The organism is Psychrosphaera sp. F3M07, assembly GCF_018860345.1.
Lineage (GTDB): Bacteria > Pseudomonadota > Gammaproteobacteria > Enterobacterales > Alteromonadaceae > Psychrosphaera > Psychrosphaera aquimarina.
Map to the genome: position 1 here is coordinate 173,015 of NZ_JAHKPJ010000011.1, position 57,671 is coordinate 230,685.

Annotated in this window: 48 protein-coding genes (2 of these 48 running past the window's edge); 23 read left to right on the plus strand and 25 right to left on the minus strand. The window is 38.2% G+C overall.

What is annotated here, in order from left to right; translation table 11 throughout:
• The 3 genes in view from KO505_RS04445 to KO505_RS04455 are tightly spaced (at most 25 nt apart) and all read right to left on the minus strand, a layout consistent with a single transcriptional unit that may run on beyond the window.
• Nucleotides 1-423: the 5' end (the start) of a GldG family protein gene (locus KO505_RS04445; RefSeq protein WP_216054238.1), read on the minus strand. It extends 1,473 nt beyond the left edge of the window; only the first 423 of its 1,896 coding nucleotides appear in the window; its start codon is at nucleotides 421-423; the stop codon falls past the left edge of the window.
• A gap of 25 nt (nucleotides 424-448) precedes the next feature.
• Nucleotides 449-1,192, minus strand: a complete 744-nt coding sequence (locus KO505_RS04450) for an ABC transporter permease subunit (protein ID WP_252731640.1) — start codon at nucleotides 1,190-1,192, stop codon at nucleotides 449-451.
• A gap of 12 nt (nucleotides 1,193-1,204) precedes the next feature.
• The gene (locus tag KO505_RS04455) at nucleotides 1,205-2,137 is read right to left on the minus strand and encodes an ABC transporter ATP-binding protein (RefSeq protein ID WP_216054239.1); all 933 of its coding nucleotides are present in this window, start codon (nucleotides 2,135-2,137) and stop codon (nucleotides 1,205-1,207) included.
• Between the two features lie 265 nt (nucleotides 2,138-2,402).
• On the opposite strand from KO505_RS04455, the gene tsaA reads away from it, so the two are divergent.
• Both tsaA and KO505_RS04465 read left to right on the plus strand, forming a co-directional pair.
• Complete coding sequence (gene tsaA, locus KO505_RS04460) at nucleotides 2,403-3,155, plus strand: tRNA (N6-threonylcarbamoyladenosine(37)-N6)-methyltransferase TrmO (protein ID WP_216054240.1); 753 nt, start codon at nucleotides 2,403-2,405, stop codon at nucleotides 3,153-3,155.
• Nucleotides 3,152-4,249, plus strand: coding sequence for a galactose oxidase (locus KO505_RS04465; protein WP_216054241.1), 1,098 nt, complete (start codon nucleotides 3,152-3,154; stop codon nucleotides 4,247-4,249). The genes tsaA and KO505_RS04465 overlap by 4 nt, the downstream gene beginning before the upstream one ends.
• Nucleotides 4,250-4,359: 110 nt before the next feature.
• On the opposite strand, the gene KO505_RS04470 is transcribed toward KO505_RS04465, so the two are convergent.
• Nucleotides 4,360-5,016, minus strand: coding sequence for a TVP38/TMEM64 family protein (locus KO505_RS04470; protein ID WP_216054242.1), 657 nt, complete (start codon nucleotides 5,014-5,016; stop codon nucleotides 4,360-4,362).
• A 15-nt stretch (nucleotides 5,017-5,031) separates the two neighbouring features.
• Nucleotides 5,032-5,466, minus strand: a complete 435-nt coding sequence (locus KO505_RS04475; RefSeq protein ID WP_216054243.1) for a DUF2141 domain-containing protein — start codon at nucleotides 5,464-5,466, stop codon at nucleotides 5,032-5,034.
• A gap of 191 nt (nucleotides 5,467-5,657) precedes the next feature.
• Here KO505_RS04475 and KO505_RS04480 point away from each other — a divergent pair, with 191 nt between their 5' ends.
• The 3 genes from KO505_RS04480 to KO505_RS04490 all read left to right on the plus strand — a co-directional run bounded on the left by KO505_RS04480 (nucleotide 5,658) and on the right by KO505_RS04490 (nucleotide 7,592).
• A complete protein-coding gene (locus KO505_RS04480) occupies nucleotides 5,658-6,206 on the plus strand; it encodes a Crp/Fnr family transcriptional regulator (protein ID WP_216054244.1) in 549 nt (182 codons plus the stop codon).
• A 103-nt stretch (nucleotides 6,207-6,309) separates the two neighbouring features.
• Entirely contained in the window at nucleotides 6,310-7,029 is a 720-nt protein-coding gene (locus KO505_RS04485; RefSeq protein ID WP_216054245.1) for an SDR family NAD(P)-dependent oxidoreductase, read from the plus strand.
• Nucleotides 7,029-7,592 carry a hypothetical protein gene (locus KO505_RS04490; RefSeq protein ID WP_216054246.1) on the plus strand — a complete coding sequence of 188 codons (564 nt, stop codon included), beginning with the start codon at nucleotides 7,029-7,031 and terminating at the stop codon, nucleotides 7,590-7,592. The genes KO505_RS04485 and KO505_RS04490 overlap by 1 nt, the downstream gene beginning before the upstream one ends.
• Before the next feature lie 245 nt (nucleotides 7,593-7,837).
• Here KO505_RS04490 and KO505_RS04495 read toward each other — a convergent pair whose 3' ends face one another.
• The 3 genes from KO505_RS04495 to KO505_RS04505 form a co-directional block, all read right to left on the minus strand.
• The gene (locus KO505_RS04495) at nucleotides 7,838-8,119 is read right to left on the minus strand and encodes a hypothetical protein (protein WP_216054247.1); all 282 of its coding nucleotides are present in this window, start codon (nucleotides 8,117-8,119) and stop codon (nucleotides 7,838-7,840) included.
• Between the two features lie 133 nt (nucleotides 8,120-8,252).
• Nucleotides 8,253-8,702 (minus strand): hypothetical protein, encoded by a 450-nt coding sequence (locus KO505_RS04500; RefSeq protein WP_216054248.1) that lies wholly within the window; start codon nucleotides 8,700-8,702, stop codon nucleotides 8,253-8,255.
• Nucleotides 8,703-9,404: 702 nt separating this feature from the next.
• Nucleotides 9,405-10,184: a DUF2310 family Zn-ribbon-containing protein gene (locus KO505_RS04505; protein WP_216054249.1), complete on the minus strand. Its 780-nt coding sequence runs from the start codon at nucleotides 10,182-10,184 to the stop codon at nucleotides 9,405-9,407.
• Nucleotides 10,185-10,378: 194 nt separating this feature from the next.
• Between KO505_RS04505 and KO505_RS04510 the strand changes: the two genes are divergently transcribed.
• From KO505_RS04510 to KO505_RS04520, 3 genes are all read left to right on the plus strand, one after another.
• Entirely contained in the window at nucleotides 10,379-12,112 is a 1,734-nt protein-coding gene (locus tag KO505_RS04510) for a proline--tRNA ligase (protein WP_216054250.1), read from the plus strand.
• A gap of 19 nt (nucleotides 12,113-12,131) precedes the next feature.
• A complete protein-coding gene (gene hisIE, locus KO505_RS04515) occupies nucleotides 12,132-12,755 on the plus strand; it encodes a bifunctional phosphoribosyl-AMP cyclohydrolase/phosphoribosyl-ATP diphosphatase HisIE (protein ID WP_216054251.1) in 624 nt (207 codons plus the stop codon).
• A gap of 284 nt (nucleotides 12,756-13,039) precedes the next feature.
• On the plus strand, nucleotides 13,040-14,659 hold the full coding sequence (locus KO505_RS04520) for a methyl-accepting chemotaxis protein (RefSeq protein WP_216054252.1): 1,620 nt from the start codon (nucleotides 13,040-13,042) through the stop codon (nucleotides 14,657-14,659).
• Nucleotides 14,660-14,762: 103 nt separating this feature from the next.
• Here the strand turns inward: KO505_RS04520 and KO505_RS04525 are convergent, their stop codons facing one another.
• From KO505_RS04525 to KO505_RS04540, 4 genes are read right to left on the minus strand one after another with little or no spacing between them, the layout of a single operon-like run.
• A complete protein-coding gene (locus tag KO505_RS04525; protein WP_216054253.1) occupies nucleotides 14,763-15,674 on the minus strand; it encodes a hypothetical protein in 912 nt (303 codons plus the stop codon).
• A 1-nt stretch (nucleotide 15,675) separates the two neighbouring features.
• Nucleotides 15,676-16,464: a CBM9 family sugar-binding protein gene (locus KO505_RS04530; protein WP_216054254.1), complete on the minus strand. Its 789-nt coding sequence runs from the start codon at nucleotides 16,462-16,464 to the stop codon at nucleotides 15,676-15,678.
• Nucleotides 16,457-19,366, minus strand: a complete 2,910-nt coding sequence (locus tag KO505_RS04535; RefSeq protein WP_216054255.1) for a gluconokinase, GntK/IdnK-type — start codon at nucleotides 19,364-19,366, stop codon at nucleotides 16,457-16,459. Before KO505_RS04535 ends, KO505_RS04530 begins: the two co-directional genes overlap by 8 nt.
• A 4-nt stretch (nucleotides 19,367-19,370) precedes the next feature.
• Nucleotides 19,371-20,756: an MFS transporter gene (locus tag KO505_RS04540; RefSeq protein ID WP_216054256.1), complete on the minus strand. Its 1,386-nt coding sequence runs from the start codon at nucleotides 20,754-20,756 to the stop codon at nucleotides 19,371-19,373.
• Nucleotides 20,757-21,061: 305 nt separating this feature from the next.
• On the opposite strand from KO505_RS04540, the gene KO505_RS04545 reads away from it, so the two are divergent.
• The 6 genes from KO505_RS04545 (at nucleotide 21,062) to KO505_RS04570 (ending at nucleotide 29,916) form a co-directional block, all read left to right on the plus strand.
• On the plus strand, nucleotides 21,062-24,034 hold the full coding sequence (locus tag KO505_RS04545) for a TonB-dependent receptor (RefSeq protein ID WP_216054257.1): 2,973 nt from the start codon (nucleotides 21,062-21,064) through the stop codon (nucleotides 24,032-24,034).
• Between the two features lie 248 nt (nucleotides 24,035-24,282).
• Entirely contained in the window at nucleotides 24,283-25,857 is a 1,575-nt protein-coding gene (locus KO505_RS04550) for a tryptophan halogenase family protein (RefSeq protein ID WP_216054258.1), read from the plus strand.
• Between the two features lie 27 nt (nucleotides 25,858-25,884).
• On the plus strand, nucleotides 25,885-26,613 hold the full coding sequence (locus KO505_RS04555) for a SapC family protein (RefSeq protein ID WP_216054259.1): 729 nt from the start codon (nucleotides 25,885-25,887) through the stop codon (nucleotides 26,611-26,613).
• Nucleotides 26,614-26,658: 45 nt separating this feature from the next.
• A complete protein-coding gene (locus KO505_RS04560) occupies nucleotides 26,659-27,678 on the plus strand; it encodes a cupin-like domain-containing protein (RefSeq protein ID WP_216054260.1) in 1,020 nt (339 codons plus the stop codon).
• Nucleotides 27,679-27,690: 12 nt separating this feature from the next.
• On the plus strand, nucleotides 27,691-29,199 hold the full coding sequence (locus KO505_RS04565) for a tryptophan halogenase family protein (protein ID WP_216054261.1): 1,509 nt from the start codon (nucleotides 27,691-27,693) through the stop codon (nucleotides 29,197-29,199).
• Between the two features lie 3 nt (nucleotides 29,200-29,202).
• Nucleotides 29,203-29,916 (plus strand): DUF6445 family protein, encoded by a 714-nt coding sequence (locus KO505_RS04570; protein ID WP_216054262.1) that lies wholly within the window; start codon nucleotides 29,203-29,205, stop codon nucleotides 29,914-29,916.
• Between the two features lie 29 nt (nucleotides 29,917-29,945).
• On the opposite strand, the gene KO505_RS04575 is transcribed toward KO505_RS04570, so the two are convergent.
• From KO505_RS04575 to KO505_RS04600, 6 genes are all read right to left on the minus strand, one after another.
• Entirely contained in the window at nucleotides 29,946-30,767 is an 822-nt protein-coding gene (locus KO505_RS04575; RefSeq protein ID WP_371819951.1) for a substrate-binding periplasmic protein, read from the minus strand.
• Nucleotides 30,754-32,016, minus strand: a complete 1,263-nt coding sequence (locus KO505_RS04580) for a GGDEF domain-containing protein (RefSeq protein ID WP_252731641.1) — start codon at nucleotides 32,014-32,016, stop codon at nucleotides 30,754-30,756. The genes KO505_RS04575 and KO505_RS04580 overlap by 14 nt, the downstream gene beginning before the upstream one ends.
• Before the next feature lie 200 nt (nucleotides 32,017-32,216).
• Nucleotides 32,217-33,428, minus strand: a complete 1,212-nt coding sequence (locus KO505_RS04585) for a type III PLP-dependent enzyme (protein ID WP_216054265.1) — start codon at nucleotides 33,426-33,428, stop codon at nucleotides 32,217-32,219.
• A 523-nt stretch (nucleotides 33,429-33,951) separates the two neighbouring features.
• Nucleotides 33,952-35,055, minus strand: a complete 1,104-nt coding sequence (locus KO505_RS04590; protein WP_216054266.1) for a family 16 glycosylhydrolase — start codon at nucleotides 35,053-35,055, stop codon at nucleotides 33,952-33,954.
• A 70-nt stretch (nucleotides 35,056-35,125) separates the two neighbouring features.
• Complete coding sequence (locus KO505_RS04595; RefSeq protein WP_216054267.1) at nucleotides 35,126-37,690, minus strand: exo 1,3/1,4-beta-D-glucan glucohydrolase; 2,565 nt, start codon at nucleotides 37,688-37,690, stop codon at nucleotides 35,126-35,128.
• Nucleotides 37,691-37,713: 23 nt separating this feature from the next.
• Nucleotides 37,714-38,967: a sugar MFS transporter gene (locus KO505_RS04600; protein ID WP_216054268.1), complete on the minus strand. Its 1,254-nt coding sequence runs from the start codon at nucleotides 38,965-38,967 to the stop codon at nucleotides 37,714-37,716.
• Between the two features lie 256 nt (nucleotides 38,968-39,223).
• Here KO505_RS04600 and KO505_RS04605 point away from each other — a divergent pair, with 256 nt between their 5' ends.
• From KO505_RS04605 to KO505_RS04615, 3 genes are all read left to right on the plus strand, one after another.
• Nucleotides 39,224-40,558, plus strand: coding sequence for a GH1 family beta-glucosidase (locus KO505_RS04605; protein ID WP_216054269.1), 1,335 nt, complete (start codon nucleotides 39,224-39,226; stop codon nucleotides 40,556-40,558).
• Between the two features lie 76 nt (nucleotides 40,559-40,634).
• Nucleotides 40,635-42,167 (plus strand): MFS transporter, encoded by a 1,533-nt coding sequence (locus tag KO505_RS04610; RefSeq protein WP_216054270.1) that lies wholly within the window; start codon nucleotides 40,635-40,637, stop codon nucleotides 42,165-42,167.
• 131 nt (nucleotides 42,168-42,298) lie between these two features.
• Complete coding sequence (locus tag KO505_RS04615; RefSeq protein ID WP_216054271.1) at nucleotides 42,299-43,297, plus strand: LacI family DNA-binding transcriptional regulator; 999 nt, start codon at nucleotides 42,299-42,301, stop codon at nucleotides 43,295-43,297.
• A 21-nt stretch (nucleotides 43,298-43,318) separates the two neighbouring features.
• Here the strand turns inward: KO505_RS04615 and KO505_RS04620 are convergent, their stop codons facing one another.
• The 3 genes from KO505_RS04620 to KO505_RS04630 all read right to left on the minus strand — a co-directional run bounded on the left by KO505_RS04620 (nucleotide 43,319) and on the right by KO505_RS04630 (nucleotide 46,794).
• Nucleotides 43,319-44,239 (minus strand): prolyl oligopeptidase family serine peptidase, encoded by a 921-nt coding sequence (locus tag KO505_RS04620; protein WP_216054272.1) that lies wholly within the window; start codon nucleotides 44,237-44,239, stop codon nucleotides 43,319-43,321.
• 13 nt (nucleotides 44,240-44,252) lie between these two features.
• On the minus strand, nucleotides 44,253-45,137 hold the full coding sequence (locus tag KO505_RS04625) for a sugar phosphate isomerase/epimerase (protein ID WP_216054273.1): 885 nt from the start codon (nucleotides 45,135-45,137) through the stop codon (nucleotides 44,253-44,255).
• A 94-nt stretch (nucleotides 45,138-45,231) separates the two neighbouring features.
• Nucleotides 45,232-46,794, minus strand: coding sequence for a sugar porter family MFS transporter (locus tag KO505_RS04630; protein WP_216054274.1), 1,563 nt, complete (start codon nucleotides 46,792-46,794; stop codon nucleotides 45,232-45,234).
• A 212-nt stretch (nucleotides 46,795-47,006) separates the two neighbouring features.
• Between KO505_RS04630 and KO505_RS04635 the strand changes: the two genes are divergently transcribed.
• From KO505_RS04635 to KO505_RS04655, 5 genes are all read left to right on the plus strand, one after another.
• Nucleotides 47,007-47,684, plus strand: coding sequence for a response regulator transcription factor (locus KO505_RS04635; protein WP_216054275.1), 678 nt, complete (start codon nucleotides 47,007-47,009; stop codon nucleotides 47,682-47,684).
• Nucleotides 47,681-49,099, plus strand: a complete 1,419-nt coding sequence (locus KO505_RS04640; RefSeq protein WP_216054276.1) for a HAMP domain-containing sensor histidine kinase — start codon at nucleotides 47,681-47,683, stop codon at nucleotides 49,097-49,099. Before KO505_RS04635 ends, KO505_RS04640 begins: the two co-directional genes overlap by 4 nt.
• Nucleotides 49,100-49,297: 198 nt before the next feature.
• Nucleotides 49,298-51,181, plus strand: coding sequence for a CocE/NonD family hydrolase (locus KO505_RS04645; protein WP_216054277.1), 1,884 nt, complete (start codon nucleotides 49,298-49,300; stop codon nucleotides 51,179-51,181).
• 195 nt (nucleotides 51,182-51,376) lie between these two features.
• Nucleotides 51,377-53,083 (plus strand): phosphoethanolamine transferase, encoded by a 1,707-nt coding sequence (locus tag KO505_RS04650; protein WP_216054278.1) that lies wholly within the window; start codon nucleotides 51,377-51,379, stop codon nucleotides 53,081-53,083.
• Nucleotides 53,083-53,451 carry a diacylglycerol kinase gene (locus KO505_RS04655; protein WP_216054279.1) on the plus strand — a complete coding sequence of 123 codons (369 nt, stop codon included), beginning with the start codon at nucleotides 53,083-53,085 and terminating at the stop codon, nucleotides 53,449-53,451. The genes KO505_RS04650 and KO505_RS04655 overlap by 1 nt, the downstream gene beginning before the upstream one ends.
• A gap of 66 nt (nucleotides 53,452-53,517) precedes the next feature.
• Here the strand turns inward: KO505_RS04655 and KO505_RS04660 are convergent, their stop codons facing one another.
• Nucleotides 53,518-54,081, minus strand: a complete 564-nt coding sequence (locus tag KO505_RS04660) for a CBS domain-containing protein (protein WP_216054280.1) — start codon at nucleotides 54,079-54,081, stop codon at nucleotides 53,518-53,520.
• A gap of 163 nt (nucleotides 54,082-54,244) precedes the next feature.
• A complete protein-coding gene (locus KO505_RS04665) occupies nucleotides 54,245-54,538 on the minus strand; it encodes a hypothetical protein (RefSeq protein WP_216054281.1) in 294 nt (97 codons plus the stop codon).
• A 149-nt stretch (nucleotides 54,539-54,687) separates the two neighbouring features.
• Between KO505_RS04665 and KO505_RS04670 the strand changes: the two genes are divergently transcribed.
• Nucleotides 54,688-55,401 carry a ZIP family metal transporter gene (locus KO505_RS04670; RefSeq protein WP_216054282.1) on the plus strand — a complete coding sequence of 238 codons (714 nt, stop codon included), beginning with the start codon at nucleotides 54,688-54,690 and terminating at the stop codon, nucleotides 55,399-55,401.
• Nucleotides 55,402-55,414: 13 nt separating this feature from the next.
• On the opposite strand, the gene KO505_RS04675 is transcribed toward KO505_RS04670, so the two are convergent.
• Nucleotides 55,415-56,335, minus strand: coding sequence for a diguanylate cyclase (locus KO505_RS04675; protein ID WP_216054283.1), 921 nt, complete (start codon nucleotides 56,333-56,335; stop codon nucleotides 55,415-55,417).
• Nucleotides 56,336-56,479: 144 nt separating this feature from the next.
• A protein-coding gene (locus KO505_RS04680; protein ID WP_216054367.1) for an electron transfer flavoprotein-ubiquinone oxidoreductase crosses the window boundary here: on the minus strand, nucleotides 56,480-57,671 show its 3' portion. It continues 446 nt past the right edge of the window; only the last 1,192 of its 1,638 coding nucleotides appear in the window; its start codon lies off the right edge, out of view; its stop codon occupies nucleotides 56,480-56,482.

A 57,671-nucleotide genomic window follows, 5' to 3' on the forward strand; every position in this document is an offset into this window, starting at 1 on the left:
TAAACCAAAGTAAATAGAGTCACCTGCTGCATTAATAGGTGCAGCCACCAATCCCATTTCAGCAGCTTTATCTTCCGCTTCTGAGAAAGCTTCTGGGTCGATGATCTGCAGTTTTATTTTGCCACCAGCATACAATTCATATTCTTGTAAAAGTGACTTCACTCTATTAGCGTAATTTCTTAGCGTGGTTAACCCTTCAGACGCCTTATTTGAAAAAAAGAAATATAAGGTTATTGGCTCTTCTATTGCCGATAATACTTGATGGGTTCCCTCGGTAATTGAATACACATTACCTTGAGTTAAATCCAATCTGGTTTTGTTAAATATCGTATTGTTTAATAAAACTAAGGTTAAAAATACAAACGCGATGGCTACTAAAGCAGTAGTAAATGAAACACGTTTAACTGATGATTTTGAATGCATTTGGTTCTCCATTTTACTCTTCACCTTAACTTGCCTTTTTGTCTTCAATAATGACTAAACCAGCGGTTAACCAACTGACAATTACCAGAAGGAAATAACCTACATCATTGAGCGCAATGACGCCTTTAGCAATGGAATCAAAATGTTGGATAAATGACAGCGACGCAATAACATCTATGGCCCCCGTTGGTAAGACGCCTTTAAACGAATTAATCACCGCTTCTGTGCCACTTAATACGAACAAGAAGCTAATTGAAACGGATAAGATAAACGCCACGACTTGGGATTTAGACAACGCAGACATACAAATGCCTATGGCTAAAAACGCCCCCGCCATTAACCAACTGCCAATATAAGCGGCTAAGATAACGCCGTTATCTGGCTGACCTAAAAAGTTGATGGTTGCCCAAAGTGGAAAGGTAAACACTAACGCTAACCCTAATACCAACCAAGCTGAAACAAACTTAGCCACCATGGCTTGCAGTGCTGTGATAGGCAGTGTCATTAGAAGCTCAATACTGCCACTACGTCGTTCTTCACTCCAAGAACGCATTGCAAAAGCAGGCACTAAAAATAGGTATAACCAAGGATGGAAATTAAAAAATGGCAATAAGTCGGCCTGGCCTCGTTCAAATAAAGACCCTAAATTAAAGGTCATAATGCCACTCATTATTAAAAAGATAGCAATAAACACGTACGCAATAGGCGTTGCAAAAAACGACATAAACTCACGTTTAGTCAAAATTGAGATCATTGATAACTGATTCATATTAGAAACTCCTTATGCGTCAGTGGCGTTAGTTGAAGCAGTGGTTAACTCACGGAATATATCGTCAAGCCGCCCTTGTTCACTGTAAATAGCGTCAAACTGCCAGCCTAAAGCTTGTACTTTGTCATACACGCTAGCAAAAATATTCTGACCTGATGTTGGTAATACCGTTACCTTATTTTTTCCGTCAACAACCGAAGCCACATGAGGTAATGATTTAAGTTCATCGGCATTTTCAACTTCTTGAGTCAGCTCGATGGTGACCGCGTGATGATAAGACGATTTTTCTTGAAGTTGTTGCGGTGTGCCATCAAATATTTTAGTGCCGTTAGCAATTATCAAAGCTCGGTTACACACAGCGGTGACTTCTTCCAATATGTGAGTGGATATAATAACAATCTTGTCTTTGGCTAAATTTTTGATCAGTTCACGAACATGATGTTTTTGATTTGGATCTAACCCATCCGTTGGTTCATCTAAGATAAGAACTTTAGGATCATGAATAATGGCTTGAGCTAAACCAACTCTGCGTTTAAACCCTTTTGATAAATTTTCTATACTCTTATCTAATACAGAAGCAAGCTCCACGCTTTTTATCACACGTGCAATTTTGGCTTGTTTTTTACGGCCAGATAAACCGCGAACATCCGCAATAAAACTTAAAAACTGCAACACCGTCATATCGCCATATGCCGGCGCACCTTCAGGTAAATAACCTAAACCTTGTTTAATGGTCAGCGCATCTTCTTTTATGTTTAAACCATTAATAGTGATAGAGCCTGAACTTGCCGATAAAAACCCCGTAAGCATTTTCATAGTGGTGGATTTACCCGCGCCATTGGGGCCTAAAAACCCAACCACTTCTCCGGGGTTAATATCAAATGACAAGTCATTTACAGCGACAAAATCGCCAAATCGTTTGGTTAAATTTTTTATTTTTATCATGTACTTACTCATGCCTATTATCTATGCCGACACTCAGTTCACCACCGAGTGTGTTAAACAATTGCAAAAATTATATTGTCGATTTTTTTCAATTCAAGGTGTCTAAATTTGATTTTTATAGTATTTATTTTTAGTCACCAAAAAATACTAAACGCCGATACTACACTAACAATGTTATTAAAAATGCACAGATTAACATTCCCCTATGTAACTTGACTGTTTAGAATGCCAATATAGAAGTTTAAACTGAGCCAAAGTTCAATATATGCCGCACACTTATTCCCTGTCTCCTATTGGAGAAATTGAATCACCTTTTAAAGAAAAGTTTGGTATTCCAAGACAACCGGGGCTTTGTAATGCGGCACTTGGCAGTATTAAATTATACGGCGATGCTAATAATGAGATGGCCGTTAAGGATTTAACGCAACATAGCCATATTTGGATCTTGTTTCTGTTTCATCAAAACCTTGAACAAGGTTGGAAGCCAAGTGTACGTCCTCCTCGTTTAGGTGGAAATCAAAAAACAGGGGTTTTTGCTACCCGTTCCACATTCAGACCTAATGGCATAGGTATGTCGGCAGTTAAGTTACTTGGTGTTAGGCAATCAGGGCAACAGTGGTTTGTTGATGTGCAAGGTGTAGACTTATTAGACGGTACTCCGGTGGTGGATATAAAACCCTATATTCCTTATTCAGACAAGATTGAACAAGCCCATTCCGACATGGCAGACAGTGCACCAACGCAAAGCCTTAATGTTGTGTTTTGCCAACAAGCACAAACTCAGCTGAGCCAATATAAGAAAGTAACTAACAACCAATATCCGCATTTAGAGCAGTTGATTTCACAAGTTTTGCAACAAGATCCAAGACCGTCATATAAACAAAATAAACCCGATGATAAAATCTACGGAATCCGTTTATACGATATTAATATTCGCTGGCAAGTCACCAACAATCGATGTGATGTACTGGCAATAGAATTGGATAACGAACAAACACAGGGGATTAAAGGTAAATGAACGTTATGATATTAAGAAAATTTAAGTTAATTACTTTGTTAACCTTCTTTATATTGTTGCCTCTTCAATCATACGCAGAGATTAACTTACCGCCTTTGCCTGAGCCTGTTACCAGCAATGCCGTTGCTTCCGTTACCATAAATGGCAAACAAACTATTTTGAGTTTTTCTGGATTAAGTACGGATAAAAAAATCACCAGTATGCACAACAAAGCATGGAAATTAGAGATTAATACCGATGGCTCTAAACCTGAAGAATCCGCTAACTGGCAAAGCATCACGCCCTTGCCATCTTTGCAAGAGCCATTAGGTCGTTTAGCAAGTTCCGCTGTTGGCATAAATGACAGTGTGTATATATTCGGTGGCTACAACTTAGGCCGCTCACGTTCTTTTGACACCGCGCCTGGTGTGTACAAATACCATGTACCAACTGACTCTTATGCCCAATTAGAGCCTATGCCAGTATCCGTTAATGATGCACTCACTTTGGTTTACCGCGACCGTTATATATATGTGATTTCTGGCTGGCAAAACGATGGTGCAGTAAACCTAGTACAAGTTTACGACACATTAAAAAATGAATGGTTTCAAGCTAGCCCCTTTATTGGCACCGCCGTATTTGGTCACGCAGGCGGCATTGTTGATAACGTCATCATGGTGTGTGACGGCGCAAAGATCACCGCGCAATTTGCAACCAATAAAACCATCGACCAAGAAACCAATTGTTATTTAGGCGAGATCAACGTCACCCGCCCAGACAAAATAAACTGGGTTAAATGGGTACACCCAACGGATCAAGGCCGGTTCAGAATGGCCGCGTCTGGTGATATAGAAAACGACAGCATCATTTTTGTTGGAGGCGCTACTTTACCTCATCAAATAAATGGCATGAGTTACTCTGGTAATGCGGTTCAACCGACATCTGAAATTTGGACTTACAACATAACAAAACGTTCTTGGAAAGTAACTGAAAGCCCACAAGCTATTATGGACGTTAAAGGCTTAATCAAAGTAAGAGAAAAAATGGTCACTGTTGGTGGCATGATAGATAAACAGGCAGTGACGGATAAAGTGATTACTCACATTGGGCGTTAGTTACGAGTTGCGAGTTTCGAGGAAAAGCTCGAAACTCATATATTATGGAACATTCCGTATTAAAGCACTTTACTTAAGTATGTATGAAATGGATTGAGATTCTATACGGCTCAGTAGGTGGATTGTTTAACCCATCGTCTATATATAAACCAGCATCCCCACAAAAATACTGAAAGACTAATTGATGTATATATTGCAGGTTTAGGGTTATCAAAAGTACTAATCGAGCCAGCATAAGTAGCGATCAATGCGTAAGGCACGCTACTGAGCAACCACACGACGAGGAACTTCTTAAAAGCCATATTCATCATTCCAGCTAAGCACGCCGAAACTTCAGGTAGAATAGGCATAGCTCTTGATAGAAGTATTGTAACTAGACCATGCTTCTGAAAAATATCAATGGCTTCATTTCGCTTTATTTCATCTTTTATTAAATACCTAAACAACGTATTCCCGTACAGTCTACTTAAACAGTATCCCCCAATTCCTGCTAAGTTAAACCCAATTATAACGGCGAGAAAACCATAAGTGAGTCCTAAAAAGTAACCTGCTAAAACTGCGATACTTAAAGTAGGTACTGCAATAAATAAATCCAAAAACAATAGAGAAACTATTACGGTACCTAAATAAATTGGTGACGTTCCCTTGGCCTGAATTAACCACTGTTCTATTTGTTCCGCCGTCAATACCCCGATTAAGTTCAGAAGTAAAAAAGTAGATGCAAAAGCCGCAAAAAGTAGTAACGCCACTTTTATTAGTGATTTCATAAGCTGAGACCTCCTTTAATAAATGATTGGAATAATGACATGATTTTTATCTGGTAAAATTTCAATTTTAGATTTCTTATAATTTGGTGGACCGGTTAGAGTTATTTTTTGATTATTAGAAAAACCAAGACCATCCTTTGGATATATACCAGTCCAGTTTTTTGATACTTTCCCGTCACCATTCTCATCATGCAGTACTTTTATTGCCAACTCTTGATTAGCGATCACAAAGGAAAAGTCTAAATTTTCATCCATCGCTTTTTTCGTTAAACTTAAAAAGGCCATGTCGTGATTTTTAGGAAAACCTTCTTCTCTGTAATAAATAAAAACGATAATATTTCCCCCTTTAGTCGTATCAATATTTGTAACGGTAATATTCAATTCGCTAGCAAACGATGTTCGATTTAATAACATGCCCACTCCCAATATAAGCCATTGTAATTTATTCATTTCCCCCTCCTTAATGTCGTGTTTTCTACAGGGAACATTATTGAAACCCAGATTGTTTTTTCTAATTATCTTCAGACAAAAACCAACACAATGCTTTTCTAAAAACACTTGTTCTTTTTTAACGTTTTTCAAAATAGATGATGTATATTTATTTAATTGAATAAAACGCGCATTAACCGAGGTTAAAACGTATGAACTTTTATGACTTTTTACAGCGTGAAGGGATTAAGATTGAAAAAAAAATTGGCGACCATGTTTTTAGGCAAGGTGAGATAGACACATCATTGTATTTTATAAATTCAGGTTTATTAAAAGCGTATTATTTATCGGAAGAAGGAAAAGAATCAATTAAGTCCTTTTTATCTGACAAAGATATAATAGGAAGTCTAACGTCTGCTTATTTAGGAGAACCCTGTTCGTTTGGCTTGTTGTGTTTACAACCAACGAAGTTAACAAAAATTTCATTTTCCGCTCTTCGTGAATATAGTAAAAAAGATGTGAACATTGCGAATGAACTAATAGATGTTTTACTTCAATTTTCCATGAAAAAAGAAAAAAGAGAATATGAATTTTTATGTTTAAGTGCAGAACAACGCTTTTCTCTACTAGTTGAGAGTAGGCCTAATTTAATAGAAAAGATAACTCAAAATGATCTGTCGCGTTACTTAGGTGTAACCCCTGTTGGGTTATCACGGATAAAAAAACGAGTATATGAAAACATGGACCTCACAAATATTTAACCTCTGTTCACTGTTTAAATATAAAAGCATTATTAACTTAGGTTAATTACACAGCTAAGTTTCATAACTAACATCGAATAACTAACCATTATTGGATGATGTTATGCAACAAAAAAATAGAAAGTATGCCCTAGTAACAGGAGCAAGTAACGGTATTGGCTTAGCGTTAACAAAACAGTTATTACTAACCCATCGCGTAATTGCAATATCTAGGACAGCAGGCGAGCTCGCACAACTGCCATCAACTAACCTTACTCATTGGGTATATGACCTATCGATTAACAATCAAAGGTTAAAATTATTAGAACACGTAAAAACTGAAATCCCTCATTTAGATCTGTTAATAAACAACGCTGGAATACAACTTGAGTTAACCCTTGAAGATCTTAATTGGGATAGCCACCAATATGAAGTTGCTCTCAATCTTATGGCTCCAATCCATTTATCTTTAGGGCTGGAAAATCTACTACTCAAAGCTCCCAATCCTAAAATCATTAATATGGGTTCAGTGTTAGGGTTTAGTCACAGAAAAGTATCCCCTATGTATTCGATAACCAAAAGTGCCTTCCATAGGTTTAGCCAAATTTTACATACGGATCATAAAAATATTAACGTGTTAGAAATTATTCCTCCTATGGTCGCTACTGATATGACCAAAAAACGAGGACATGAAGGATTACTAAAGCCTGATAATTTAGCGAAAATCATCATAAGTAAAATTAATAAAACGGGTGTGATTTATGTTGGCAAAGCCAAACTTGCCAAATGGCTTTATAAGTTAGCGCCAACAACGTTGAGCAAATTAATGAATAAGGGAAACTAATGAATTATCGACATTTAATAAACATTATTCTCATCATCTTATTATTCATCTTAGGTGGAATCATGTCGGTAATATGGACCGGTGAACAAAGCCCAGCTATGCTAAAAATCATCATATCTAACGTTATCGACATACCGAAAGCTGCATCGGGAATGAACTCACCGCCTGAACAATACTTTTATTTTGGACATTTTACCCTGCTCTTCTATGTTGCAATATTTTTTAATATTCACAGCATTAAAAAAACATTCCCAAGCCATATAGTTTTTATTTCCAGATTACTGCTAAGTATTGCCTTTTGTGCAGATATTGGCACATATTGGCTAAGTGAAATTTATGGAACTAACTTCAGAGCTATTGCTTTTTGGTACATTGAATTTCCGGCATTGAGCCTCTTAATTATTTATTGGATTGGACTAGCAAGTTATCAAACTATAAAAACAAGAAAACTTCATAAGATGATTTGGCTACTACCTTTAGCTGCTATATTCAGTGGAATTATTCAATATTTACCACACAGTCTATTACTCGCAATTTTATGTGTTGTTAGCTTTAGGCGCTAAGTTAGAAAGCGTTAGTGGCGAGAGACGAGTCCCGAGTTTCGAGGAAAAGATAGAATAAATAGCGTAGACAACCACTCGAATATAAATTGTATGTATTCATTTAAAAATCAAAGTGATCTGACCCCATTGATTGTAAATTTTAGTTGCGAGAGACGAGTCCCGAGTTTCGAGGAAAAGATAGAATAAATAACGTAGACAACCACTCGAATATAAAATGTATTTATACATTTAAAAATCAAAGTGATCTAACCCCATTGATTGCTCGATAATAAGTCCATAGCATTTATTAGAAGTTCATGCTCTTCTGTGCCTGAACGAAGGTGCCATGCCTTTCCTAAGCAAAGACCGCCAAAAACGGAAAAAGCTGATGAGGTAAAACCCAAATCTTCTAAATTCAAAAATACTGCCAATTGAGGCACAAACGTAACAAGGACAAAGAATAAACCAAGCAATAAGAAAAACACCTTATTTTGATTTTGCTTCTTATTGTATGCCTCAAGTTTGTCTGCAAATTCCATTTTATTCATACTTACTCCCAATGTGCTAAAACACTTAACGCCTCGTTAAGAGGCAATAAAATAGTTGGCTAAAATTAGCGACGAAGGAGCAAAAGCCAACTGTTTTTTGTCCTTTTAAACGACTTGTTATAGCGATATTACTCTAAAATAAATCCTGATATTTTTTAACTGGCAAGGTTAAGAAATTTTCAATTTCAATAATATGCCCTTTACGTATATAAGGCGTTTCTTTTTCACTAGTGTCATACATTACCTCCAATTTATACGTTAGCATCTTGTCTTTAATATAAAAGAACGAAGATGAATATCCTTCTATATCAGCTTTTGAAACATCCAGTAAAGTAGAGAATAAAAGCTTACCATTGGAAATGGCTGTTAGAGTGACACTTTGAATAACAAAATTTTCATCATACTCGCTTGGGAAAATAAAAATATAAGGCTGAATCTCTTCTGCTTTAGTATTAACGTATGTTACTTGAGAGAAGCCTAACTCTTTGAGCTTAGCTTTATCAAAAGAGTGCCTTTCTATATCGGGAATAGATCCAAAGGAAAAAGTAGAAATAATAGATAGAAAATATAATGTTCGAATCAAATGCGAAATCCTTAATCGCTATAACAATTTAATAGGAGGAAAGTTTCTCGTTTTTCTGCTAAAACACTTTCCTCTTTTATTCTTAGGCTATTAATAACAAACCCCATAACTGTTTGCTAGTGCTTTATTTATTGCGTTACCAACAAAGTACATTGTTAGTAACAGAGGAAACTTTCCTCTTTTTGTTAACTACCTAGGAAACTCAAATTAAAATGAGTTTAAACACAATAGTGTTAAATGTAATTTGAAACACACATTTTAAGTATTCATAAACGTAAAGTGCTTTTTTGCTTTTAACTCTCCATCATAAAATCACTTTGTTAAATATTATTATTTATAAAATTCGAAGCATGGATGCTGAGCAAGGGCTTTTTCATGGACGAAAGTTAAGCCCGTTTTTATAAACAAAAATAACTATTTAATGAAGTATTAGATTTTGTTTGGAAGCGGCCTTTTGGCCTACCTTTTTGGCTGTTGAAAAAGGTATGGTCGCCGAAGGTGAAATAGTCTTTTGCTTTATCTTTTAAAAAGTTAACTTTACAAGGTGGAACATTTTTTATGTTATGTCGAGATCTGGCAAACTGTGACGTCAAGGTGAAACCTTAGAGTTAATCCAAATGCGATTTAACGGTAACACCATTAAGAATAGTTAAAACCTTAAAGCCCCCAAAAACTCGTTGCATCAGAAAACGCAAAAAAAACCTATTGCCAATCCCAACTCACATTAGAAACCAACAAACACGCATCACATTTAAAATCAAACAAACCATGTAATGGTTGTTTATGATTCTCTGTTGTGAAAAGCCAATCACCATCACAACTAGGACAACGCCTTTGTTGTTCAGCCTCCAAACTTTCCCCACCAACACGATACAAATATTGATACACAGGTACGTTTAGTTCTTGTTGAATGGTCTTGGCTATCGCATCGCCGGTTTGTAATAGCTCACTGTTGATCTGACCCAACTGCTCAATAACAAAAGGTTCTATTTCCGTTAACTGATTCATTTGTAATTGATCACAGGCCGCTTGGCTTTCTTGCCATTTAATTAACGGTTTTCTTACCGACTCTGGCATTTTGTATAAAGGCACTGGCGAAAAATGTTCCATGCAGCGCAGCGGTGAACAAGACTGTACATAAGTAGAATATAAAATAAGCGCATTTGGAGCTGCACAGCCATCCACAAAGTCAGACTGACACTCCAAACCTTTTAGCTTAAATTCAGGGGTTGATAAGCCTAATTTTTTTAATCGCTCAAAACCTTGAATAACCTGTAAATTGTTATTTTTAACCGCTAACGAATCTTGTTCAGGGCAAACAAATATAATTTCAAATTTGTTTTCAAACAAAGTCACTGGAAACTCGCGGCCAATGATCTGTCCGTTATACCTGTATTGGTCTAATAACATGGAGATAGCGTGTTGTGCTTCATCAAGTTCTACGTCTAATTCACATTCAAAAGACAACTGGCATACATACATTTAAGGCTTCCTTTTATTACTCTTTTAACTAACTAGCGAGGCTTTTTAGCCTTAAGCGGCAAAATAACATGAGTTATTTCATTTTAACTGTTTAATACTCAGGGTTTGATTGCTAAAATCGCCGCCATTCTAGCCTAATAACCATAAATTCATTAGGCGTTATTTTATATTTTTAGTTAACGGATCAAAAACCAATGCGTACTAGCCAGTATATAATTGCTACTTTAAAAGAAACTCCATCTGACGCTGAAGTTATCAGCCATCAGTTAATGTTAAGAGCCGGTATGATCCGTAGGCTCGCTTCTGGTTTATACACTTGGTTACCCACTGGTTTAAAAGTTGTTCGTAAAATTGAACAAATAGTCCGTGAAGAAATGGAAAACGCAGGTGCGATAGAAATGTTAATGCCTGTGGTTCAACCTGCTGATTTGTGGTTAGAATCTGGCCGTTGGCAAGAATACGGTCCAGAATTGTTACGTATTAAAGACCGTCACAATCGTGACTTTGCGCTTGGCCCAACTCACGAAGAAGTAATAACCGAATTTGTACGTAAAGAGATTAACAGTTACAAACAGTTACCGCTTAATTTCTACCAAATCCAAACTAAATTCAGAGACGAAGTTCGTCCTCGTTTTGGTGTGATGCGTAGCCGTGAATTTATAATGAAAGATGCATATTCTTTCCATTTAGATCAAGAGTCATTACAACAAACTTACGACAAAATGTATCAAGCGTATTGCAATATCTTTACGCGTTTAGGTTTGGACTTCCGTCCGGTTATTGCAGACACAGGTTCTATTGGTGGCGATGCCTCTCATGAATTCCATGTACTTGCTGATTCTGGTGAAGACGATATCGCGTTCTCTACTGAAAGTGATTACGCTGCTAATATTGAAAAAGCAGAAGCCTTTGCGCCACAAGACGCTGCGGATGCACCAACTCAAGAATTAACCTTAACCGACACACCAAATGCTAAAACCATTGCTGAGTTAGTTGAACAGTTTAATGTTCCGGTAGAAAAAACCGTTAAAACCTTAATTGTTAAAGCGTCTGCTGAGTGTGTTGCTGAAAACGGCGCTGAATACGTGGCGTTAATCGTTCGCGGCGACCATGAGCTTAATGAAATAAAAGCGGAAAAATTAGCTTTTGTTGCTGAGCCTTTAGAAATGGCATCTGAAGATGCAATTAAACAAGTTATGCAAGCTTCACCGGGGTCTTTAGGGCCAATTAATTGTCCTATTCCAGTGATTGTAGATAGAGCCGCTGCCGTTGCTTCTGACTTTAGTGCGGGTGCTAACCAAGACGGTAAACATTACTTTGGCATTAACTGGGAGCGCGACTTAGCACTTCCTGTTGTTGCTGATATTCGTAATGTGGTTGAAGGTGATAAGAGCCCTTGTGGTAAAGGCGTATTAACCATTAAGCGTGGCATTGAAGTTGGTCATATATTCCAACTTGGCACTAAATACTCTAAAGCCATGAACGCTGGTGTATTAACTGAGACGGGCAAACATCAAGTATTAGAAATGGGTTGTTACGGTATTGGCATTACACGTATTGCGGCGGCTGCCATTGAGCAAAACCATGACAAATACGGTATTAAATGGCCATTAGCATTAGCACCATTCACGGTTGCGATTGTACCAATGAACATGCATAAATCTCATCGTATTCCTGATGTTGCTCAAAAGATTTATGACGAATTAAAAGCCGCTGGCATTGAAGTTTTATTCGATGACAGAAAAGAACGTCCGGGTGTTATGTTTAACGACATGGAATTAATGGGTATTCCACATCAAATTGTTATTGGTGAGCGTAACCTTGATACTGATCAAGTTGAGCACAAAGACCGTAACTCTGGCGAAAAAACACTTTTATCAATAGACGAAGCGGTTTCGTTTGTTGTTAATAAAATAAAAAATACATAATTAAAAAGTAATTAAAAATATGAAGTTAAATACTGACAATATCGCCCAACTTGCTTGGGAAAAAATGGACGGGTTATTACCTTGTATTGTGCAAGACGCAATGAGTGGCAAGGTTTTAATGCAAGGATTTATGAACCAAGAAGCGATGCTGCATACATTAAACAGCAAACAAGTTACTTTTTTCAGCCGTAGCAAACAAAGACTGTGGACCAAAGGCGAAGTGTCTAACAATACGTTAGATTTAGTTGAGTTATCATCTGATTGCGACAATGACTCAATCATCGCACTTGCGACACCCAACGGCCCGACGTGTCATACCGGCACTGAGTCTTGCTGGAATGACGATGCGGCACAGCCAGACATTAGCTTCATTGCTGATCTTGAGCGTTTAATTGCTTCAAGAAAAGGCGCGGATCCAGACTCATCTTACACGGCATCTTTATATGCCAGCGGTATTAAGCGTATCGCCCAAAAAGTGGGTGAAGAAGGCGTTGAAACAGCGCTTGCTGCAACAGTTAAAGATTTGGAAGAACTTAAAAATGAAAGCGCTGACTTGCTTTATCATCTGTTAGTTTTGTTACAAGCGTCAGACTTAAACTTATCTGATGTGATTGGCGTGTTAAAACAGCGACATAAAAAATAACAGAGAGGTTTGATAAACCCTTTTATTTAATCTAATTCATTAAGCCAGTTTTGATAACTCGAACTGGCTTTTTTGATCCCCTAACCATATAAAAACCTGCCCCCATCACTGGTTATTTAATATTCATAATTGATCTTTTTTATACATGAAAATATCTTTATGGTGTTAACTATAAAGTAATGCTTAATGACGCCGATTACGTTTTATAGAACAGTATTAAATCCCATTTAATATCACATCTCGGTATGTTAGTTATTAGCTCCTTGTCCTAATAGGAATTGTTTATGCGTTTAAAATTAAAAATGGTCATCCTTACATCCGTTATCGCAATTTCGTATGTCGTGATTGCTTTTGTTGGATTACATTCATTAAAGATAGCAAGTGAGTCAGATAACTTTGCTCGCATAGAACAACTCTTTAAAAGTGCTTATTCCACCATTACTCAACTTGAAAATTTAGTAGAGAAAGGTGAATTGGAAGAAGCAAAAGCAAAATCCATTGCTACCTTAATTTTACAACAAAACAAATATCACGACTCTGAGTACGTTTACGTTACTGACGAACAACTAAACTTTGTTGCTGCCCCTCATGATCCTCAATTACACGGCACTAGCTTTAATGACTTTAAAGATTCAAATGGTAAGAGTATTGGTAAAATCGTATCTGACGTTACACAAAGAACCCCTGGTAAAATGGTGACTTACAATTGGACATCCGAACGCGATGGTGAAGTGGTTGGGTTGACTTCTGTTGCACAAAAAACAGAAAAATGGGGTTGGTATATAGGGACTGGTATTAGTTTTAAAGAAACCAATGAAAGATATTGGGATACGGCTCAATGGTTATTAGTACTGGCACTGATTATTATAACTTGTATCTCCATCGCCATTTTTCAGTTTGGCAGAAAGTTAACCGCTGAGTTAGGTGCAGAAGTATCTGAGGTTGTAGATATTGTTAGTAAGATCTCAAAAGGAAATTTAACGGACAATAAACTTGAGTTTCACGCGGAGCCTAACAGTATATTAGGGTCACTGTCCTATATGAGAAACGCATTAAGGGAAGTGGTTAGTAATATGCAATCTGTGTCACTTTCTTTAGCTGAACAGGTAAAAGATTCGGAACAACAGTCCATAGAATTAGATCAACTAACTTCTACCTTAGATAACGAAACCCATTTAACAGCAGAGGCCATTAAAGATATTGCTCACGGTGCGGAAATCTCTAGTGTTGATATTACTGAAACGGCGGAGATGTTACACGTTGCACAAACCAATGGTGAAAGTGCCAATAAGTTAACTGAGATCTCAACCCACACCATAGGAAAACTGGAAAGCCAGATAGAATCAACGGGGGCGTCGGTAAAACAATTAGCGGAAGAAGTTGAGTCTATTGAAAGCGTATTAACCGTTATTCAAGGTGTGGCAGAACAAACCAATTTATTAGCGCTAAATGCAGCTATAGAAGCAGCAAGAGCCGGTGATCAAGGGCGCGGGTTTGCAGTTGTAGCCGATGAAGTAAGACAACTGGCTAAGCGCACTCAAGAAAGCACTAAAGAAATTCACGATATGATTGAGAAGTTACAAGCTGCAGCTTCTGAAGCAATCAAAACGGTTGAACAAAGTATGCTAACCAGTGCTGAAAGCGTGGATCAAGCAAAACAAACCTCAAGCGCCATCACGGAGTTATTAAACATTATTTCTGATATTGCGGCTAAGAGTAATTCTATTGATGAGTCGTCTAAGTCACAATTTGCTTCAGCAAATGGTGCGACAGACAAATTGGCTTTAATAGCCGAAATGAGTCAAAAAACCACAGATGTAGCCCGTTTAGCTCATGAAAAATCAAACTTAATTGGTGTCTCATCAAATCAACTTAAAGAACAAACTGATAAGTTTATCCTTTAAATTAGCACTTTAAATTAGCCCATTTACTTTCAAACAAAAAACGCATCTAAATAGATGCGTTTTTGTTACTAATGACCAAAGTTAACGACTTGCGTTATTTGCGTTACTTTTTGTTAATTGAGATGCTGCCAAGCCTGATATATGTTTCTATAAAAAGCTCATCAACGTCTTTAATATCAATACCGTTACTATCCATGTTTTTAGCTAAACTCTCCAAGGTTTTTCCACTTGGTGTTTCGGCCATCAATATAAACCCTAATATGGGTTGGTCAATAATATCAGCCAATGGCGCGGCGGTACCTTGCCAGTCTTTCTCCCAATAAGTGTTCAAATCTGTGTTAGTTAATTCAAGCTCCAACCAAGCGCCATCAGGTAAGTTTGGTAATAACTCAACCAACTTTTTTCCATTCACTGTCATGGTTTTATGATCAGAATGATTGTGTCCATAAAACACTAACTTTAAAGTCATGTTTTGGTTAAGCAGTTTATCAACTAAGATTTGATCAACCCTTGTCTGGCTAGGTAATTGCCTTTGCAATATGCTTGTTAGTGATGAAACCTGTGGGGTAAAACTAAGTGGACGGTCTATTTGAAAACGCATTTTAAATGAATCTAAATTACCATAGGTGAGTTGTAGATCCGACAAGTCCATTTCAATGCCATTGGCATGTTGACGTTTATTATGAATTACCTTTTTGACTAAGATGATGTCTTGGTTAATACATGTTTTTTTATTAAATTTACTGGGACTAACTGGCAAAAGTGTATATTTTTCGTTTTCTGTTTCCGGGTTAAAAAAGCGTAATCTCGAAAACTCGTTTGGATAGCGACTAATGTGATGCCAATAACTCAATCCGTTAAGGGTTAAGTTATTACTCTGGTCTTCTGCTGTACATGAGCTAACCACCTTTAAATTTTGATTAATCAAAGGCGCACTGCAACTAACAAAAGTGGTCGTTATCAATACTACACTCATCAGGCTAACAAGTGCCAATTGATAACGACGGATTAACACTTTAGTTACCCTTTAAGGTTAAAGTAGAAAATACACTGGCATCAATATAACCGAGGTTTTTATCACCATTTACTGCTTGTATGGTGGTAGATCCCATAAAATGTTCTCTTTGTTTGCTGCCATCGTTATCACAATAGGCCAGCATAAATCCCATCTCTTTGTTGGCTTGTAGGCTGACAGGTTTAGCACTTATGTCATCAACCTTAAAGCTGTCGTCAAATATTTTAATCGCCACTTCCCAAGTTATTTTTGTATGGTCGTTGGCATCTCTTGTCCAACGACTCTCTATATGATCATTTAACAAAATAAACGGTTCTGAATTTGTGGCGGTTTGCTCACCGATATCAACAGCCTGATTATCCAGCGCAATATGATATGCAAAAGCATTAAAATTAAACTGGTGATTTCCGCCGGATTTATCTTCATCGATGAATATCTCTAAACAGTCATCATCCCAATATAAGTTTAAAGGATTTGGATATTGATCGAATAAAACATCATCAACAATTTCAGCAAGTAAATATAACTGGCCTTGATCCCAAGCTAACTTAAAACGACCGCTAAAATCATCTGGTGTTGGCACATTGCCAATCATGTCATGATCCATTGGATACCAAGTGGCTTGTGCCCAAACAGTTTCATCCGCCTTGCCATCAATAGTGATTGGATTGTTAGTATGTAGCGCGACAAAGCTTTCTCTTTCGTCATTAGCAACGGCCGTACTGATAAACGCACTGGCAAACATACAAGCTAAAACATGTTTTTTGAGTGACTTGGTATATTTAGTCATTTGATATTTCCTGATTAATTTGTCTGACAATGTCTTCTAATGATTTATCTGCATTAATACTTATGACGCCTTCATTCTCACTTGGCAATTCAAGTGCATCAAATTGTGAAGACAGTAAATTAGGATCAAAGAAGTGATTTTCTCTTTGCGCAAGACGCGTCGCAATTGTATTTTCTGACACGTTTAAATGAACAATCGTTAATTCAAAACCAAGTTGGGTAAATAACTGTCTGTGTTGTTTCTTCAAACCAGAATAAGCTAATACGCATGACTGACGATTATCTAACAACATAGTTAAAAACTGCATAATTCGCGCTAACCAAGGTTTTCTGTCTTCATCATTAAGCGGTGTACCACTGGCCATTTTTTGCTTGGCATCCATGTCATGAAAATTGTCGGCATCGATAAACACGTGATTTTGATCTTTTGCTAAACGTTCGCCAACCGCCGTTTTACCACAACCACTTACGCCCATCACTATGGTTAATTTAGGTAAACTTAGCTTTTGAGTTGGCAATAACACTTCAACCTTATAATTGTGTCCAGCTTGCAGGTTAGATAATTTATTATCTTTAAATACAAAGCCATTCATTGTGGTTACTTGTTGTTTGACGATATCAGACTTAATAATATCCAGTTCAATATTTGCCCCTCTAAATTGGCGCTGCACTTTTAAGCTGGGCCAGTGAGAAGGTAATTGAGGCTGAATTAACAAATCATCTCCACTACCTTTTAATCCGCACAATCCTTCCACGACACTTCGTAAATACCAAGCAACAGTACCGGTATTAAACAAGTGACTTGAACGTCCCGCATGGTGAGGATGCTGGTAATAAGCACCGCGATAATAGTTAGGTACAAATACCGGTAGTTGCCCTTGGGCCTTGGCACTTTTCTGGTTAGGCAACATGCGTTTTAATACATCAAAGGCCAAATCGTTTTTGCCTTTGCTATAAAGTGCAAAACCATAAAACATAGCGGCATGGTTATACACAGAGCCATTTTCTGATACACCAGCTGATTTTTGAGTGACTCGACCAATATCTTCGCGCATTTGAGTATAACTCGGCGCTAACATGGTCACGCCATATGGCGTCGCCAGTTGCTCGAATATTTGTTTATTGATCAGTTCATATTGTTGCCTTGTTGCAGCATTACTTAACATAGCCCAGCTTTGTGGGTTTAAGAATATACGCCCCTCGTTGTCGGTTTTTGTGCCAAATAGATTGCCATCATCGGTAATACCACGGGCAAACCAATCGCCATTCCAACAATATTTGTTGACTTGTAAGTTAAGCAAATCGGCGGCAGCCATAAATTCCTGCATTTGTGTTTTGCATTCATTTTGCTCATTAACAGATAAATAGGTTTCACACACATAAACCCAGCATTTGATGGCATAGGCACTGGCTAAAGATAACCAAGCTGATACACCTTTGCCTTTATACCCCACCATATTCATGGGATCGCACCAATCGCCCTGCTCTATGTAACTCAAGCCTCTTTCGTCGGTGGCATCTAATAACCATTCCATGGCTTTATCTAAATGTGTTTTAACTGTGTTGATTTCTGCACTGTCTGAATAACCAATTGTTTCTTGTAGAATACTTATGTCATTGGTTTCATCTAAATAAGCTTGCAGACATATAGATAACCATACGCAATGATCGGTATGAGGTACTTGATTGATGTATTTAAGCTGTGCGTCTTCACTTAACAAAATGCCATCAGGCATAGCGCCAGAAAACTTTTGTTGTGACAAGGCCAATAACAGACGTTCTCTGGTCACGGCAGGTGCAATGTAAATCATGCCCATTGCATCTTGCAAAAAGTTACGCGTTTGTGGGTCCGTGCTTAATCTGTTTACATCACCATGATAAAACACTTGTCTTGGTAACCAATGGTTAACGTATTGATCAAAGTCTGAGTCTGGTGATGTAATTGAAATACTGCCTTTACCCTGATGAATATAGGCTGAATATTCTTGTTTCTTTTGGCTAAATTGCGCCTTACTCGCTAACAATTCGGCTTTAACCTGTTTGATCTCATCTAGATTATTTGCAGGACCAAAAATGATATTCAACTGCTGTTTTTCATTTGGCACTAATATCTTTTTAAATTGCTGCACACCAACGGGGGTTTCATAACACGCCGTCTTATTTTCTAAACTAGGCTGTTGCAACATGGACGGATTATGCATACCGCCTTCGCCCCTGAAGGTTAATAAATTACAACACCATGAATCCGGAGTTTGATCCGCTATCATATAGGTTAAGTCTTTTAACGCTTGGTTGTTAAAATAGTCCTCTACTTTTTGATAAGGCGTTACAGACGTAGCAACTATGCCTAACAACTCAGGGTCAAAGGTGGCTGATTGATTCATCCAAGACATATAACCAATGGAGAAACACGGATAAATAGAAATGTGTATGTTTTGTTTATTATTGTTAACGATGTCAACTGACCATAACTCCACCACCTTATCTTGAGTCAAGGACAAAGTAATAGTGAACTCAATGTTCCACTTGTGTATTACCCATTTAACATCACTGGTACCAGCAGAAAAACTAAATGAGTCTAGTTCAATTCGCATTGGTTCGTATGGGGCAGAAAATAACTCACCGGTTTCTTCATTTTTGATATAGAAAAAACGGCCCGGGTGATCCGCATAATACGGTTGTTCTGGTTGAATAAAGGTTTTTGCTTCTAAGTTTGGCGCATACGAATACTTAGCAGGCTCAGGTTGCATAAATTGTGCGGTCATATAACCGCGACAATTTATTTGAGCAACCATTTGTGAATTCCACAAAAAGCTTGTGGCATTCGGCATTGTTAATGGGCTGTCTAATTGAATACGCGCTTGCCCGTTTTGTAACTCGTTATTAAATGTATTGCTTGCCATTGTCTTATTTTACCGCGTCTGCTTGATAGTTACTTTTTAGTTTTAATTCAGCTTGTAATTGTTCTAAGGTTTTTTGACCGAGTGGGTAAAACCAAATACACACCACAGCTAACACCGCAAACACCGCTGGTATTAATGTCATTAACAGCACGATGCCCATTTCGGATGCTGAATTTTGTACTTGGTTTGCCACATAACCTAATGATCCTAACAACCAGCCCATTAACCCACCGGCGATAGCCCCACCCAGTTTTTGCGCAAATGCTGCGGCGGAAAATACCATTGCAGTGGCGCGTCGACCATTTTTCCACTCTGAATAGTCCGCGGTATCAGCGTACATAGAGAATACTAATGGTGATTTAGGGCCTAAACATAAGCCAATTAATATCTGCACGGTAAAAATTAAAGGGATGTTTTCTTTTGGTACAAAGAAAAATAAAGCGGATAAAATAGCCACTAAGGACATTAATATAAGTAACAGTTTCTTTTTATCGACAAACTTAACTAATAAAGGGGTAATCGCGGCACCACACATTAAACTCAACATATAGGCCATAGAAAAAGAACCGATTAAATCTTCTCTTCCAACAAAGTATTTAAAGTAAAATGTGCCAGAACTACCTCTTAAGGTAATTGTTAACATAATAATTAAGGCAAGACTGAATAGAATTAACCAAGGTTTGTTTTTGGTTAAATCTTTAATGTCTTGTAATACTGGTGTTTTTTGTTCTGCAGGTGGAGAAATACGTTCTTTAGTGGTTAAGAAAGTAATGAAAAATAACCCAGCTGCAACCACACCATAAAGTGCCATGGTTAATTGCCAACCAAGTATTTCATTACCATTGCCTAAATACGCAACTAAATCAGGGGTTAAATACGCAACTAAAGTACCGCCAGAAAATGCGCCAATAAAGCGAAAGCTGGTTAATGTTGTGCGTTGGTTTGAGTCAGATGTGATAACCCCCATTAAGGCTCCGTAAGGGACATTAATAAAGGTATACGCTAACATCATGAAGATATAAGTGGCGTACGCCCAGACTAATTTGCCTGATTCGCCCACATCGGGCACGGTAAAGGTTAATACCCCAGCGGCGACGATTGGAATAATGCCCCACAACAAATAAGGTCGGAACTTGCCGTATTTCGTTGAGGTCCTATCCGCCATTGCCCCCATTAATGGATCTGAAAACGCATCGATTAATCGAGTGACCAACATCATAGTCCCAACCGCTGTTGCTGATAAGCCAAATACGTCGGTATAAAAAATAAATAGGAATACATCAAATACGCGCCAATAAAAATTAGAGGCGACATCTCCACAGGCATAACCTACCTTTTCTTTTAAAGACAATGCATTCGATTGTTTAATAGTTGAACGATTCGTTTCCATAACAAACTCTTATTAGTATTATTTGCCAACTATTCAATCACCTTATGTAAGCGCTTACAAATTATTTTTTTGTAATGAAGTACTTTTTTTAACCTATAGCCCAGAGATAGCAGCCTACCGAGCTTTATAGAGTGTTAACTCTACAAAAACATTGTAATTTTACCCTTGACGACAATTATATTTTGCATTACTTTATGAATGTAAGCGCTTTCAGAAGATCTTAACCCCGTCCAATGTAAGCGCTTTCAGTGAAAACTAATATAAAATATAAAATCACAACATCAACAGGAAAGTGCGAGAATAATATGAAAAATAATCGCTTTGTAAAAACACAAATAGCAACTAGCTTGTCTATCGCAATTGGCGCATTTGCAGCTCCTATTGTTGCTCATGCAGCGGACGAAGCTAAAGATGTAGAAGTTATCGAAGTAACAGGTATTCGTGCTTCTTTAATCAAATCAAGAGATTTAAAAAGAGATAGCAACGGCGTTGCTGATGCTATCTCTGCAGAAGATATCGGTAAATTCCCAGATACAAACTTAGCCGAATCTATGCAACGTATTGCTGGTGTTTCTATCGACCGTCAGAACGGTGAAGGTAGTAAAGTAACAGTGCGTGGTATTCCACCAGAAATGAACTTAGTTACACTAAACGGCCGTCAAATGCCTGTAACTACCGGTAACCGCTCTTTTGACTTTGCTAATATCGCTTCTGAAGGTGTTAGTGGTGTTGTGGTAACTAAAACAGGTGACGCATCAGTCCCTACAGGTGGCATCGGGTCGGTTATCGACATTCAAACTCATAAACCACTTTCTCATCAAGGTACTAAAGCTTCGTTTGGTGTAAAAGCGGTAGCAGATACTTCAACTGAAGATGGTTCTATTACGCCAGAAATATCAGGCTTATATTCAACAACGTCTGAAGATGGCAAATTTGGTGTTTCCGTTTCTGCTAGTTACCAAAAACGTGAAAGTGGCAACGCTCAAGCACAAGTTGGTACAGGTTGGCGTTCATTCCCTGGTACTGCTGATACAGATTGGTCAGGTACTAATGCAACTTGGGGTGGTGTCGCTAAAGACTCAACTCAAACTAACCGTCCTGCTGATTCAGATATTTATTCGGTTCCTCAAACAACGATCTATAGATTTGAAGAACAACAACGTACCCGAACCAATGCACAGTTAGTACTTCAGTATCGTCCAATTGACTCAGTAACGGCGACTCTTGATTACACTATGATGCAAAACGACATTGATGTTCAACACAATGACATCTCTGCTTGGTATAACTTTGGTACTTCAGAGAACGTCTGGTCTGATGGCCCTGTTGCTACTCCATTAATTTATTCAGAAGATTACCCGTCAGCTTCACCTGCCGATTTATCAATGGCACGAGGTTTCTCTGCTAACCGTCACGAAAGTTCTTCAATTGGTTTAAATGTTGAATGGCAAGTTAATTCAGATTTAAAACTTGAATTAGACGTACATTCATCTGACGCTTCTAGAACCCCAAATGGTCAATACGGTAGCGCTGCAAACATGTCTATGGCTGCTTTTGTTCGTACCAGAGCTGCAACTGATTTCACAGGTGATCGTCCTATCTTAGCGGTTGACGGTAGTGAAAACGTTCAATGGTCTGATATGCGTGTTACAGGTAGTACATTTGGTAACTCACAAGACGCTTCTGACGTTTCTCAACAACAAGTTAATGGTAGCTATGTTCTTGATGAAAAGAGCAGCATCGACTTTGGTGTTTCATTAACATCAGTAAGTAATCACTCTCAAGCTATTAACGTTCAGCGTAATGACTGGGGTGGCATGGGTGTTGATCAACCAAGTATCTTCACTGAAGATATGTTCCCAGTGGACAGCATTCAAGATCGTTTTGATACATCAGGCGGTAACTTCAACGGCTTATCAGGCGACATGCAAGCAATCGATAGAATGTTTGTTTGGGACTTTGAAGCAATTCGTGCAATTGCTGCAGAAGCTTACACAACGTCTGCTGGTGCAACACCTGGTGACTGTGGAAACTTATTCTGCCCATCAACTAATTATGGTGGCGACACTGACCGCTTTACTGAAGAGAATTCTACTGCAGTTTATGCTCAGTATAACTACGACGGTGAAATGGCTGGTATGTATTACGGTCTACATGTAGGCGTACGTTGGGAAGATACTGAAGTTGAGTCAACTTCTATCGTGACAGCTCGTGATGGCGCTGAATGGGTATCTGCTAACGAAGTTATCTTAGGTGATGGCGGTCGTGTATTCCAAACTCAAACTGGTGGATACGATTACTTCCTACCTAACATCAACTTTAATTTAGAAGTTACTGATGATGTTATCGTTCGTGCGGCATACAGCCAAACGATTGGTCGTCCTAATTATGCCGACATCCAAGGTGGAACCGTTGTTGGTTCATTAGCAAGAACAAGTGGGGCAAACGGTAGTGCGGGTAATCCAAACCTATTACCACTTGAATCTACTAACTTAGATTTATCTGTTGAATGGTACTACAGCGAAACAAGTTATATGTCTTTTGGTTTATTTAAAAAAGACACACAAAACTACATAGCTAACGTTGAAGAAAACTCTACGATTTACGGTATTGCTAACCCAGGTGATGGTGCTAAATATAACGAAGCTCGTCTTGCATTAAATACAACTGATGCGGTAGCGATTCGTGATTATATCTTTGCTAACTATCCAAATGACCCGTATGTAGATGTTGCAAACGGTATTATTACGGGTGACCCTGCTACGGATAATATTATGAATGTTGCGATAAACGTCCCAACTAATAATGACCGTAAAACGCCAATTGATGGAATGGAATTCTCTATCCAACACTTATTTGGTGAAACAGGTTACGGCGTCATTGCTAACTACACTGCGGTAAGTACTGATTTAGAGTACGACGTTATGAACTTAGAAGACCAACCGGTATTAACAAATATCAGTGACTCAGCTAACTTAATTGCGTTCTACGACTTAGACGGCTTCCAAGCACGTATCGCATATAACTGGCGTGATGAGTTCCTTGCATCTCGTTACCAAGGTGATGTAGGTCCTTCTCCAATATTTGTTGAAGCTTACTCTCAAATTGACTTTAACATGAGCTACGACGTTAGCCAGGTTGAAGGGTTAACGGTTTTCTTTGAAGGTATTAACATTGCTAACAACTTCACACGTACTCACGGTCGTGCTGAAAAACAAGTGTTAAACTTAACAGAAACAGGCCCACGTTATAACTTTGGTGCACGTTATTCATTCTAATCATTAATGATTATGTGAATAACCTGTTATAAGTGTTAAATTGAATAAGTCGCTACGCCATATATTATGAGTAGCGACTTATTTTTATGTACCGCTTACCATCTAAATTATTACCCTAATATATTAAGGTTAGTCTTTTGTTATTTGACTAAGTCATTGTGATCACCTCAGTCGTTTAACCTTAAATTATTATGTGTTACAAATGTCATTATCAGTCACGTTTAACGTTGAAAAGCAGTAGGTAGAATGTGGATAATCTAATTAATCGAGTAATCATTGTCGGTGGTGGTAGTGCAGGCTGGTTAACTGCATGTATCTTAGCGGCAGAACTTGATTTAAGTAATTCAAATTACACTGTTACTTTAGTTGAATCTTCAGATATCAATCCAATTGGTGTGGGCGAAGGTACTTGGCCAACCATGCGAGCCACGTTAAAGAAGATTGGCATTAGTGAAAATGAATTTATTAATTGCTGTGATGCCAGTTTTAAACAAGGTTCTCAATTTAATGATTGGCAAGGTCGTACTTCCACTAATCCGGTTTACTCACAAGACAGTTATATTCATCCTTTTACCGTCCCAGTCGAATTTCAAAACATTAATTTAGCCCCACATTGGCAGCCCTACTCTGAACAAGTTTGTTTTGCAGATGCCGTTTCAACTCAAAGTGTATTAGCAAAACAAGGTAAAGCGCCTAAGTTGATCACTTCTCCGGAATATTCCTTTATTGGCAATTATGGTTATCACTTAGATGCAGGCAAGTTTAGCGGCTTATTAAAAAAACATGCAATCAACAAACTTAATGTGAAACATGTCATCGACAATGTCACAGAAATCCATAATGACGACTCAGGGTTTATTAATCATATAGAAACCGAGAAAAACGGAGCCATTGCGGGGGATATTTTTGTTGACTGTACTGGTTTTGCATCTTTGTTAATTGGTAAACATTACAATATTGACTTCATTAATAAACAAGACCAATTATTTAATAACACCGCAATCGCGATTCAGGCTCCCTATGATGATCCAAATCAAGATATTGCTTCTTGCACATTATCAACCGCACAAACTAATGGCTGGATTTGGGATATTGGTTTACAAAGCAGACGTGGTGTCGGTCATGTATTTTCAAGCGATCACACAACAACTGACGCAGCAGAAATACAATTAAGGCAATACTTAACGCCTTCTATTGGTGTGAAACAAGCGGAATCACTGCCAGCAAGAACCATTAATTTTACCCCGGGATATAGAGAAAAGTTTTGGCATAATAACTGTTTAGCCATTGGTATGTCCGCAGGTTTTATTGAGCCTTTGGAAGCCTCCGCGCTTGCATTAATAGAACAGTCAGCCAATTTCTTAGCCGAACAATTTCCAAAAAATCGTGCGATTATGTCCATTATTGCCAAACGATATAATCAAACCACGTCCCAGCATTGGACTCAAATTATTGAGTTTCTTAAACTTCATTATGTGCTGTCAAAACGTACAGACAGTCAATATTGGATTGATAATGTAGATCCTAAGTCAATGCCAGATTCGTTAATTGAAAACTTAGAGTTATGGCAACATCAATACCCTTACCTATTAGATCAAGCGGGATATAATCCATTATTTCCAGCCGCCAGTTATCAATACGTGATGTTTGGGATGGGCTTTAAGTCAAACCCGATTGCCAAAAGACAGGACAAAAAAATTGAACAACGCGCTCAGCAGTTGTTTAATGAAAATAGACTACGCACACAGCAACAATCAGCAGTATTAACCTCAAATCGCGATTTACTTAATAAAGTAAAAAAATTCGGATTTGCAAAAATATAACAATAACAAAAATTAAATAGGTGCTTCATGCCAAATCATACATTAGTCAACAACATCGACCATAAAGATACCAAGATCATCACAGAACGTTCAGCCGCCTACGGCGACGATATTTGGTTTACACAAACCTTCCCTGCTGAGTACCGAAGTGTTCAGGCTTATTACCCTATATTTTTTACTAAAGACGAAAATACAGGGCGTTTTTTCTCTGTTGCCTTGTTTGGTTTTCAACAAAATGAAAACTTATTCATAAAGGACAATCGTTGGTCAGTACCTTATATTCCATTAACTCATGCACGCACGCCGTTTTTAATCGGAGAACAAGCATTAATGGAAGATGGCATTGAAAAACATCAACGTGTTTTATTTTTGGATGAAGATCATCCTAGAGTTAATACTGAGCAAGGTGAACCATTATTCTTAGAATTTGGCGCGAATGCCCCATACTTAGAAAGCATGGCAGACATGATGGAAGTACTGCATCACGGTATTGAAGATCACAATGCCTTTATTGATATGTTGGTAGAACTTGAGCTACTAGAGTCTTTCACCTTAGACGTAGAACTCAATGACCGATCTCAACATCAGATGTTAGGTTTTTACACTATCAATGAAGATAAACTCGCAGCGCTTAGTAGTGAAGTGATTGCTAAATTGCATCAAAATGGCCACTTACAGGCGATTTATATGACCTTGGCATCACAATCTAATGTAACTCGTTTAATTCAATTAAAAAATGCGCAGCTTGGTCTGTAAAAGACTAAACCTTTTTTAGCTTAGTTAAATTCCGGTTAAAGGACGATGATGTTAGATATTAAAAACCTGGTTAAAGAGGTCTTTTTACCTGCAGGTGAATCATTACCTGAGCATATAGTGAATGCTGCTGAACCCGTTTTACTGAAAGGCTTCATTAATCACTGGCCTTTAGTTAACGCTGGAAAACAGTCACAAGACCACGCTTTTGAATATATAAACAACGCCTACAACGGTCAGCCGATATCAGCGTATTATGCGCAGCCTGATGCCAACGGTCGAATTTTTTACAATGCCGACTTTAACGGTTTTAATTTTCAAAGTGCGACATTAGATTTATCAACTGTATTAAACAAATTAAAAGAGGTACGTGATTTAGCACAGCCTCCTGCTGTGTATGTTGGCTCCACCAACATTCATCGTCATTTTCCTAGTCTAAACAGTGAAAATAACGTCACAATTGAAAACGCACAACCTATCACTAATTTGTGGCTGGGTAATAAAACTAAAATTGCCGCACATTTTGACTTCCCGAATAATTTAGCCTGTTGCGCCGTAGGTAAACGACGATTTACCTTGTTTCCACCTGAACAAGTTAAAAACTTATATGTTGGCCCTAAGGAGTTTGCTCCTGGAGGTCAAGACATTAGTTTGGTGAACTTTGAACAACCGGACTTAACAAAACATCCGAAATTTCAAACCGCTCTAGATAATGCGCTTGTTGCTAATCTTGAGGCTGGTGATGCTTTATTTATTCCTAGTATGTGGTGGCATCATGTTGAAGGGTTAACCAGTTTTAATGTGTTGGTTACGCATTGGTGGCGCAATAGTCCAGCTTTTATGGGCAGGCCAGATAACGCAATCGAGTTAGCAATTTTAAGTATTAGGAATTTACCTCTGGAACAACGTCAAGCATGGAAAGCACTATTTGAACATTATGTATTTGATCATGAAGACGGTGACAATGCCCATATCCCAGAGCACGCCCAAGGTTGTTTAAAACAACCGATGACAGAAATTGAAGCTCGAAAAGTCCGAGCTAAATTGTTAGAACAACTTAAACGATAATGAGTCACAATTATGAATGATAGTAAATCAACTAAGAATCCAGTTAAAAAGGTTGTTATCGCAGGCGGTGGAACTGCAGGCTGGATGGCAGCAGCTGCGCTAACTAAATTACTTGGTAAAAATATCGATGTGACTCTGGTTGAGTCGGATGCAATTCCCACCGTTGGTGTGGGGGAAGCCACGATTCCGACCTTACATATTTTTCATCAATTATTGGGCATAAAAGAACAAGATTTTATGGCGGCCACCAATGCCACATTTAAAATGGGTATCTCTTTTGAAAATTGGCGTGATGTTAAAAAAGATTACATTCACTCGTTTGGATTTTTAGGCCAGGACTGTTGGGCAGCGGGTTTTCAACATTTTTGGTTAAAAGGCCACCAACGAGGCATTGTTTCTGAAATTGGTGATTATGTACCAGAGCACCTTGCTGCACGAGAAGGTCGATTTGCGGTGTTAGCCAATCAAGCGTTAAATCATGCATACCATTTAGATGCTGGTTTATATGCCAAATACTTACGTAATATTGCTGAACAACATGGTATTACACGAGTGGAAGGTAAGATTGATAAGGTTAACTTATCTAATGAAAACGGCTTTATCGAGTCCCTAACTTTAGATTCAGAACAAGTAGTTGAGGGGGATTTATTCTTAGACTGCACCGGGTTCAGAGCCTTATTAATAGAGAAAGCGCTTCACACTGGTTTTGAAGATTGGAGTCATTGGCTGCCTTGTGATAGTGCCATTGCGGTACAAACTGAATCTGTTGGTAAACCTGTTCCTTATACTCGTTCAATTGCTCATGAATCAGGCTGGCAATGGCGTATTCCATTACAAAATAGAACTGGCAACGGTTTAGTTTTTTGCAGTAAATATATGACGGACGATGAAGCCATCGCCAAGTTACGCGAAAACCTAGTTGGCACATTAAGAAATGAACCACGAGTGATCAAGTTTCAAACTGGAACACGCAGAAAACATTGGAACAAAAACTGTATTGCCGTTGGTTTATCTTCTGGCTTTATCGAGCCACTTGAGTCCACCAGCATTCATTTATTCCAACGCGCAATCGTAAGGTTAATGCAGATGTTCCCAAGCCAGGGGATCAATGAGTCAGATGTAAATGAATTTAACGCTCAAACTAAATTTGAACACGATAATATAAGAGACTTTATTATCTTGCATTACCACTTAACAGACCGTGAAGACACCGCATTTTGGCGTCATTGTAAAAACATGGAGATCCCTGATTCGTTACAACACAGAATGAGTTTATTTAAACAGTCCGGCCGAGTATTCAAAAAAGCGGAAGAATTATTTGGTGAAACCTCGTGGGTTCAAGTGATGTTAGGACAAGGTTTGATGCCTGAGCAATATCACCCAATAGTGGACCAAATGGATGATGCTGAATTAGAAAACTTTTTAATGCATATTAAAAATAATGTGAAAAAGAAAGTTGCCTCTTGGCCTGATCATTATGACTTTATACAACATTATTGTAAGAGTACGGTTAAGGCTTAGCCGATGTCTGCAGAGTACTTTACGCCAAACCCCAATATGCAAGTGAATGTGATGAGAATGGGCGTTGAACAAACGCCTTTGATCATCATTGATGATTTTGCATCGAGCACAGAAGCATTAAAAACGTTTGCCTATGAGCATGCCGAATACACACCAGATGAAAAAACCCTTTACCCTGGGGTTCGTAGCCCGTTACCAGACAGTTATATAATCAAACTACTTCAAGCGGTATATCAGCCTTTATACGGGATTTATGGCATTGAATTAAGCAAACGTGTAACACCATTAAGCTCGTACTTTTCGCTGCTGTCATTAGCGCCTAACGCGTTACATTTGTTACAACGTATGCCTCATTTTGATACCAACAGTTCAACCTGTTTTGCGGTATTACACTATTTGGCAGAAGGACCACATGGTGGCACTGGTTTATATCGACACAAACCAACCAAATTTGAACGTATTACCGAAGCTAGATGTGATCAATACATAAGCAGTGCAAAGCAGTATATTGAACAACATGGTGAACCTGAACCAGGTTATATCACAGGGTCCAACGACCATTTTGAAAAGTTTTATGAAGTGGAATACAAACCTAATAGATTAGTGATTTACCCAAGCAATTTATTGCACTCTGTAACGGTAGATAAAACCAATGACTTGTCGAGTGATCCAAAAAACGGACGGTTAACTGCCAATATTTTCTTTGAGTTTAAATAGCCGTTAAAGCTTCAATCAAAACGCAAACATTAAAGTGAGACATTATACTTTTTAAGTAATAACTGTTCTTTTTCCCCTTTTAAAGAGACACGTCCTTGCTCCCATATAGTAATTAATTTCTGTCTTTTCTCAGCTGGGATGGTTTTCGAGAAAATGGGATATTCTATTAACTTTTTTTCCAACCCTGGACGTACTATTTTTAACTCATGGTTTAAATTTAACTGATTTAACACATGCTGCAGTACAAGCTCATTGTCAGCGTACACATCCACTCTATTTTCTTTGATCATGCGGAATATACGTTCAATCACATCATCATTTCCAGCAATCACTTCAACCATAGACGCGTTATTAGGATCGTCGATAAAACCTTGATAATCAGCACTCATTGAACTGTAATCCCAACCGGGCCCCGTTGCGATGCGTTTACCCTTTATAGATTGGATGCCTTGATAACGCCAGCCGTCTGCTTTTCTAACGACAAAGGCTGATTTATAAGCAAATGTTTCTTGTGCAGCAAAGTCAAATAACTGCTCTGCACTGTCTGAAATTAAGTACTCAGGCAACATATCACATGTTCCATCAGCAACCATTTCTAACCCTCTTGCTAATGGAACTTCATAATACTTTATGGTGTAACCTTGGGCTGTGTATATTTGTTCAACCATATCGATTATGACACCACGACGAGATGACGTTGCAGTGGGAAAGATGGTCATTGGTGCCCATTGGTCATAACAAACTTTTAGCGTTGTAGCATGAGCGGTATTAAATAGCGTACCTATAACAAATAGCGCAGTGATAAATAAGGCGTTTGCTTTTTTACGACAAGCTCGTCTAGTTCTCCACACAATTTCGCCCCTTATCTTTGGCACCATACAGTTTTAAATCGGCACGTTTAAATAAATCACCAATAGATTGTTCTTCAAGATAAGAAGTTTCAACGCCAATACTGACGGTATAGTTAACTTGTTTACCTTCAACATCCAATATTGAACGAGCAACCTCAGCCCGTATTTTCTCGGCGATATTGAGCGCATCTTTTTCATCAGTATCAGGTAGATATATTGCAAACTCTTCACCGCCAACACGGCCAATTAGGTCTGATTTTCTTACCAAGGTTTGTATAGTACTAGTGAAATGAACAAGCACTTGATCACCAATAAAGTGACCATAGGTGTCATTAATGGATTTAAATAAATCTAAATCCATTAATACAAACGATGCTGGAGATTTTTGTCGCTGGGAAAGAGTTAGTAAGTGCTGAGCCGTTTCAAAAAAGCTGCCACGATTTAACACCTTTGTTAGCGAATCTCTGGTTGCTAACTCTTTTAGTTTTTCATTGGAAACTTGCAATGCAGCCGTTCGTTTAGCAACCGCATCTTCTAACCATGCCCGTTTAGCTTGTTCGTCTTCCAATAGTTGTACTTGATCAGCTTCTATAGCCGAAAGCATATTATTCATATGTTCCTGCAGTTGCCTTATTTCGTTATTTTCAATATCAGGCAGCGCAATCCGTTTACTTATATCTTGACTCATCTGAACGTCATTAACTTGAGACATTAATCCTTTTAGTGGCGTCGCAAGATAGCGATTAAACGCCCAAATAAATAACCAAAACAAAATAGTTAACTTTAAGAAAGCGGTCATAATAATCAATGAAAAGCCAAACAATACGCGGTCTAATACTATTTCAGATGATGAATACAGAACCAAAGAACCAAGAAAAATACGGTCGCCGTTTACCCCCCAACTCAACTCTGTTTTGCTATCAAAAGTAGATAGAGGCACTGCAGATGGCGAGTAAGCTCGTTTCGAAAAAATGTTTTCACCATCCTTATCAAACACATCTACCCCAACGATGATTGGCATTTTTATTAACCCTTCAATTAATACATCTAATTGAGCTTGATTGTATTGCCATAAACTGGATGAGATTGGTCCTCGAACGGTTTCTTCGAGCTGTTTTAACTCACTTGAGATGGAGTCTTGGGTTTTAAGGTATTCTGTTAAAAACTGTGTACAAGTTATTAAGCAAGTTACGCCTAGGTAAATAGAAAAAATAACGCGTAACATTTTTTGAGAGAGATTGTTTGGCATCGAAGAACTTGCAAACATTAAAACGGATACTTCTCAGAAACTTCAAATTAATATGAATCTTAGAGTAGTAATGGCTTTAATGGAACCGTTTTCAGCAAAGTGACTAAAAGTTTATTAAATATACAGTGCGGACAAATAAAAAAGCCGCCTTTAGTCAGGCGGCTGTTAACACTATGGGTAATTAAGACTTAGCTTTACGCTTATGCACTAATGGAAGCAAACATTGTCTCTTCGCCAACAACGATTACTTCTGCTTTTTTAAAGAAGTTAAAATCTGTTGCGGTGCACGAACAATATGCGCCCATCATAGTACTGACAATCAGATCACCATTGTTTAACTTTGGCAACATGATGTTATCGGTGATCACGTCTATGCTGTCACAGGTTGGCCCTGCCAACACACTTGAATAAACATCGTCTGATTGAATTAGGCTTTTGGTTTGGTATTTTGCTTCATCAAACATCAAACCACTAAACGAACCATAAATACCATCATCTAAATAATACCAAGTTTGTTCATTACGTTCAGCCTGACCCATCACCGCAGCAATATTGGTAACTGATGGAGCCACTAAAAAACGTCCTGGTTCAGCAATCACACGTACAGTCTCAGGTAATTGTGTTAACGCGTCTCTTATTGGCGCGCAAAATACATTTATTGGCAATACGTCCGGAGTGTAATGTACCGGAAAACCGCCTCCAATATCTAACGTACTTAACGCTGGTAAACCAGCATCTGTGACTTGTTTCATTATTTCATTGCAACGTAATATGGCTAATGAATACTTTTCACCAGAACGCGTTTGCGAACCAACATGGAACGACAAACCTTTAATGCGAATACCTAATTCAAAGGCATAATTAATTAGCTCAAGGGCTTGCTCTGGTTTACAGCCAAACTTTTTAGATAGGTCTGCCAAGACATCCGCATTTGGAAAACTGACACGTAACAACAACTCAACCTGATCTTTATAAGGTATAAACTTCTCTAACTCATTGGCATTGTCCACAACAAACACGTTACAGCCATAACGTAATGCATGCTGGATATCACTATCACGTTTAATTGGGTGTGTTTGGATAGTTCGTTCACTTGGCACGCCAACGGATTGCACTAAATCAACTTCGCCGTTTGTTGCTAAATCAAAGTAGGCACCTTCAGCTAATAAGGTTTTTACTACAGCAGGATGCGGTAAAGGTTTAAGTGCATAATGTAATTCGACGTTTGGCAATGCATCTTGTAATGCACGATATTGATGACGTACTACATTACAATCTAACACCATTAATGGGGTGCCGTATTGAGATACCAAAGCGTCAACTGTGCTGTTGCTTAATGATGCTGCAATGTCACCATTAATAGGTGAAACAATGGTTGAGGTTAAGTTCGTTTCTAAGTTTGTAACAGACATTGCAATTTCTCCAGCCGTCTTTATAAGCTATATAACCAATTAAGGTTTGAGCGAGTTAAAATATACTTAAACATTCAAATTCACTCTTGGATAGTTGCTCTATTGCCTGGCCGCCTTTGCGATGTACTTGGATTGGCTATCAACAAGAAGTGGCGGGATAATAAATAAATTTTGACGTAATGCAAACTTTTTATTACTCAAAAAATAGCACGATTCGTACTGTATTCTTCATTAAAACACACTAACCCAACACAGTAAATTAACATTAAAAATCAACCACTTATAAAACCAAACAGTACACAACAACGATAAACTACAAAGCTATACCAAGTGAATGTAGTGTAAAAATGCCTAATCAAAATATTTTTATCGTGGGAATTTAAATTTTTTATTGAACAACAATATGAGGGAAAATTGGGGCTGTATTATCAGACTAAAACACAAATTCACGGTCATGTTCAATTGTGCTTTAGCCTGTTGTATTTATTAAATCTTATATATTATTTAACCTGAGTTGTATCAATTACAACTCAGGTTGTGGCGCGCCTACCACTAACTTAGCCGCAGGATCTATCGCAGCACAGCCTTTGCCTGTTTCTACATTGGTAGAGCACTGGTAAACACGTACATAATCAATTTCAAACACTTGTGGAAAGACCGACTCATCTATGCCTTTTTCGTTGACATTGCCAGCCCAATTACCGCCAACCGCAAAATTTAATATCAGGTGAAAGTTTTGGTCGAACGGAGCAGCCCCTTCACCATTCACTAACTTGCCGTCTTTCATATATTGGGTATACCAGCTGTCACTGGTTTGAGTGGCGTAATGGATATCGTCTATGTACCAGCGTATCTCGCCCTCTTCCCATTCTACGGCATACTCATGGAAGTCATCTGCTGGGTTATCATTATTTTGTAGGTGAGTGTACGTGCCTGTATAAACGTTTTCAGGAGCCTTCCTGCCATAATGCAAAGTTCCGTGAACACGTCCTTCCGGAAAACCTGCATAACTCGGTTCGTCAGACTCAGCCTTTAAGTTAACCACTTCCATAATATCTAACTCACCAGAACCCGCCCAACCGCCATAAACCCAGTCGGTTGGTAACATCCAAATCGCGGGCCATGTGCCTTGCCCGTATGGCAGTTTTGCACTGATTTCAAAACGACCGTATTTCCAATCACCTTTGTATTTGGTTCTTAATCTTGCTGATGTATATGGTTGCGTGCGAGTATTTTCCACGGAGTAATTGGGGTCATCGTCTAGTAATGCTGGCCCCGTAAAACTCTCTTTTAACGCGGCAATCGTGAGAACACCATCCTTAATATACGCATTATCGCTGCGGTTGGTATAACATTGTTTTTCGTCATTACCACCACCAAAACAATTGATTTCAAATCCCCATTTGTTTAGGTCGATCTCTGGGTTTTCAAATTCATCTTGCCACACTAAGTTCCAGTTTTCATTTACTTGTATTTTGTCTTGTACTGGTACATCTGGAATTTGCTTCTGCGCTGTTACTTGCTCTGGAGTAACTTCAACTTGTTGTTCAGAAGTATTATTACTGCCACAAGCCGACAACACAGCGATAAACAAACCAGATAACGTAATATTTATTTTCTTATTCATAATCTTTCCAAAAAAAATGGAAGCTAGGCTTCCATTTCTATCATTAACAATGACATTAAATTTTTATGTTTTACTGACAGCTAATTGTCGCTTGAGCCGCTGTATTTGGCTCAAACTTAACTTCAGCTAAACTTAATTTAAGTTTACCTTTTGACGATAATTCAAACGGTACCACTAGGTCAGCCATTCGAATTCCCGTATTCGCGTAACAAGCCATATCAATTGAAATGGATTGCCATTCGTTTATCGGTAAAGCGTTTAACTGTGAGGTAATATCAATACTCGAACCACAACTGCCTTGCGTATCACCTTCACTTGCACAGCTCATCGCTAAAGAGACTTTTGCAGCGGGCTTTTCAGATAATTTAATTTGGAAATGTAACGCCGACTTCACTTCTAAATCAGAACGTAAGTCTTCTCTAAAGTGACTCTTACTTGCGATACGTAAACCAGCACGTTCGCTGCCATCTAACGTTATTTGACGTGCGTCTTCTTGTACCACTTTATCAACCGTGCGATAAGCTAATGCACCAATTGAATGAGTGTTAGAATTAACTTCCATTTCTTTATCACCAGAGAATAACCATAACAACCAAGGTTTTTGCATAGAACCATTAAATAATGTTCTAGTCGTTACTTTAGATAAGTCACGCTCTACCGTTTCGTTTAATGCATCACTTAATACGTTTTCGTCACCATAAGTTAATCCGAAGCCATAAGGCAATAATGGATCATAGTTTTCATCAAAACGGTTTATTACCGCTTGGTCTGGAGATTTTGGCCAAGTGTAAGATAATTTACCTTTGAAGTTATTCTGAATAGAACCATCGGCATTCGTTAAAATAACATCAGCAACACCTTGACCTTCAGAACCTGGTAACCATGCAGCGACAAACGCATCACTGGCGTTTAACTCGGCATTAACCCACATTGGACGACCAGATAAAAAGATTGAAACCACTGGAATACCTTGCGCTTTCAGTTTTTTCAACAAGGCTAAATCTGTTTTTTCACCACGTTGGTAGTCTAAGTTTTCACGATCGCCGTGGCCTTCCGCATAAGGGTCTTCACCAAATACCACAACCGCAACATCTGGTTTAGTGCTAAATGAACCATCTTCACTCAATGTCACTTTACCGCCAGCTGCTTTAACTTGATCTGCGATGCCTTGATAAATTGATGTGCCACCAGGGAAGTCTGCATTGGTGTTATTTGTACCTTGCCATGTAATTGACCAACCACCTGACTGTTTACCAATATTATCAGCGCCGTTACCCGCAACTAAAATATGGCCGGTAGGTTTAATCGGTAATACATTTTTATTTTTTAACAATACCAAAGACTCTTGTACAGCTTGTCGTGCAACTTCACGATGTGCTTTTGCGCCAATCAATTCTAACTTACCAGAGAATTGACGTTTAGCGGGACTTGGTTTATTAAACAAGTCAGCACGTAATTTCACACGTAAAATACGCGCAACCGCATCATCAATACGGCTCATTTTGATCACGCCGTCTTTAACTTGTTGCACTGTATTTTCATATAACGGTTTCCATGCGCCGGTAGGTACCATGAAAATATCTAAACCGGCATTAACCGCTTGTGGGCAATTATCATTAGTACAATCTTTGACTTGTCCGTGTCCATTCCAGTCACCAACCACAAAACCATCAAAACCCATTTGGTCTTTAAGCACATTAGTTAATAAGTATTTATTTCCATGAATTTTGTCGCCATGCCAGCTATTAAAAGATGCCATTACCGATTGAGCACCTGCAGACAAACCACCAACATAACCTTGTGCATGAATGTCAAATAAGTCTTGCTCAGACGCTATATTATCGCCCTGATCATCACCCTTTTCGGTGCCACCGTCGCCAACAAAGTGTTTAACAGTACTGATAACTCGGTCGTTACTTAAAAAGTCTTTATCTGCGTGTCCTTGTAACCCTTTTACAATTGACGCTGCGTAACTGCGAACGATCTCTGGATCTTCCGAGTAACCTTCATAAGTTCGGCCCCAACGATCATCACGTACAACCGCGACCGTAGGCGCAAATACCCAGTCAATACCAGTAACCATGACTTCCGTAGCTGTTACGTTTGCTATTTTTTCAATTAAATCCGGATTGTTCGCAGCACCCAAACCAATATTATGAGGGAATAACGTCGCACCAATAACATTGTTATGTCCATGAACCGCATCGGTGCCCCAAATTGTTGGGATGTTAGAACCATCAACACTGTCATCAACAGACGCTTGATATAGATCTTCTGCTAATTTAATCCAATCCGCAGGTGTTGAATGTTTGTTGTTATTTGGAAATGCACCGCCACCATTGAGGTAAGAACCAAAACCGTATTTACGCATATCTTCAACCGTAATATCACGGATTTCAGGTTGGATCATTTGAGCCACTTTTTGCTCAAGTGTCATGGTTGACATGATTTCAACAATTTTACGTTCGATTTTGTCGTCTTTTTTTACAGCAATATCTAATACAGGCCATATTTTAGAAGCATCTTTAGCAGCTGAAGAGTCCATATCTGCAGATTTATCGGCCCCACACGCGGCAACCGTCATCGCCATAAAAGATGCAATAATGGATTTATGGTTAATTATTGTATTTTTCATTTTTATAATTCTCATCTTTTTTCTTAAACTGAAACTGATTCTGGTTTGCTACCAATTAAGCCGTAATACACGATATAACCGTAACAAATGATTGGTAAGGCAAAAGAAAGTTGAATGCCTATCGTGTCTGCAAGTAAACCTTGAGCTAAAGGCACGATTGCACCACCAACAATAGCCAAACACAAAACGCCTGAACCTTGGCTTGTATGTTTACCTAATCCATTTAAGGCAAGGCTAAAAATAGTTGGGAACATGATTGAGTTACACAAACCCACTAATAGAATTGACCACATTGCCACCGTGCCAGAAGTTAAAATAGCTAACCCAATTAATACTGCAGCAGCCCCACCATTAAATGCCAACACTTTACCCGCAGCAATTTTTTGCATGACAGCAGCACCTATGAAACGACCAACCATAGCCCCACCCCAGTAATAAGTAAGGTATTTAGCCGCTTCCGCTTCTTCCAATCCTGCAATATTTTCTTCACCAAAGAAGCTAACTAAGAAACTACCGATAGATACTTCAGCGCCTACATAAACAAAAATACCAAGGGCACCTAAAACTAAATGACGATATTGCCAAGCTGATCCTTCAACTTCTTCACCTTCTTCAACTTCCGCTTCTGATAAATGAGGTAATTTTAAATAAGCAAAAATAGCCGCTAAAACTAATAACATGGCGGTTAATACAAGATAAGGAATTTGCACTGACTCAGCCGTATCAGCTTTAGCTACTTGTGACGTTGCTTCACTTAAAATGAATAACGCCCCCAAATATGGTGCTACTGTTGTGCCGAAAGAATTAAATGCTTGAGTCATCGTCAGACGAGAAGACGCCGTTTCTGTAGGCCCTAACAAAGTGACATAAGGGTTAGCAGATACTTGTAATAATGTGATACCACTGGCTAATACAAATAACGCCCCTAAAAATAGCGGGTAACTATGCACAGCGGCGGCTGGATAAAATAATAAACAACCTAAGGCCGCGATGACTAACCCAATTACAATCCCCTTTTGATAACCCATTTTTTTTACTAATGAGCCTGCTGGTAATGACACTAAAAAATAAGCACCAAAAAAACAGAACTGAATTAACATGGATTGGGTGTAATTAAGGTCAAAGACCCCTTTTAAATGCGGTATTAAAATATCGTTCAAGCAGGTAATAAAGCCCCACATGAAAAATAAAGTCGTTAATGACGTTAACGCAAAATTATAATTTTTGCCGTCATCAAGTGTGTTGTGTGTAACTGTTGAATGACCAGACGCTGCCATGGTGTTCCCCTTGTGATTAATTTTTATTATTTTTAAGCGTATACATAGCCAGTGTTACAAAAATATACAATCAGTTTCAAAATCATTATTGACCTTTGAACAATTACTATTTACTCTAACTTGAATTGTAAGCGCTTTCATTTTTTTCCATTAGAAAGGTTTATATATATTTTTTCAAGTGTTTTGTAAGCGCTTTCTATTTGAAAGTGAAAATAATTAATCGCACGGAATAAACAAAAACTGAGTTAGAGCTATTATGACCGCAATTAAGTTACCTAAAGATTCAAAAATGTTGTCGCCAAAGTTTACTTTTGGTGTTGCAACCGCATCCTTCCAGATAGAAGGTGGTGTAGAAGATAGACTGCCATGTATATGGGATACCTTCTGCGCAACTGACGGTAAAATTGCCGATAACTCTGACGGTAAAACCGCGTGTGATCATTATAATTTATGGCAACAAGACATTGATTTAATCGAATCACTTTCCGTTGATGCTTATCGTTTATCAATTTCATGGCCGCGTGTAATAACGCTTGATGGTCAGTTAAACCCTAAAGGCGTAAAGTTTTATACTGATTTATTAGATGGATTAAATGCGAAAGGCATTAAAACCTTTGTCACTCTGTACCATTGGGACTTACCACAACACTTAGAAGATCAAGGTGGTTGGTTAAATCGTGATACGGCTTATAAATATGCAGAATACGTTGATTTAATTACACAAGCGTTAGGTAATAGAGTGCATTCTTACGCCACGTTTAACGAACCATTTTGCAGTGCGTTTTTAGGATACGAAATTGGCGTTCATGCCCCTGGTGTCGTCGGTAAAGAATTTGGGCGTAAAGCCGCTCATCATATCTTATTAGCACATGGTCTGGGCATGAAAGTGCTACAGAAAAACAGCCCTGATAGTCTGAACGGTATTGTGCTTAACTTTACCCCTTGTTATCCATCTACTGATTCTGATGCTGACAAGTTAGCGGCGGACTATGCAGACCAATACATTAATCAATGGTACATCAAGCCACTGTTTGATGCTTCATACCCTAAAATGATTGATGAATTAGATGAAAATTGTAAACCTGAAATACTTGATGGTGACATGGATATCATCGCGCAACCGTTAGATTTCCTTGGCGTAAATTACTACACACGACTTACCTATAGTGCGCCTTCACAAGCAGGCGAGTTTTATACTGAACTCGAACATTTATATCCACGTACAGACATAGGTTGGGAAATTTACCCTAAAGCATTAACTGAATTATTAGTGTCGTTAAATACTCAATATAAGTTACCACCTGTGTATATCGCAGAAAATGGGGCGGCGATGCCGGATAAAATGGAAGATGGTGTCATCAACGACTTAGATAGAATAGATTACTATCATAAACACCTTAATGCGGTAAACGACGCTATTGAGCAAGGTGTCGATATTCAAGGGTATTTTGCTTGGAGTTTAATGGATAACTTTGAATGGGCAGAAGGTTACTTAAAACGCTTTGGCATTGTCCGTGTTAATTATGTAACACAACAACGTACTATTAAAAATAGTGGCCACGCCTATAAAGCGTTAATCAGTCAGCGTTAATAATCAACATCAATAAGGCCTTTTAAAAGGCCTTATTTTTAATTTAAAATTACAAAAATAACAATAAGAATCAATCATGACAAAATTACCGTTTTACGAAAAAGTAGGGTATGCATTTGGGGATGCTGCAGCAAATTTAGTCTGGCGCGGCGCGTTAGCTTATTTAGCTGTATTTTATACGGATACCTTTGGTTTAACTGCCGCAGCTGCAGCCATGTTGTTCTTGGTAGTGCGACTGTCTGATGGTATCACCGATATTATCATGGGGATGATTGCCGACAGAACCGATACCAAATGGGGTAAGTTTAGACCATGGATAATATGGTCAACACCATTTTTGGGGTTGTTTATGGTGTTAATCTTCACTACGCCAGATTTAAGTGAAGGCGGTAAATTAGCATACGCATACTTCACTTACATCGGCCTAACTTTAGCTTATACCGTTAACAATGTGCCTTATTCTGCATTAATGGGTGTGATGACCGATGACGATCAAGAACGTACAAGCTTATCTGGTTTTCGATTTGCAGGGGCATTTATCGGTGGCTTAATTGTCATGGGATTCACCCCTAAATTAGTGGCTATGTTAGGTGCCGGTGATGATGTTATGGGTTACCAATATACCATGTACGTATTTGCGGCAGCCTTAATGGTGTTAATGTTTATCAGTTTTGCTACGACCAAAGAACGTATTTCACCACCGGTTGCAGCTGATACCGATTTAAAGTCTGAAATATCTGATTTAGTTAAAAATTTACCTTTTATTATTCTCCCTCTGCTTGCGATGACTTTGTTTTTCTATTATCGCGAACTATACAGCGGACTCTTTTTTGCCGTTGTTATGACAGGTATGTGGCTAGCCATTAAAAAACTACTGAATAATACACCAGAAGATTTAACCGGTACTCAGCGTGATATGGTTGACCTTTTAACCAATAAACCTTGGTTGATACTGTTAGGCATGGGCTTTTTAACCATGATGTTTAATGGCATAAAATATGGTGTTATTGCGTATTACTTTAAGTATTTTATTGGTGATGAGCTGATGGCGGGGCAATATTTTGTCGGACTGTTAGTGGTTTCAATCATTGGCGCATTATGCACCAGTCCCCTGTCTAAATGGTTAGGCCGTAAAAATCTATTTATCCTTTCATTGATACTCAGTGGTTTATTTACCGGCGCTTTATTTTGGGCACCTCAAGGTGATGCCACTTATGTATTTATCGTTGGTTGTAGTGCTGAATTTTTTGCCGCTATCATGCCGACCTTATTCTTTTCAATGTTAGGCGATTCAGCTGATTATTCTGAGTGGAAAAATGGCCGTAGAGCGACAGGATTAATCTATTCTGCCGGTACTTTTGTGCAAAAAACCGGTGGCGGGTTTGCCGGAGCTTTGGTGCTTATCGTATTAGCTGGTTATGGTTACGATGGTATGGATAAAGCCACCATTGAAAATGCCTTACCTGGAATGAAATTACTAATGAGTTGGATCCCAGCAGCCTTTAGCTTTGCCGCCGCGGCGTTAATGATGTTATACCCATTAACAGATGCTAAACAGCAACAAATGGGCGCAGAGTTAATTCAACGCCGTTTAGATAATCCAAGTTAATTGTATAATAATTAACGACTTAAACATGATTCTGTTAATGCCAATTAATTCAATTGGTATTAACATAGTTAAGCGTTAAACTGATGAAAATTTTCAATCGTAAACCAAATTTAATCCAGTAAAGGGGCACAATGGCTACCATATACCAAGTTTCAGATCTTGCAGGCGTTTCATTAGCAACGGTTTCCCGTGTAATGAACAACAACGCTAAAGTAAGTGATAAAACCAAACAAAAAGTATTGGATGCCATGAAAGAACTGGGTTATCGCCCAAATGCCACAGCCCGTTCACTTGCATCAAACCGCAGTGACAGTGTTGGGCTTCTCGTTCCTGAATTGCACGGTCCATTCTTTGGACAAATGATGGGGGGAACCGAATCAGAATTACGTGATGCTGGAAAACACGTCATTATCACCACAGGACACAGTGACGTTGATAAAGAAGTCGATGGTATCGAATTTCTATTAAGTCGAAATTGTGATGCCTTAATTTTACATGTCGAAGCGGTATCTGATGAATATCTAATTGAATTACACAAAGGCAAAGTGCCTATTGTCATCATCAATCGTTATATCGAAGAAATGGCCGATAGATGTATTACACTGGATAATGCCCTAGGTGGTTATTTAATAACAAAGTCGGTATTAGAAAAAGGCCATCGTGAAATAGCTTATATTTCTGGACCTAAATGGAAAGATGACTCTAATCAACGAATTAAAGGCCATAAAAAAGCATTGGAAGAATTTAATGTGCCGTTTAACGAACAACTCATGTACCAAGGCGACTTTACCCAAACCGGTGGTTGTGACGGCTTAACTAGCTTATTAGACGCTGGCATTCCTTTTACAGCGTTAGTGTGTGGCAACGACGAAATGGCGTCTGGTGTTCTGGCAACCGCTCGTCAAAAAGGCATGGATGTGCCAAAAGAATTGTCGGTAACTGGATTCGATAATATTATTTACGCCAGTTTATTATTCCCTACCCTAACCACCATTGACTATCCTATTCGACAAATGGGTCATATGGCCGCAAAGTTAGTATTAAAAGAAGTTTACGATAAGAAAAAGCTAGAGATCCGTCACCAATTTATCCCTAAACTAGTTGAACGGAACTCAGCTATTATAGTTTGATATCAAACGAGTTTTAGCGTTTTACTTACCTATTTTGTGGTTTAACAGCCAAGTATAAATATCATCACCAGAATAAACCCGCGTCCAAGTATCGTGACCCAAGTCCTCGTGTACTGTGAATCTCACATCAGGATGACCTAACTGTTCTAACGTATTTAAACCATGATAAAAACGTTCAACCACTACAGCTGAGTCTCTACCACCCGCAAATGCCCAAACGGGTAATTGCTGTTGAGCAATTGGTTCCATCAGACTTGGGTGCCCCCAACCAACGACAGGTGCAATAGCCGCAAACAATTTTGGATGTTTGCTGGCCATATACCAAGTGCCCACACCACCATAACTTAAACCAGTCAGATACACTCTATGATTATCAGTACGATAGTGTTGCTTAACATGTGTAAGCATATCTAATAAGTCTGTCTCAACTTGTTCCCACCCCATAGGAAATAAAGGGGCTTGTTCAGTCATATCAACGGCGATGGCCCCGGTGAGTTCTCCCGCTGTAACAAAAGCGGAAGGCCTTTCTGGAACGCCATCATTTAACCGGACTGGAATACTGTCGTCAGTACGTTGGTCGATATAACCAATACCCATTTTATCAAAGCCGAACATAGGTAACTGCGGCGATATTATAATAAAAGGCAAATCTTTTTTCTGAATCCAAGCTTCATATAAAGGGCCGTGTTTTAGTACATGCCCCAGTTGTTTTTTACCATCACCTCGTTCACCATTGCCATGTAAAAACAGCATTAAGGGCCACTGTTTGGTTTTGTCCGATGCATAACCTTTAGGTAAATAAACAAAGTAATCACGTTCAATGTTCTCAACTTTACTTTGGTAAGTTATTCGCTGTAACTGAGGTCCTGACACTGTTTGTTGTGCGTTATTGCAGCCTAATAAACACAACGCAGTAACAAGTAATATGACGAAACGGCACATATAGTATTTCCTATTATAATTGCTCAATTATTTTATCTAATCCCAATTTCGATTGAGCAACCGCTTCAATCGGCGACAATCCACCTGGGTATTCTTCCTGCTCGACGACTAACCACTTTGTGCCACCAACTTTTATATTAGTTTTAATTAGTTCTGCCCAATTGTAATTATCTTTTCCAATTATTGGCGTGACGTTATCGCCCTCTTTTGTTCGAATTTTAAAATGCGTTGTTAACGTTCTCCCTGCATATTTTTGAACGTATTCAATTGGATCTTTGCCTGCGTAATTAACCCAACCAATATCTAATTGCAGCAAAACCGATTCTGGCGTGTGTTGGGCAATATAATCCCAATAAGTAGCTCCTTGGTGATCATTAAACTCTTGGTCATGGTTGTGAAAACCAATTACTAGACCATAAGGTTTTACTTGCTCCGATAACTTAGTTAATTGTTTAGCCAATTCAATCACTCCGGTTGGATGCCAAGCTCGATCATCCCAAGGCACGATAACAAATTTAACCCCTAACTCTTGATAGAACGTTAATGTGGCATCTAGTTTAGATGCTGATAATTGTTCAAAACCAATATGAGCACCACTAGCTGATAACCCATTTTCAGTTAAAAATTCCTTTAACTGTTTAGCTTTATCCTTAAAAGGGCCAAAGTCACCGGCAAATTCAACCCCGTTAAAACCCATGTTAGCTAATAACTTAATAGTGCCTTTAAAATCAGCCTTAAGCTCTTCTTTTACAGACCAAAGTTGCACACTAATTGGTGGTATATAATTTGAGCCTTTATTCGATAAAAGGTCGCAACCGGCCAAAGAGATTAAAATAAAGAAGTTAATTAGCCAAAATAGACTCCTCTTTTTAGTGTTGTATTTATTTTTTATATTCATTGCTACTCTTCAATTATTTTTAACAAAACTTGATTAATAAAAAGCCAGCGGTAGCTGGCTTATCATATTTTTATATTTAACTTTTTAACGTGTATTAACTCGCCATTTCAGCTTCAATTTGTTCCAACGACTTACCTTTTGTTTCCGGGAATAACCGCACCACTAAAATCAAAGCGATGAAGGCGAACGCACCATAAATCAAAAAGGTAAAGGCCGAACCGAGCACTTCTAACTCCCATGGGAATACGAAAGTGACGGTAAAACTGACTATGCTATTGATCACACTGACAAAAGAGATTGCTATACCCCGAACATGATTTGGAAATATTTCGGAAAACATGACCCACATCACCGGACCTAAAGAAAACGCAAATGAAGCGACAAAACCTAAGATACCAAGCAGTATAACCGTAGCGTTCATAGTGGCTGCTAGTTTTAAAATGTCACCTTGGTGCGCACTAAAGGTTTGCTGACCAACTAACTTAACGATCGTTTGTTTAAATTCGACATCAGATTGATACGTTTTCCCCTGCACGTCCATTAACTTAGCTAATGATTGTTCTTTAACGACTAAACTTTCAATATCGTCTGCCGTCAGTTTGTAGGTGGCTTGTGAAAACCCGTAAGCACACAATGCCATGCTTAATGAAACCCCGGCTAATCCTATGGTTAACAAAGGTTTTCGACCTAGTTTATCAATTAGCATCATTGCCGCAATCGTAAACAATACATTAATAACCCCAACCAAAACCGCTTGGGCAAAGGCTGCATTGGTGCCCACGCCACTTTGTTCAAAAATACTTGGGGCATAAAAGAAAATGGCGTTGATACCTGTGATCTGTTGGGCGATGCCAACAATGATCCCTATGGTAATAGCAAACCGAATCTTAGAGTTAAATAGATATTTTAAGCTTGCCAACAATGAAGTGTCTTTATTTTCTAATGAGCGTTTAATTTGTTCAATGTCTTGTTGATAATCATGCTGTTCATCGTTTTCATTTAGCTGTTTTAGAACAGAAATAGCTTGGGTATCTTGTCCTTTTAATGCCAACCAACGGGGACTACGAGGCACATAAAACAATAAAATAAACCAAGCTAAGGCTGGTACTATTTCTAGGCCTAACATCCAACGCCAGGTATGAGTATCCAGTCCAATACCTGATACCCAACTTGCACTAGATTGACTTAGTTCCAGTACATAATAATTAGCAAAATAAGCGGCTGAAAAACCGATAACAATATTTAATTGGTTGATGGAAACCAATTTACCGCGTTTTTCCGGTTGGCTAATCTCCGCGATGTACATAGGCGCTATCATCAGTGAACAAAATGCTAACCCACCAATAAATCGAGCACTTACTAACATCCAATAACTAGTTGAAAATGCAGAGGCAACGGCAGATAACAAATATAACAATGCGATAACAATAAGTAGATTACGACGACCAAAACGGTCGGCTAAGATACCTGCAGTCACAGTCGCTATTATCGCACCTAAAGTAGGTGCACTGACGACAAAACCTTGTTCAATAGACGATAAGTCAAACTCTGTCACAATAAAGTTTAGGGTTCCAGAAATAACCGATGCATCGAAGCCAAAGATGAACCCACCTAAAGACACGATAATAGTGTAAATAATTGTTGGAGATATTTTCATTTTTTTTGTACTAAGTTACGTCATACTGTCGCTTACTTTACCATGCTATTAATTAATTGAAAGCGCTTACAATCAAAACTATTTTATTAAATTTAAAATAATTATTGATAGAATTTAACTGGATATTTAATCAACTTAAGCAAAAATTCAGTTAATCTTAAGTTTAACAAGTTAGTCTAGTTACCTTGCGTTAAATCTGATTTGGAAAACCATTGAAAGTACTCATTATTGAAGATTCAACGTCACTAAGACGCAGTCTAAAAATAGGCTTATCTAATTTAGGTTTCACTGTAGACGATACAGGTGATGGCTCTGAAGGTTTAACGATGGCGTTAACCGGTGACTATTCGCTGCTAATTTTGGATCTCATGTTGCCTAGCGTGGATGGTACTGCAATTTTAAAAGCCATACGTAAAGCTAAAAAAGATCTTAGGGTTTTAATTTTATCTGCACGAGATCTGATTGAAGATAAAGTCGAAGGGTTACTCAATGGTGCTGACGATTATCTCACCAAACCATTTTCATTTGATGAATTGCATGTACGTTTATTGTGCCTAATGCGACGCGGCAGTTTAAACATCAGCGATAGTAAAATTAACATTGGCGAGTTTAGTTTAGATCTACATTTAAAACAGCTTTATTGTAATAACAAAGACGCCAATTTAACCCCGAACGAATACAAAATTGTAGAATGTTTATTTTCCAATCAAGGCAAAGTAATTTCACCGGAAAAACTGAGTGAATACTTAGCTGGCCAATATGATTCCGTGGCCAAAAACTCATTGGAAGCGCATTTATCAAGTGCCAGAAAGAAAGTTCGATTGTTAGGCTGTGATTTACCCATTAAAACCAAACGAGGCTTCGGATATTTCGTCGAATCCAATCAATGAACTCAATTAAACTTAAGCTCAGTCGTTATTTAACCCTGTCCATTTCCACCTTATTGGTGATCATCTTATTACTTACGGACATAGGTGTAGATAACTGGATTAGTAATGAGTTTGATAGAGCCATGACCAGCAAGTCTGGTTTTTTGGTTACTTTAGTTGAAGAAGACTTAGATCAAGTAGAGTTTCATTTTGCCGATGAGTTTATGCCCGAATTTTCTGGCAACAATGACCCTGAATATTTTCAATTATGGCGAGATAACCAAGTTTTTGAGCGGTCTAAAACGTTGGAGTTGTTTGAGGAAAATCACTTACCCAAATTAGATGTCGAGTTGAATAAAGCAAAAATCACTAACATTACCCTGCCTGATGGTCGTTCAGGTAGATTGTACTTCACTAAGTTTAAACCACAGATTGACAGTGATGATAGGCAAGTTTTAGGTGGGCGAAAACAAGATTTTATTCATAACCAAAAAATCATGGAATTGGCCTATGCCATTAGTATCGAAGAGCTGGAGCAAATATTATGGTTTGTCGATATCATCTTTATTTTATCTTCATTAACCGTTGTCTTCGCAGTACGTTTGATAGTCTTTAAAGTGGTTAAAAAAGGGTTGTCACCACTTGAGAAGTTAAATACTGAATTAAAAAGCGTTAACTTAAACTCAAACAACAGCTCAATTTCAACCCATAATTTACCCATTGAATTAACCCCCATTGCTAATGGTATTAACCACTTTTTGAATGAAAATAAAATTCTCTATTCTCGTGAAAAAAGGATCACATCCGATATTGCTCATGAGTTAAAAACCCCGATAGCTGAATTACTCAATTTAACGGAAGTGTCGATTAAATTCCCCCACGAACAACAACTTAATAACGATTATAAAGCTGAAGTGCTTAGTATCTCCCAACGATTAAAAAACATAGTTAATGGCATCCTTCTGTTACAAAAAAGTACCAATGGCGCGCAATTAGCAAAAAAACAAGTCAATATTTCTCAGTTACTTAACCAAATCATTTTAAGAGAAAACATTAATAATCGGGTGATAAAACTTGATGTAAATCCACACATTACTGCACTCACTAACGACATAGCATTAGAAACCATACTGAGTAATTTAATCAGTAATGCCATTTTTTACAGTCCAGATAATTCGGATATATTCATTGCAAGTGCGCTGACCGATGATGGCAAAATAACACTGATGATTTCAAACATTAGTGTCTATCAATACGATGAAGTTGAGTTACAACATTTCTTTGAACCTCTTTGGCAAAAAGATTCATCCAGAACGTCATCCGATAGATACGGGTTAGGATTAGCCATTGTTAAATCTTATTGTGACAACATTGGCGTAGACGTTTCTGTTGCAATGAAATTAGGCAACACACTTACTTTTACTTTAACCATCTAAAATATTAGATCGTTGCCTTTTTATGGCTTAGTTTGAATGGTTTAGTTGAAAACAAACTAAATAGAATAAAAAACACTCACCGCTGAATTGGTTCACCTCACCGTTTTTCCATACGCTGGTTTTTCCTAGCATAGTAATATTTCTGCCGTAAGCGCTACAAAACAAATCTAATAATTTTAATAGCTTAAGGATAATTTAATGAATAACAAAACCTTATCAAGGTTCGTTAGCTTGTTTTTCTTGCTGCTGCTCGCTGGATTTACCCAAGCCGCAGAACCAAAAAAACAAGATAAAAGAGCTGAACATATCCGCTCTCATTACGCTAAATACGAATACCAGATCCCAATGCGTGATGGGGTAAAACTTTTCACCTCAGTTTACATTCCTTATGACAAATCAACTAAATACCCAATGATGATGCAACGTACACCATACCGAGTTGCACCGTATGGTGTTGATAAATATAAAACCAAGTTAGGTCCAAGTGAGAGCTTTGAGAAAGAAGGTTTTATATTTGTTTTCCAAGATGTTCGCGGTAAGTTCATGTCGGAAGGCGAATACGTCAATATGCGCCCACAAGACGCCAATGACAAAGGTGGAAATGCAACGGATGATGCTACAGATACTTACGACACGATTGATTGGTTAGTTAAAAACATACCAAATAACAATGGCAAAATAGGTATGTGGGGAACCTCTTACCCTGGTTATTACACTTCGGTAGCCGCGATTAATAGCCACAAAGCGCTTAAAGCTATTTCACCACAAGCACCAATTGCGGATTGGTTCTTTGATGACTTTCATCGTAATGGTGCTTTCTCTACACCAATGGCGTTCATTTTCTTTGATACTTTTGATAAACAACGAAATGGCCAATTTGCTCATTGGCCAAAAGGCATGGATTCAACCACTCCTGATGGATATGACTTTTTCCGTAACTTAGGTCCTTTATCCAACGTAAACAAAAATTACTTTAAAGGCGAACGCCCTTTCTGGAATGAATTAACGGAGCACCCAAACTATGACGAGTATTGGCAAAAACGAGATTTGTTACAACATCTTGATAATGTAAAGCCGGCTACGTTAGTCGTTGGCGGCTGGTATGATACTGAAGACTTATATGGGCCGTTAGCCACTTACCAAACCATGTCTAAAGGCAATAAAAAAGATAATGTTCATATCATTATGGGTCCTTGGTATCACGGTCAATGGAACCGTGGCAATGGCGATAAAATGGGTGAAGCTAACTTAGGGTTCGACACAAGTGAGTGGTTCCAAAAACGTATTTTACTGCCATTTTTCAAGAAAAATTTAAAAGATGAAAAAGCAGACGCTTTAGCCAAGGCGACCATATTTGAAACTGGTGCAAATCGCTGGCGTGAGTTTGACACTTGGCCACCAAGACAAGGTAAAGATGTTACTTTATATATGGGTAACAATGAAAAATTACTCACGCAAAAAGACCAAAAAGGTGGTTATAGCGATTACATCAGTGATCCTAAAAAGCCGGTTCCACATTCAGCACATACAAGTCGTGGTTGGGATAAACCTTACATGGCGGAAGATCAACGTTTTACAGCAAGACGTACCGACGTACTAGTGTTTAATGGTGATGTAGCTGAACAAGATATGACTATTGCAGGAGCTATTGATTTGAACCTTTGGGTATCTACAAGCCAAAGTGCTGCCGATTTTGTAGTTAAACTTGTTGATGTCTTCCCTGGTGTAGATGAAACCAATAACAAGGTAGATAAAGCTACTGGCAATCGTCATGAATTAGTACGTTGGGGTATTATCCGTGGGCGTTTTAGAAACGACATGAGCAAACCTGAGCCATTTGAACCAAACAAACCAACACTGGTTAAGTTTGAATTACTTGATGTATTGCATACGATTAAACGTGGACACAAATTACAAATTCAAGTTCAAAGTAGCATGTTCCCGTTTATGGATATGAACCCACAAAAATACGTGAATAATATCTTCAAAGCTAAAGCGGAAGATTACGTAAAAGCAGAACATAAGCTTTATCACAGCGAAAAATACCCAAGCTCAATCGAGTTTAAAGTTATTGACCGTTAAAACACAATTATAACGAGTTAGTTAATATAAAATCCCTGCATTGTATGCGGGGATTTTTGTTTCTACTCGTCAATTATTTATAGCAAGTCCTTTAACTTAGTACTTTTACCTAAGCCGTTATAAAACATCAGTTAACATTAAGCGGTTCTTAAGTTTCGCTAATTAATATAACCACACATAAATATAGGTGTTGTTATGAATTCTAAAACTATCTCGTCTTCCGAAATAATCATTAACGTTATTAAACATTTGACCCTTACCAGCAATCAGTTATTACTCTTGGTGTCTGCATATATCACACTGATCCTGAATCTGCCTTTTTTAACCAAGTCAATGACTGCCATCACGTCTTTGGAAGACTATAACCTTCTATTCTTACTTACTTTCCCCGCTTTTTTGTTTGGGTTAACCGTTATCCTTCAAAGTTTATTTTCATTTAAATGGTTACTGAAACCCACCTTAATCATTACCGTACTGTTATCTGCATTAATGTTTTACGCCACGTTAACCTATGGCGTTGTTTTTGATTACGGCATGGTACAAAACGCCGTAGAAACTGATTCGGCAGAGTTATTTTCCTATTTAAACTTGTACGCGGTGATCTTTTTTACTGTTTTTGGGATTATCCCAGCCATGTTTATCTATCTTGTAAACGTCACTTATTCGCCTTTGTTTAAACAAATAATAAATCGAGTTAAGTTAATCGTAGTTACTTTAATCTTAACCGTATGTATCGGTGGCGTGTTTTATTCAAATTACGCAGCTGTTGGGCGAAATAACAAAGACTTAATAAGCTATATTACGCCGTATAAATTTGTCGACTCAGCGTACAAATATGTTCGTAATCATTATTTTTACCCTCCATTAAAATTCAAATTATTAGACACAGCGCCTCAAATTGTTAAAGCCAATAACAACAAAAAAGTAACCGTATTTGTTTTAGGTGAAACCGCACGAGCACAAAGCTTTTCACTTAATGGTTATCAAAAACAAACCAACCGCTACACTCCAAAACAAGGAGTGATCTCATTTAATAATATGGCCTCATGTGGAACGGCTACGGCGATATCCGTCCCTTGCATGTTTTCAAGGTTAGATAAAAAAGAGTACAACAAACGCATTGCGACCGCTCAACAAAATGTCATTGATATTGTTCACTTAGCTGGGGCTGATGTATTGTGGGTAAGTAATAATAATGGCAGCTGTAAAGGCGTATGTACCAGGGTTAAAACTGAAAAAATTGCGACCGATAAGGGAAATCCATTGTGTGACGGTGAGTATTGTTTTGATGAAGTCCTGTTGCAACCATTACGAAAGAAGTTAACCAATCTTTCGAGTGATAACACACTCATCGTATTGCACATGATTGGTTCCCATGGCCCTACTTATTTTAAACGTTACCCCAGCGACAAAAGGATCTTCACACCTGATTGTCAACGTAGCGATATTCAAAATTGCACTGAGCAAGAGTTAATCAACTCTTATGATAATACCATAGCTTATACAGACTATGTGCTCGCACAGGTAATCTCAGAGTTAGCTGAATTATCTAATAAGCAAAACGTCACGACTTCCATGTTGTATGTTTCCGATCACGGTGAGTCATTAGGAGAAAGTGGCGTTTATCTGCATGGATTACCGTATGCGTTTGCCCCACAGGAACAAACTCATGTACCTATGATTTTTTGGACAAACACAGAACAAAATGAGCTCAATTTACATTGCTTAGAATCTGTTTCGTCAAATGTGATGAGCCATGACAATGTGTTTGATGTACTGCTCAATATCACTTCAGTTCAAACTAAAAGCTATCACCGTACTAATGACCCATTTTACAATTGTAAATCCGCGGTTATTGCAAGACGGTCTTCCTTAAATAACAATCAAGAGGTAACAAATTAATGTTCGACAATGAAAATAAGCCTAAGGGGATCAAACGTATTTACCTTGCTAGCCTTAACTCTACTCGGGCATTTAAATGGCTATTAAAAAACGAGTCGGCTTTTAGACAAGAGCTTTTATTGTTTGTTCTATGCATCCCTTTAACATTTTATTTTGACGTAAGTCCATTTGAACGCACTATGTTGATCTTATCTATTGTATTTATTATGTTTACAGAGGTGATCAATACAGCAATAGAAGCAGTTGTGGATCGGATAAGTTTAGACATACACCCATTATCTGGGTTAGCCAAAGATTTAGGATCCGCTGCGGTATTGATAAGTATTGTTATTGCGTCCTGCATATGGACTGTCATATTATCTAACTGACTCTATAATGACAAAAACGACCTAACAGGCATTACTCTGTAGGTCGTTTTTTTTGTTTATAGTCTCTTAAGCGGCATGGGCAGCTTGATAAATAGAACTGAATGTATTTTCTAAGTTTAAGTTAATGTTTAACTTCAACTTTCTGGCGATATCACTAGAGGAAATAACCCCACGTATATGATGACTTGAGCGGTCTAATACCAGACAATGACGCAGTTTATAGTTATCTAAAGCCAATAGAACATCGGCCACGGATGAAGCTTTTAACTCATCGTAATCAAATGCGTGCAGACGATATTTTGGTATCATTAAATCCTTTACTAAAACGTCTTTACGACTATTACTTTTAGAAACTTGTGCCAAAATTTTCTGCTCTGTTAACTCATTAGTACTAATTATTCCCAAAAAGTCATCGTTATCTGACACCACTATTTTCATTCTGACATGAGTCTTTAACATTAATTTTAATGCATCTTCTGCGGATGTATCGCTTTCAACCATTAATGCTTCATGTTTTTTAAAGTCAGTAAATATGGTCGTTGCAGGTGATTTTAGATCAGTAATATCAAACTGTTCAGGGGAAACAACATTGTCAGTTACATCTAAGTTAAATAATTGTAATTTTTTCATTTTGACCTCTAATTCATAATCTAAATGAACAAAACGATTCATAACCACTTATTGGGTTTATAAGCGTTAACTGAGCCTTACTTTAAGGGCTGTCGTTGTGTTCAATCCGCCCTTGGTTAATGACCAAAAGCAAAGTATTTATTGTTAAAACGGATAGGTTAATTTATGAAAAATAGGTAGGTGGTGCTCTTGAATAGGTGTTTGTGTAGCGTAATTGCGAATGGAAAGGTTGTTGATAATGTAACGTACTTTGTTTAAAACTGGCTAAAATCCAATTAAACTTACGGTGCAATAAAGCGGATGGATTCTCTAAGTCTAATTCTGGATTTGCTAACTCATCCAGCGTGATCATGTTAATTTCAGTGAAACTTAAATCATGCCCGCTATTAGACGCAATTTCTGTTGCAGAAACTGTGCTTAATAAAACGCTGACAATAAATAAAAGTTTAAATAACACCAGTTAACACCTAAAGTATCACTCTAGTAATAATATTGTGGATAGTGAAGATATATTCAAGCTCAATGTAAAAATATATATTGGTATCAACAGCAAACAGTAAATATTTAATAACAGTTCAGCCATTATAACCGTTAAAGAGTTAAATTATGACCGCATTACAAACCATCATCTTGTTAACGTTGTTAGCTGGGTTAGCTATACCTTTGGGTGCAGTCATTGCAAATCAAGCTTCATTTAAAAGCATTCTCTTTGCTAACGAGCTCCAACATTTTATCGTTGCCTTTGGTGGTGGAGCATTACTGTCCGCGGTGGCGTTAGTATTAGTTCCTGAAGGCAGTCATCATTTATCATTACTCGCCAGTGCACTTTGTTTTAGCTTAGGCGCATTGGTGTTTATGGGATTAGATATTCTACAAGCAAAATTAAAAACATCAGCCAGCCAGTTATTGGCGATGTTGGCCGATTTTATTCCTGAGTCCTTAGCTTTAGGGGCAACTTTTAGTATCAATCCTCAAATGGCAATCTTACTGGCGGTATTAATAGCGTTACAGAATATTCCTGAAGGTTTTAATGCCTTTGATGAATTGAAAAAAACCAGCCCCTACTCCTCATTTAAAATCATAGTGATCTTCTTATTATTTTCATTGTTAGGTCCGTTAAGTGGAGTAACGGGATACTTATGGTTAGTGGATTCTCCAGAGTTACTGTCAGTCATTATGCTGTTTGCATCAGGGGGGATTTTATATACGGTGTTTCAAGATATAGCACCACAAGTGCCTTTAAAAAATCATTATTTTCCACCAATGGGGGCGGTATGTGGTTTTTTATTAGGGATGTTAGGTTACATGATGACGATGTGAACAAGATGAAACACTATCGCACTCGGTTCCGTCCGGTTTGTTTAGCCTGATACAAGGCGGTATCTGCCACATTAACCATTTCTTCCCAGTTACCCGCCATTTTAGAGCATAACCCTATACTTACAGTGAGTACCTTTAGATCACTGGCTAAATGTTCGATAGCGGCCATTTCAATTGCCGCTCTTATTCGTTCTGCACTTTCTTTAGCACCATGCTCATCCGTATCACTCATTATGATTAATACTTCTTCACCGCCATAGCGGTATACTCGGTCCGACTTACGACTTATTTTATTAATGATGTTAGCGATTGATAATAAAGCGACATCACCACTTTGATGACCGTACATATCGTTATAAAGTTTGAAAAAATCGACATCAACCATAGCTATGGAATACGTGGACTTATTTCGTTTAGCTTGTGCAGCTGTGTATTTAAGGTCAATCTCCATCGCGTGTCGACTGCCAATTTTCATTAAGCTGTCTTCTAATGCTAATGACTTAAGTTTTTTATTGGTGATCTTTAAATCTTTATCTAAATCCATTAATTTGATGTAAGCATCTAACAATTCACTTTGAGTAACAATTCCAACCAAGCGCTCGTCATCGTCAATTACTGGTAAACTTCTTAGCTGTTTCACCTTTGCTGTGACAAACGCTTCATAAATAGATGTATCTTGATGTAAACAAAATGGTTGTTTATTCATAATCTCTGACACTATGACTTCACGAGGTGCGTTGGAAGATTCACCTTGAAATGCGGCCTGACAAACCAACATAACTTCACGTTCGTTGATAATGCCTTGCAAAGTATTACCGGTACCAATTAACCCACATGAATGTTGATTGGCAATCATATCGTCGATAAGTTGTTTAACACTTGAATCTGGTGTGCCGTTTAATTTGGCCGAGACCATGATGGATTTAATGTTCATAAGATATGCTTTTGCCGGAATGTTCCATAATTGATTACCTTGCAATTAAAACTAACACTAATTTGATGTTAGGTGTAATTGAAATACTAAAAAGGCGCAAAATTTGCGCCTTTTTTATTTCAAATCAATCTTAACTTAACTTGATTACATATTTGGGTAGTTAGGACCACCACCGCCTTCTGGCGTTACCCAAGTGATATTTTGAGCTGGGTCTTTAATATCACACGTCTTACAATGGATGCAGTTTTGTGAGTTAATTTGGAATTGGTTTTCACCCGCTTCACTTTTCACAAACTCATACACACCAGCCGGGCAATAACGCTGAGCGGGTTCATCAAATTTATCTAAATTAACCGTTAACGGTATTTGTGGATCCGTTAATTTTAAGTGAACAGGTTGTTCTTCTTCATGGTTAGTATTTGATAAAAAGACCGACGATAAACGATCAAAACTTAGCTTACCATCCGGCTTCTTGTACTCAGTTTTTTCACATTCTGAAGCCAATTTCATGTTCGCATGGTCAGGAGTGTTGTCTGTAAAGTTAAACGGCAATTTCCCACCAAACCAATTTTGGTCAAGCGTATTATATGCCCCCCCCAGAAATACACCGAGCTTGTGCATGACAGGGCCAAAATTACGGCTGGATTTTAATTCATCATATAACCAGCTTTGCTCAAATGTGTCTTGCAGTTGAGTAAGGTCTGACTGGCCTTGATCGCCGGCTTTTAACGCATCAAAAATAACTTCAGCGGTTAACATGCCTGACTTCATTGCAGCATGATTACCTTTGATCTTGGCGTAATTTAAGGTGCCAGCATTACAACCAACTAAAAAACCTCCCGGCATAGACATTTTAGGTAACGAATTTAAGCCGCCTTTGGCAATCGCTCTGGCACCGTAAGCAATTCGTTTCGCACCAGTTAAATGTTTTGCAAACACTGGATGATGTTTCATTCGTTGAAACTCTTCGAATGGGCTCACATGCGGGTTGTTGTAATTAAGATCTATGATCAAACCACACACAATTTGATTACCTTCTGCGTGATACAAATACCCACCACCACTTAATTCACCAGTGAGTGGCCAACCCGCAGAGTGGATAACTAATCCTTCTTGGTGTTGTTCCGCTGGAACGTCCCAAATTTCTTTAAAACCTAAACCATAATGTTGAGGAGATTTATCCGCGTCTAACTGGTATTTCGCAATAAGTTCTTTGCCTAAGTGACCACGACAGCCTTCGGCAAAAATAGTGTATTTTGCTCTTAATTCCATACCCGGCATAAATGAATCTTTAGGATTACCCTCTTCATCTAAGCCCATATCACCAGTTTGTATA

Coding starts and splice junctions, on each gene's coding strand:
- KO505_RS04450 (WP_252731640.1), bottom strand. CDS start 1,192: ATGAATCAGTTATCAATGATCTCAATTTTGACTAAACGTGAGTTTATG.
- KO505_RS04455 (WP_216054239.1), bottom strand. CDS start 2,137: ATGATAAAAATAAAAAATTTAACCAAACGATTTGGCGATTTTGTCGCT.
- tsaA (WP_216054240.1), top strand. CDS start 2,403: ATGCCGCACACTTATTCCCTGTCTCCTATTGGAGAAATTGAATCACCT.
- KO505_RS04465 (WP_216054241.1), top strand. CDS start 3,152: ATGAACGTTATGATATTAAGAAAATTTAAGTTAATTACTTTGTTAACC.
- KO505_RS04470 (WP_216054242.1), bottom strand. CDS start 5,016: ATGAAATCACTAATAAAAGTGGCGTTACTACTTTTTGCGGCTTTTGCA.
- KO505_RS04475 (WP_216054243.1), bottom strand. CDS start 5,466: ATGAATAAATTACAATGGCTTATATTGGGAGTGGGCATGTTATTAAAT.
- KO505_RS04480 (WP_216054244.1), top strand. CDS start 5,658: ATGAACTTTTATGACTTTTTACAGCGTGAAGGGATTAAGATTGAAAAA.
- KO505_RS04485 (WP_216054245.1), top strand. CDS start 6,310: ATGCAACAAAAAAATAGAAAGTATGCCCTAGTAACAGGAGCAAGTAAC.
- KO505_RS04490 (WP_216054246.1), top strand. CDS start 7,029: ATGAATTATCGACATTTAATAAACATTATTCTCATCATCTTATTATTC.
- KO505_RS04495 (WP_216054247.1), bottom strand. CDS start 8,119: ATGAATAAAATGGAATTTGCAGACAAACTTGAGGCATACAATAAGAAG.
- KO505_RS04505 (WP_216054249.1), bottom strand. CDS start 10,184: ATGTATGTATGCCAGTTGTCTTTTGAATGTGAATTAGACGTAGAACTT.
- KO505_RS04510 (WP_216054250.1), top strand. CDS start 10,379: ATGCGTACTAGCCAGTATATAATTGCTACTTTAAAAGAAACTCCATCT.
- hisIE (WP_216054251.1), top strand. CDS start 12,132: ATGAAGTTAAATACTGACAATATCGCCCAACTTGCTTGGGAAAAAATG.
- KO505_RS04520 (WP_216054252.1), top strand. CDS start 13,040: ATGCGTTTAAAATTAAAAATGGTCATCCTTACATCCGTTATCGCAATT.
- KO505_RS04530 (WP_216054254.1), bottom strand. CDS start 16,464: ATGACTAAATATACCAAGTCACTCAAAAAACATGTTTTAGCTTGTATG.
- KO505_RS04535 (WP_216054255.1), bottom strand. CDS start 19,366: ATGGCAAGCAATACATTTAATAACGAGTTACAAAACGGGCAAGCGCGT.
- KO505_RS04540 (WP_216054256.1), bottom strand. CDS start 20,756: ATGGAAACGAATCGTTCAACTATTAAACAATCGAATGCATTGTCTTTA.
- KO505_RS04545 (WP_216054257.1), top strand. CDS start 21,062: ATGAAAAATAATCGCTTTGTAAAAACACAAATAGCAACTAGCTTGTCT.
- KO505_RS04555 (WP_216054259.1), top strand. CDS start 25,885: ATGCCAAATCATACATTAGTCAACAACATCGACCATAAAGATACCAAG.
- KO505_RS04560 (WP_216054260.1), top strand. CDS start 26,659: ATGATGTTAGATATTAAAAACCTGGTTAAAGAGGTCTTTTTACCTGCA.
- KO505_RS04565 (WP_216054261.1), top strand. CDS start 27,691: ATGAATGATAGTAAATCAACTAAGAATCCAGTTAAAAAGGTTGTTATC.
- KO505_RS04570 (WP_216054262.1), top strand. CDS start 29,203: ATGTCTGCAGAGTACTTTACGCCAAACCCCAATATGCAAGTGAATGTG.
- KO505_RS04580 (WP_252731641.1), bottom strand. CDS start 32,016: ATGCCAAACAATCTCTCTCAAAAAATGTTACGCGTTATTTTTTCTATT.
- KO505_RS04585 (WP_216054265.1), bottom strand. CDS start 33,428: ATGTCTGTTACAAACTTAGAAACGAACTTAACCTCAACCATTGTTTCA.
- KO505_RS04590 (WP_216054266.1), bottom strand. CDS start 35,055: ATGAATAAGAAAATAAATATTACGTTATCTGGTTTGTTTATCGCTGTG.
- KO505_RS04595 (WP_216054267.1), bottom strand. CDS start 37,690: ATGAAAAATACAATAATTAACCATAAATCCATTATTGCATCTTTTATG.
- KO505_RS04600 (WP_216054268.1), bottom strand. CDS start 38,967: ATGGCAGCGTCTGGTCATTCAACAGTTACACACAACACACTTGATGAC.
- KO505_RS04605 (WP_216054269.1), top strand. CDS start 39,224: ATGACCGCAATTAAGTTACCTAAAGATTCAAAAATGTTGTCGCCAAAG.
- KO505_RS04610 (WP_216054270.1), top strand. CDS start 40,635: ATGACAAAATTACCGTTTTACGAAAAAGTAGGGTATGCATTTGGGGAT.
- KO505_RS04615 (WP_216054271.1), top strand. CDS start 42,299: ATGGCTACCATATACCAAGTTTCAGATCTTGCAGGCGTTTCATTAGCA.
- KO505_RS04620 (WP_216054272.1), bottom strand. CDS start 44,239: ATGTGCCGTTTCGTCATATTACTTGTTACTGCGTTGTGTTTATTAGGC.
- KO505_RS04625 (WP_216054273.1), bottom strand. CDS start 45,137: ATGAATATAAAAAATAAATACAACACTAAAAAGAGGAGTCTATTTTGG.
- KO505_RS04630 (WP_216054274.1), bottom strand. CDS start 46,794: ATGAAAATATCTCCAACAATTATTTACACTATTATCGTGTCTTTAGGT.
- KO505_RS04640 (WP_216054276.1), top strand. CDS start 47,681: ATGAACTCAATTAAACTTAAGCTCAGTCGTTATTTAACCCTGTCCATT.
- KO505_RS04645 (WP_216054277.1), top strand. CDS start 49,298: ATGAATAACAAAACCTTATCAAGGTTCGTTAGCTTGTTTTTCTTGCTG.
- KO505_RS04650 (WP_216054278.1), top strand. CDS start 51,377: ATGAATTCTAAAACTATCTCGTCTTCCGAAATAATCATTAACGTTATT.
- KO505_RS04655 (WP_216054279.1), top strand. CDS start 53,083: ATGTTCGACAATGAAAATAAGCCTAAGGGGATCAAACGTATTTACCTT.
- KO505_RS04660 (WP_216054280.1), bottom strand. CDS start 54,081: ATGAAAAAATTACAATTATTTAACTTAGATGTAACTGACAATGTTGTT.
- KO505_RS04670 (WP_216054282.1), top strand. CDS start 54,688: ATGACCGCATTACAAACCATCATCTTGTTAACGTTGTTAGCTGGGTTA.
- KO505_RS04675 (WP_216054283.1), bottom strand. CDS start 56,335: ATGAACATTAAATCCATCATGGTCTCGGCCAAATTAAACGGCACACCA.